This window comes from Nonomuraea sp. B208, from assembly GCF_057536035.1.
The window spans coordinates 727643-784161 of the sequence record NZ_BAAJOU010000010.1; the positions used below are offsets into that span (position 1 = coordinate 727643).

Annotated in this window: 49 protein-coding genes, 1 tRNA gene, 3 rRNA genes and 1 riboswitch (1 of these 54 cut by a window edge); of the genes, 41 read left to right on the top strand and 12 right to left on the bottom strand. The window is 69.9% G+C overall.

Features of this window, described 5'->3' with window-relative positions; all coding sequences use genetic code 11:
• Positions 1 to 43 precede the first annotated feature (43 nt).
• Positions 44 to 181: riboswitch (cyclic di-AMP (ydaO/yuaA leader) on the top strand.
• Between the two features lie 6 nt (positions 182 to 187).
• Both AC27IY_RS08720 and AC27IY_RS08725 read left to right on the top strand, forming a co-directional pair.
• The gene (locus AC27IY_RS08720) at positions 188 to 1171 is read left to right on the top strand and encodes a coiled-coil domain-containing protein (protein ID WP_487177626.1); all 984 of its coding nucleotides are present in this window, start codon (positions 188 to 190) and stop codon (positions 1169 to 1171) included.
• 7 nt (positions 1172 to 1178) lie between these two features.
• Positions 1179 to 1679 (top strand): DinB family protein, encoded by a 501-nt coding sequence (locus tag AC27IY_RS08725; protein ID WP_344207139.1) that lies wholly within the window; start codon positions 1179 to 1181, stop codon positions 1677 to 1679.
• A gap of 14 nt (positions 1680 to 1693) precedes the next feature.
• On the opposite strand, the gene AC27IY_RS08730 is transcribed toward AC27IY_RS08725, so the two are convergent.
• On the bottom strand, positions 1694 to 2176 hold the full coding sequence (locus AC27IY_RS08730) for an ATP-binding protein (protein ID WP_364460550.1): 483 nt from the start codon (positions 2174 to 2176) through the stop codon (positions 1694 to 1696).
• A 236-nt stretch (positions 2177 to 2412) separates the two neighbouring features.
• Here AC27IY_RS08730 and AC27IY_RS08735 point away from each other — a divergent pair, with 236 nt between their 5' ends.
• From AC27IY_RS08735 to AC27IY_RS08875, 29 genes are all read left to right on the top strand, one after another.
• Positions 2413 to 3279, top strand: coding sequence for a helix-turn-helix domain-containing protein (locus AC27IY_RS08735; RefSeq protein ID WP_329592013.1), 867 nt, complete (start codon positions 2413 to 2415; stop codon positions 3277 to 3279).
• 188 nt (positions 3280 to 3467) lie between these two features.
• Positions 3468 to 4859, top strand: a complete 1392-nt coding sequence (tig, locus tag AC27IY_RS08740) for a trigger factor (RefSeq protein WP_344207141.1) — start codon at positions 3468 to 3470, stop codon at positions 4857 to 4859.
• Between the two features lie 356 nt (positions 4860 to 5215).
• Entirely contained in the window at positions 5216 to 5848 is a 633-nt protein-coding gene (locus tag AC27IY_RS08745; protein ID WP_020542170.1) for a ClpP family protease, read from the top strand.
• An 11-nt stretch (positions 5849 to 5859) separates the two neighbouring features.
• The gene (locus AC27IY_RS08750) at positions 5860 to 6483 is read left to right on the top strand and encodes an ATP-dependent Clp protease proteolytic subunit (protein WP_329592018.1); all 624 of its coding nucleotides are present in this window, start codon (positions 5860 to 5862) and stop codon (positions 6481 to 6483) included.
• A gap of 186 nt (positions 6484 to 6669) precedes the next feature.
• Positions 6670 to 7953, top strand: a complete 1284-nt coding sequence (gene clpX / locus AC27IY_RS08755; RefSeq protein ID WP_091093961.1) for an ATP-dependent Clp protease ATP-binding subunit ClpX — start codon at positions 6670 to 6672, stop codon at positions 7951 to 7953.
• Between the two features lie 125 nt (positions 7954 to 8078).
• On the top strand, positions 8079 to 10652 hold the full coding sequence (locus tag AC27IY_RS08760; protein WP_487177627.1) for a valine--tRNA ligase: 2574 nt from the start codon (positions 8079 to 8081) through the stop codon (positions 10650 to 10652).
• Between the two features lie 451 nt (positions 10653 to 11103).
• Positions 11104 to 12626, top strand: a 16S ribosomal RNA gene (locus AC27IY_RS08765).
• A gap of 318 nt (positions 12627 to 12944) precedes the next feature.
• A 23S ribosomal RNA gene (locus tag AC27IY_RS08770) occupies positions 12945 to 16056 on the top strand.
• Between the two features lie 88 nt (positions 16057 to 16144).
• Positions 16145 to 16261, top strand: a 5S ribosomal RNA gene (gene rrf, locus AC27IY_RS08775).
• The 16S, 23S and 5S rRNA genes sit together here, the layout of an rRNA operon.
• Before the next feature lie 108 nt (positions 16262 to 16369).
• A complete protein-coding gene (locus tag AC27IY_RS08780) occupies positions 16370 to 17689 on the top strand; it encodes a bifunctional folylpolyglutamate synthase/dihydrofolate synthase (protein ID WP_344218610.1) in 1320 nt (439 codons plus the stop codon).
• A 94-nt stretch (positions 17690 to 17783) separates the two neighbouring features.
• Complete coding sequence (locus AC27IY_RS08785; RefSeq protein WP_487177628.1) at positions 17784 to 18101, top strand: DUF4233 domain-containing protein; 318 nt, start codon at positions 17784 to 17786, stop codon at positions 18099 to 18101.
• Positions 18102 to 18112: 11 nt separating this feature from the next.
• Positions 18113 to 19762 (top strand): hypothetical protein, encoded by a 1650-nt coding sequence (locus AC27IY_RS08790; RefSeq protein WP_487177629.1) that lies wholly within the window; start codon positions 18113 to 18115, stop codon positions 19760 to 19762.
• A gap of 195 nt (positions 19763 to 19957) precedes the next feature.
• Positions 19958 to 20368, top strand: coding sequence for a nucleoside-diphosphate kinase (gene ndk, locus AC27IY_RS08795; protein ID WP_090773482.1), 411 nt, complete (start codon positions 19958 to 19960; stop codon positions 20366 to 20368).
• Between the two features lie 331 nt (positions 20369 to 20699).
• On the top strand, positions 20700 to 21731 hold the full coding sequence (locus tag AC27IY_RS08800) for a rod shape-determining protein (protein WP_344218620.1): 1032 nt from the start codon (positions 20700 to 20702) through the stop codon (positions 21729 to 21731).
• A complete protein-coding gene (gene mreC, locus AC27IY_RS08805) occupies positions 21731 to 22645 on the top strand; it encodes a rod shape-determining protein MreC (protein WP_423478060.1) in 915 nt (304 codons plus the stop codon). Before AC27IY_RS08800 ends, mreC begins: the two co-directional genes overlap by 1 nt.
• Positions 22646 to 22928: 283 nt before the next feature.
• Positions 22929 to 23390, top strand: coding sequence for a rod shape-determining protein MreD (mreD, locus tag AC27IY_RS08810; RefSeq protein WP_344218624.1), 462 nt, complete (start codon positions 22929 to 22931; stop codon positions 23388 to 23390).
• Complete coding sequence (gene mrdA / locus AC27IY_RS08815; protein WP_364463544.1) at positions 23387 to 25432, top strand: penicillin-binding protein 2; 2046 nt, start codon at positions 23387 to 23389, stop codon at positions 25430 to 25432. Before mreD ends, mrdA begins: the two co-directional genes overlap by 4 nt.
• Positions 25429 to 26595 (top strand): rod shape-determining protein RodA, encoded by a 1167-nt coding sequence (gene rodA / locus AC27IY_RS08820; RefSeq protein WP_329592039.1) that lies wholly within the window; start codon positions 25429 to 25431, stop codon positions 26593 to 26595. The genes mrdA and rodA overlap by 4 nt, the downstream gene beginning before the upstream one ends.
• A gap of 79 nt (positions 26596 to 26674) precedes the next feature.
• On the top strand, positions 26675 to 28585 hold the full coding sequence (locus tag AC27IY_RS08825; protein ID WP_344218628.1) for a TIGR03960 family B12-binding radical SAM protein: 1911 nt from the start codon (positions 26675 to 26677) through the stop codon (positions 28583 to 28585).
• 137 nt (positions 28586 to 28722) lie between these two features.
• Complete coding sequence (locus AC27IY_RS08830) at positions 28723 to 29490, top strand: TIGR03936 family radical SAM-associated protein (RefSeq protein ID WP_344218630.1); 768 nt, start codon at positions 28723 to 28725, stop codon at positions 29488 to 29490.
• A 461-nt stretch (positions 29491 to 29951) separates the two neighbouring features.
• On the top strand, positions 29952 to 30128 hold the full coding sequence (locus AC27IY_RS08835) for a hypothetical protein (RefSeq protein ID WP_487177630.1): 177 nt from the start codon (positions 29952 to 29954) through the stop codon (positions 30126 to 30128).
• Positions 30101 to 33094 (top strand): Rne/Rng family ribonuclease, encoded by a 2994-nt coding sequence (locus AC27IY_RS08840; RefSeq protein ID WP_487177631.1) that lies wholly within the window; start codon positions 30101 to 30103, stop codon positions 33092 to 33094. The genes AC27IY_RS08835 and AC27IY_RS08840 overlap by 28 nt, the downstream gene beginning before the upstream one ends.
• Before the next feature lie 210 nt (positions 33095 to 33304).
• The gene (gene rplU / locus AC27IY_RS08845; protein WP_020546368.1) at positions 33305 to 33607 is read left to right on the top strand and encodes a 50S ribosomal protein L21; all 303 of its coding nucleotides are present in this window, start codon (positions 33305 to 33307) and stop codon (positions 33605 to 33607) included.
• 15 nt (positions 33608 to 33622) lie between these two features.
• Positions 33623 to 33880, top strand: a complete 258-nt coding sequence (rpmA, locus tag AC27IY_RS08850; protein ID WP_012893687.1) for a 50S ribosomal protein L27 — start codon at positions 33623 to 33625, stop codon at positions 33878 to 33880.
• Positions 33881 to 34035: 155 nt separating this feature from the next.
• Complete coding sequence (gene obgE, locus AC27IY_RS08855) at positions 34036 to 35388, top strand: GTPase ObgE (RefSeq protein WP_344218647.1); 1353 nt, start codon at positions 34036 to 34038, stop codon at positions 35386 to 35388.
• 100 nt (positions 35389 to 35488) lie between these two features.
• Positions 35489 to 36664: a glutamate 5-kinase gene (proB, locus tag AC27IY_RS08860; protein ID WP_371252456.1), complete on the top strand. Its 1176-nt coding sequence runs from the start codon at positions 35489 to 35491 to the stop codon at positions 36662 to 36664.
• 21 nt (positions 36665 to 36685) lie between these two features.
• Positions 36686 to 37960: a glutamate-5-semialdehyde dehydrogenase gene (locus tag AC27IY_RS08865; protein WP_371252389.1), complete on the top strand. Its 1275-nt coding sequence runs from the start codon at positions 36686 to 36688 to the stop codon at positions 37958 to 37960.
• 50 nt (positions 37961 to 38010) lie between these two features.
• A complete protein-coding gene (locus tag AC27IY_RS08870) occupies positions 38011 to 38187 on the top strand; it encodes a hypothetical protein (RefSeq protein ID WP_329592055.1) in 177 nt (58 codons plus the stop codon).
• Positions 38188 to 38278: 91 nt separating this feature from the next.
• Positions 38279 to 40246, top strand: coding sequence for a serine/threonine-protein kinase (locus tag AC27IY_RS08875; RefSeq protein WP_487177632.1), 1968 nt, complete (start codon positions 38279 to 38281; stop codon positions 40244 to 40246).
• A 114-nt stretch (positions 40247 to 40360) separates the two neighbouring features.
• Here the strand turns inward: AC27IY_RS08875 and AC27IY_RS08880 are convergent, their stop codons facing one another.
• On the bottom strand, positions 40361 to 41383 hold the full coding sequence (locus AC27IY_RS08880) for a M48 family metallopeptidase (protein WP_344218655.1): 1023 nt from the start codon (positions 41381 to 41383) through the stop codon (positions 40361 to 40363).
• Between the two features lie 123 nt (positions 41384 to 41506).
• Between AC27IY_RS08880 and nadD the strand changes: the two genes are divergently transcribed.
• The 3 genes from nadD (at position 41507) to AC27IY_RS08895 (ending at position 43248) form a co-directional block, all read left to right on the top strand.
• Complete coding sequence (gene nadD / locus AC27IY_RS08885; RefSeq protein WP_423452906.1) at positions 41507 to 42097, top strand: nicotinate-nucleotide adenylyltransferase; 591 nt, start codon at positions 41507 to 41509, stop codon at positions 42095 to 42097.
• Positions 42098 to 42188: 91 nt separating this feature from the next.
• On the top strand, positions 42189 to 42584 hold the full coding sequence (gene rsfS / locus AC27IY_RS08890; protein WP_329592062.1) for a ribosome silencing factor: 396 nt from the start codon (positions 42189 to 42191) through the stop codon (positions 42582 to 42584).
• Positions 42585 to 42618: 34 nt separating this feature from the next.
• A complete protein-coding gene (locus tag AC27IY_RS08895; RefSeq protein ID WP_344218659.1) occupies positions 42619 to 43248 on the top strand; it encodes a histidine phosphatase family protein in 630 nt (209 codons plus the stop codon).
• Positions 43249 to 43289: 41 nt separating this feature from the next.
• On the opposite strand, the gene AC27IY_RS08900 is transcribed toward AC27IY_RS08895, so the two are convergent.
• Entirely contained in the window at positions 43290 to 43661 is a 372-nt protein-coding gene (locus tag AC27IY_RS08900; protein ID WP_487177633.1) for a winged helix-turn-helix transcriptional regulator, read from the bottom strand.
• A gap of 91 nt (positions 43662 to 43752) precedes the next feature.
• Between AC27IY_RS08900 and AC27IY_RS08905 the strand changes: the two genes are divergently transcribed.
• Both AC27IY_RS08905 and AC27IY_RS08910 read left to right on the top strand, forming a co-directional pair.
• Positions 43753 to 44379, top strand: coding sequence for an NAD(P)-dependent oxidoreductase (locus AC27IY_RS08905; protein WP_487177634.1), 627 nt, complete (start codon positions 43753 to 43755; stop codon positions 44377 to 44379).
• Between the two features lie 79 nt (positions 44380 to 44458).
• Positions 44459 to 44534: transfer RNA gene (locus AC27IY_RS08910), tRNA-Ala, on the top strand.
• A 50-nt stretch (positions 44535 to 44584) separates the two neighbouring features.
• Here the strand turns inward: AC27IY_RS08910 and AC27IY_RS08915 are convergent.
• Together AC27IY_RS08915 and AC27IY_RS08920 are read right to left on the bottom strand one after the other, a co-directional pair.
• Positions 44585 to 45889: an extracellular catalytic domain type 1 short-chain-length polyhydroxyalkanoate depolymerase gene (locus AC27IY_RS08915; protein WP_487177635.1), complete on the bottom strand. Its 1305-nt coding sequence runs from the start codon at positions 45887 to 45889 to the stop codon at positions 44585 to 44587.
• Between the two features lie 117 nt (positions 45890 to 46006).
• Entirely contained in the window at positions 46007 to 47008 is a 1002-nt protein-coding gene (locus AC27IY_RS08920) for a helix-turn-helix transcriptional regulator (protein ID WP_487177636.1), read from the bottom strand.
• 45 nt (positions 47009 to 47053) lie between these two features.
• Here AC27IY_RS08920 and AC27IY_RS08925 point away from each other — a divergent pair, with 45 nt between their 5' ends.
• A complete protein-coding gene (locus AC27IY_RS08925; RefSeq protein ID WP_423478068.1) occupies positions 47054 to 47506 on the top strand; it encodes a hypothetical protein in 453 nt (150 codons plus the stop codon).
• On the opposite strand, the gene AC27IY_RS08930 is transcribed toward AC27IY_RS08925, so the two are convergent.
• Positions 47484 to 47816, bottom strand: a complete 333-nt coding sequence (locus AC27IY_RS08930) for a hypothetical protein (RefSeq protein WP_423452917.1) — start codon at positions 47814 to 47816, stop codon at positions 47484 to 47486. The two genes, AC27IY_RS08925 and AC27IY_RS08930, sit on opposite strands and share 23 nt — an antisense overlap.
• Positions 47817 to 47900: 84 nt before the next feature.
• Here AC27IY_RS08930 and AC27IY_RS08935 point away from each other — a divergent pair, with 84 nt between their 5' ends.
• On the top strand, positions 47901 to 48674 hold the full coding sequence (locus AC27IY_RS08935; RefSeq protein WP_487177638.1) for an SDR family oxidoreductase: 774 nt from the start codon (positions 47901 to 47903) through the stop codon (positions 48672 to 48674).
• Between the two features lie 15 nt (positions 48675 to 48689).
• Here AC27IY_RS08935 and AC27IY_RS08940 read toward each other — a convergent pair whose 3' ends face one another.
• From AC27IY_RS08940 to AC27IY_RS08955, 4 genes are all read right to left on the bottom strand, one after another.
• Positions 48690 to 49271 (bottom strand): hypothetical protein, encoded by a 582-nt coding sequence (locus AC27IY_RS08940; protein ID WP_487177639.1) that lies wholly within the window; start codon positions 49269 to 49271, stop codon positions 48690 to 48692.
• Between the two features lie 33 nt (positions 49272 to 49304).
• Positions 49305 to 51110, bottom strand: coding sequence for a Na+/H+ antiporter NhaA (gene nhaA, locus AC27IY_RS08945; RefSeq protein WP_487177640.1), 1806 nt, complete (start codon positions 51108 to 51110; stop codon positions 49305 to 49307).
• Positions 51111 to 51177: 67 nt separating this feature from the next.
• Positions 51178 to 51867 (bottom strand): GAP family protein, encoded by a 690-nt coding sequence (locus AC27IY_RS08950; RefSeq protein WP_487177641.1) that lies wholly within the window; start codon positions 51865 to 51867, stop codon positions 51178 to 51180.
• 94 nt (positions 51868 to 51961) lie between these two features.
• A complete protein-coding gene (locus AC27IY_RS08955; protein ID WP_487177642.1) occupies positions 51962 to 53332 on the bottom strand; it encodes a Dyp-type peroxidase in 1371 nt (456 codons plus the stop codon).
• 166 nt (positions 53333 to 53498) lie between these two features.
• Between AC27IY_RS08955 and AC27IY_RS08960 the strand changes: the two genes are divergently transcribed.
• Positions 53499 to 53882 carry a hypothetical protein gene (locus tag AC27IY_RS08960; protein ID WP_487177643.1) on the top strand — a complete coding sequence of 128 codons (384 nt, stop codon included), beginning with the start codon at positions 53499 to 53501 and terminating at the stop codon, positions 53880 to 53882.
• Here the strand turns inward: AC27IY_RS08960 and AC27IY_RS08965 are convergent.
• Together AC27IY_RS08965 and AC27IY_RS08970 are read right to left on the bottom strand one after the other, a co-directional pair.
• Complete coding sequence (locus AC27IY_RS08965) at positions 53858 to 54352, bottom strand: 2-thiouracil desulfurase family protein (RefSeq protein WP_423478075.1); 495 nt, start codon at positions 54350 to 54352, stop codon at positions 53858 to 53860. The genes AC27IY_RS08960 and AC27IY_RS08965 overlap by 25 nt on opposite strands.
• Positions 54322 to 55686: a DHA2 family efflux MFS transporter permease subunit gene (locus AC27IY_RS08970; protein WP_487177644.1), complete on the bottom strand. Its 1365-nt coding sequence runs from the start codon at positions 55684 to 55686 to the stop codon at positions 54322 to 54324. Before AC27IY_RS08970 ends, AC27IY_RS08965 begins: the two co-directional genes overlap by 31 nt.
• Before the next feature lie 55 nt (positions 55687 to 55741).
• Here AC27IY_RS08970 and AC27IY_RS08975 point away from each other — a divergent pair, with 55 nt between their 5' ends.
• Both AC27IY_RS08975 and AC27IY_RS08980 read left to right on the top strand, forming a co-directional pair.
• The gene (locus AC27IY_RS08975) at positions 55742 to 56428 is read left to right on the top strand and encodes a TetR/AcrR family transcriptional regulator (RefSeq protein WP_344218691.1); all 687 of its coding nucleotides are present in this window, start codon (positions 55742 to 55744) and stop codon (positions 56426 to 56428) included.
• Positions 56429 to 56462: 34 nt separating this feature from the next.
• On the top strand, positions 56463 to 56519 hold the 5' end (the start) of the coding sequence (locus tag AC27IY_RS08980) for a hypothetical protein (RefSeq protein ID WP_344218693.1). The gene runs 306 nt beyond the window's last position; the window shows 57 of its 363 coding nt (coding positions 1–57); it begins with the start codon at positions 56463 to 56465; its stop codon lies beyond the right edge, outside the window.

A 56519-nucleotide genomic window follows, 5' to 3' on the forward strand; every position in this document is an offset into this window, starting at 1 on the left:
CTTGTGATCTACCACTAATATCCCCATAAGCAACGGCCTCACCAGCCGTCGCACGCCTAATCCCGGGCGCGTCGCCCGGGAGCCGGGGACCCACCGCACCTGGGGTGAATCCACTTCGGTGGTAGGGACGCTCTCACGCCCGAACCCGTCAGCTAACCCGGCCGGCAGAGGGAGAGGAACCCTGTACGTGGCGGCTTCGTCCCCCGTGCCCTTCGCCATCGGTCTCGTCACCGCCGCCGCCGTCCTCCTGTCGACGCCTCACCCTGTGCAGGCGGCCCCTGTGCAGGCGGCCCCTGTGCAGGCGGCCGCGCCGAAGCCGTCGGAGTCACAGCTCCGCGCCCAGCTCAAGCGGCTCAACACCAAGGTCGACAAGCTGATCGAGCAGTACAACCTCAAGCGCGTCGAGCTGGCCAAGGCGCAGGAGGCCGCCGAGACCGCCAAGGAACGCCTGGCCACGGCCGAGCGCACGCTCGCCGCCTCGGAGCAGCGCGTCGCCGAGCTCGCCCGCCTCCGCTACCAGAACGGCAACCCCCCGGTGCCGGGCTTCATGCTGGACGGCGCCAGCGCGGCCGTGCTCGACCAGCTCACCACCGAGCAGCAGGCGCTGGTGCAGGGCGTGGCCACAGCCCGCGACGAGAAGAAGAAGGCCGCCGCCGAGGCCGAGGCGCTGGCGGTCAAGATCCGCGGGGACGCGGCCGAGGTCGCCAAGCAGCGTGACGAGGCCGAGGACGTCATCGACGACATCAAGGACAAGCTGGCCGATCTGGTCCCGTACGGCACCGGCCGCAACTCCGACGGCAGCTGGGCCCCCGAGCTGCCGGCCGGCTCGGACAACATCACCGCGCGCACCCGGCTCATGCGCGAGCAGGTGACGAAGAACTTCGCGCTGCCGTTCTCGGTGGGCTGCTTCCGCTCCGGCTCCAGCGGCGAGCACCCGCTCGGCCGCGCCTGCGACTTCATGATGAGCTCGGGCGGCACCATGCCCAGCGCGGCCAACAACGCCCTGGGCGACCGCATCGCCGCCTGGGCCCTGCAGAACCAGAGCAAACTGGGCGTCAAGTACGTGATCTGGAAGCAGCGCATCAACTCGGGCTCCGGCTGGCGCGCGATGTCCGACCGCGGCAGCATCACCGAGAACCACTACGACCACGTCCACATCTCGATGAACTGAACGGAACATGGAAGACCCTCGCACCCCTCCGCCCCTGACCGGCGACGAGCGCACCGTGCTGAACAACTGGCTCGAATGGCACCGCGGCACCCTCGCGGTCAAGTGCGCCGGCCTGACCGACGAGCAACTGCGCCTGCGCAGCGCCGAACCCTCCGGGATGTCCCTGCTCGGCCTGGTACGGCACATGGCGAACGTCGAGCGCGCCTGGTTCCGCCGGGTGCTCGCCGGCGAGGACGTGCCGAAGCTGTGGGACAAGGACCGCGACAACGACGCCGACTTCAAGGAAGTGGACACCGCGTCGGTGGAGGAGGCGTTCGAGACCTGGCGGGACGAGATCGAGCGCGCCCGCGCCATCTCGGCCGCGCGGCCGCTCGACGCCGTGGGGGAGCGCAACGGCGGCGACTGCTCGCACCGCTGGATCCTCGTCCACATGATCGAGGAGTACGCCCGGCACAACGGCCACGCCGATCTCCTGCGCGAACGCATCGACGGCGCCACGGGGGAGTGATCAGAAGAAGGCGGTCACGGCTCGGTGCGGAAGAGCGCCCAGACGGCCTTGCCGCCGCGGGCCAGCCGGTCCCAGCCCCAGCTCTGGCTGTAGGTCTCGACGATGTAGAGGCCGCGGCCGTTCTCGGAGATGAAGTCGGGCTCCTTGCGCCGCGGCACCTCGTCGCTGGGGTCGGCCACGGCCAGCAGCACGTGGGGGCTGACCCGCATGAGCAGCAGCTCGATCTCGCGCCGGCCCGAGGAGCGCATCGCGTACCTGACCGCGTTCGTCACCAGCTCGGAGACCACGAGCGCGGCGTCGTCGCTCAGGTCGTGCAGCCCCCAGCCCCGGAGGGTGTTGCGGGTGACGTCCCTGGCGGTCTTCACCGAGTCGGCCTGGAAGGGCAACGGGCACGAGGTGGTGTACGGCTTGCCGCCACGACCAGTCAGCAACTGGTCGAAACCGACCTCGCGGGTTATCTGGAGGCAGTCGGCAGTGGCCAGAGGGTCCTCTACCATCCTGCCAATACCTCCCCGTAAAGCCTTGGTTAGTGCATGTTTGGCCCAATATGCACTAAGCCATCATGGGTCACGAGCGGCTGCGGCTGCAAGACCCAAATGCACGTGCAGCTGCAATGTGCAGCCGCAAGCGGCGTTTTCCCCGGTGAACAAGGCGAATCGGACACCCGGTTGGGACCTTGTCATAGCAGGCAATGTGGTGTCACTGTGTGGTGCGGACCTTGATAGGAGGCAAAGTGACGCAGAACCAGCCGGGTTCCGGGCCGACGGCGCTGCGCATCCTCCTGGGCTCCCAACTGCGCAAGCTCAGGGAAGCGAAGAACGTCACCCGCGAGGAGGCGGGCCACCTCATCCGTGGCTCAGAATCCAAGATCAGCCGCATGGAGCTGGGCCGGGTGGGGTTCAAAGAGCGTGACGTGGCCGACCTGCTGACCCTGTACGGGGTCGTCGACCAGCAGGCCCGCTCCGCCGTGCTCGACCTGGTCGCCACCGCCAACGAGCCGGGCTGGTGGCACCGGTTCAACGATGTCCTGCCCACGTGGTTCCAGGCGTACGTCGGCCTTGAGGAGGCCGCCACCAGGATCAGGACCTACGAGGTCCAGTTCGTGCCAGGACTGCTGCAGACCAAGGAGTACGCGAGGGCTGTGGTGACCGCCGGGACGGCGGGCATCGGAGCGGAGGAGATCGCCAGGAGGGTCGATCTCCGTCTGGAGCGCCAGAGGATCTTCGAAAGGCCGGACGGGCCCGTCTTCTGGGCGGTGATCGACGAGGCGGCGCTACGCCGTCCGATCGGCGGCGCCGAGGTGATGAAGGCTCAACTGGAGCACCTCATCGACCTCATGCGCCAGCCGAGCATCACGATCCAGATCATGCCCTTCAGCTTCGGCGGGCACAGCGCGGAGGGCGGGGCGTTCAGCGTCCTGCGCTTCCCCGACCCCGACCTGCCCGACGTCGTGTACGTCGAGCAGCTCGCCAGCGCCCTCTACCTGGACAAGCGCGAGGACGTCGACCGCTACACCGAGGTCATGGAGCGGCTCTGCGCCGTCAGCACCACTCCGGACGAGACGATCGAGCTGCTGAGGAAGATCGCGGACGAGTTCTGACGGCATGCGGACGTCGTTGTGACCGCCGGGACGTCGTTGTTGGGTATGCATCTGCCCTAGACTGGACCACCGGCGTTGGATGCCGCCGAGGCGGAGCATGCCCAACACCGCTCATGTGGGCGCGGCGCGTGAGCCGACCGAATGGACGCGCCCGCGATCACTCGTAGCTTGATCAAGGAGACCATTCCGTGAAGACCGCTGTCGAGGAGCTCAGCCCGACCCGGGTCAAGCTCACTGTCGAGGTGCCGTTCGACGAGCTGCGCCCGAGCATGGATGCGGCGTACAAGAAGGTCGCGCAGCAGGTGCGCGTCCCCGGGTTCCGGCCTGGCAAGGTTCCGGCCCGCATCATCGAGCAGCGCTTCGGCCGGGCGGTCGTCCTGGAGGAGACCCTCAACGACGCCGTGCCCAAGCTGTACGGCCAGGCCGTCGACGAGGCCGACGTGTTCCCGGTCAGCCAGCCTGACATCGAGGTCACGAAGATCGACGACGGTGAGCAGATCGAGTTCACCGCCGAGGTCGACGTCCGGCCCAACTTCGACGTGCCCGACTACCAGGGCATCGAGGTCACCGTCGACTCCGCCGAGGTCACCGACGAGGACGTCGACCGCCAGCTCGACGCGCTGCGCCAGCGCTTCGCGACGCTGACCGGCGTCGAGCGCGCCGCCACCGCGGGCGACTACGTCGTGATGGACCTGCGCGCCGAGATCGACGGCAAGAACATCGAGGAGCAGGCCGCCAGCGAGGTGTCCTACGAGGTCGGCGCGGGCTCCGTGCTCCAGGGCCTCGACGACGCCCTGGAGGGCATGTCCGCCGGCGACGAGAAGAGCTTCCAGACCGAGCTGGTCGGCGGCGAGAACGCCGGCGAGCAGGCCGACGTCATCATCAACGTCAAGTCGGTCAAGGAGAAGGTGCTGCCCGAGCTCGACGACGAGTTCGCCCAGCTCGCCAGCGAGTTCGACACGCTCGACGAGCTCAAGGCCAGCATCCGCGAGCAGGCCCGCCGCAACAAGCTGATCGACCAGGTCGTCCAGTCCCGCGAGAAGGCCCTCGACGCGGTGCTCGACCAGCTCGACCTCCCGCTGCCCGAAAGCGCGCTCAAGGCCGAGATCGACGCCCGCAAGCACAACCTCGACCACCAGGTGGCCGAGAGCGGGCTGAGCCGCGACGCCTTCTTCCGCCTCTACCAGACGACGGAGGAGGAGCGCTTCGCCGAGTTCGAGAAGAACTCCGCCCGCGCGCTCAAGGTCGGCTTCGTGCTCGACAAGGTCGCCAAGTCCGAGGAGCTGGGCGTCTCCGAGCAGGAGCTGACCAACTTCGTCGTGCGCCGCGCCATGGAGATGGGCGTCCAGCCCAACGAGCTGGCCAAGCACCTGGCCGACAACGACCAGCTCACGCTGGCCATGGTCGAGATCGTCCGCGACAAGGCCAAGTCCGTGATCGGTGACGCCGCCAAGGTCGTCGACACCGACGGCAACGAGGTGGACCTCAAGGCCATCTACACCGAGATCAACGGCGAGGCCCCCGTCGAGGAAGAGGCCGCCGCCGAGGACGGCACCACCGAGGACAAGGGCGAGGCGTAACCCTCACCCGCGCCCTCACCGGCGCTTCGCAGGAGCCCCCGGACCTCCCGTCCGGGGGCTCCGCCGTTTTCGCGAGGCGCGGCCGCGACCGCTTCGAAGGGGCTGAGACGCCCGCCACGGGACGCAGCGCGCCCCGGCCCTCGTGACCCGCCGTCACGGCCCCTGGCGCGCGTCCCGCCGTCTCAGGGCGCTCCAGGGACATCCGCCCGCACTCCGCCGCAGCCCGCCTCTCCCGCGTGGGCGCCGGGACATGCGCCGTCAGCGAACAGTCCGGCAGAGCGGGCATGACCTGTGGGCGGCGCGCGTTAAGGTCACAAGCAAAGCCAATCGATTACGACGCATCGGAAGGTGACGCTGTGACCAGCCCGCCGACCTTCTATCAGCCTGAGTCTCGAGGCCGTGAGAACGGCTCCGCCTTCCGGCTTGAGGACCAGCTTTACCAGCGCCTGCTCCGGGAGCGGATCATCGTGCTCGGGCAGGAGGTCAACGACGAGATCGCCAACCGCATCTGCGCTGAGCTGCTGCTGCTCGCGGCCGACGACCCCAACCGCGACATCACGCTTTACATCAACTCGCCGGGTGGCTCGGTGAGTGCCGGCATGGCCATCTACGACATGATGGAATACGTGCCGAACGACGTCTCCACCGTGGTCATGGGCATGGCGGCCTCCATGGGCCAGTTCCTGCTCACCGCGGGCGCCAGGGGCAAGCGCTACGCCCTGCCGCACGCGCGGGTCATGATGCACCAGCCGTCGGGCGGCATCGGCGGCACCGCCGCCGACATCGCCATCCAGGCCGAGCAGATGCTCTACGTGAAGAAGACGCTGGCCGAGCGGATCGCCTTCCACACGGGGCAGTCGCTGGACCAGATCGAGTCCGACTCCGACCGCGACCGTTGGTTCACCGCCGAGGAGGCCAAGGACTACGGCTTCATCGACCACGTGGTCCGCAGCGCGCGACAGGTGCCCTCGGCCGGGCCCGTCTCCTAGGGGGAGCTGACATGAACATCGAAAGCCGTTACGTTCTCCCCTCCTTCGTCGAGCGCACGTCGTACGGCGTGAAGGAGATGAACCCTTACAACAAGCTCTTCGAGGACCGCATCATCTTCCTCGGAGTGCAGATCGACGACGCGTCGGCCAACGACGTGATGGCCCAGCTGCTCACGCTGGAGTCGCTCGACCCCGACCGTGACATCAGCATCTACATCAACTCGCCGGGCGGTTCGTTCACCGCCATGACGGCGATCTACGACACGATGCAGTTCGTCCGGCCGGAGATCCAGACCGTCTGCCTCGGCCAGGCCGCCTCCGCCGCGGCCGTGCTGCTGGCGGGCGGCACCCCGGGCAAGCGCTTCGCGCTGCCCAACGCCCGGGTGCTGATCCACCAGCCGTCCACCGAAGGTGGCGGCCAGGGCAGCGACATCGAGATCCAGGCCCGCGAGATCCTCCGCATGCGCACGCTGCTGGAGGACATCGTGGCCAGGCACACCGGTAAGGCCTCCGCCGAAGTCCGTAAGGACATCGAACGCGACAAAATTCTCAACGCGGACGAGGCAAAGGCGTATGGTCTGATCGACGACATCATCCCGTCCAGGAAGAAGCGAGCTCAGGCCGTGGCTTCCTAGACGAGACGTGACGCACCGGAGCGCTGCCCAATAGGGCACGTTCCGGTGCGACTCGCCGCTAGGGGGCTCACTGAGGGCCCAGAAGACGGTAACGTCGAAACCTGAGCGGTTCGGCCAAGTCCGGAGGATGTCCGGAGACACTGCTCTCGCGAGAGCAGGGCGGTCCCACGCAAAGGAGTATCTGGGGTGGCACGCATCGGCGACGGGGGAGACCTGCTGAAGTGCTCTTTCTGCGGGAAGAGCCAGAAGCAAGTCAAGAAGCTCATTGCCGGTCCAGGCGTCTACATCTGCGATGAGTGCATCGATCTCTGCAACGAGATCATCGAGGAGGAGCTCTCGGAGTCCTCCGAGCTCAAGTGGGACAACCTGCCCAAGCCGAGGGAGATCTACGAGTTCCTCGACGCCTACGTCATCGGTCAGGACAAGGCGAAGAAGGCGCTCTCGGTGGCGGTCTACAACCACTACAAGCGGGTGCAGTCGGGCGACCGGGGCAGAGACGACGGCCTGGAGCTGGCCAAGAGCAACATCTTGTTGCTCGGGCCCACCGGCTCGGGCAAGACGCTGCTGGCGCAGACCCTGGCGAAGATGCTCAACGTGCCCTTCGCCATCGCCGACGCCACGGCCCTCACCGAGGCCGGCTACGTCGGCGAGGACGTCGAGAACATCCTGCTCAAGCTGATCCAGGCCGCCGACTACGACGTCAAGAAGGCCGAGACCGGCATCATCTACATCGACGAGGTCGACAAGATCGCCCGCAAGAGCGAAAACCCGTCGATCACGCGCGACGTCTCCGGCGAGGGTGTGCAGCAGGCGCTGCTCAAGATACTGGAGGGCACCACGGCATCGGTGCCTCCGCAGGGCGGCCGCAAGCACCCGCACCAGGAGTTCATCCAGATCGACACCACCAACGTGCTGTTCATCTGCGGCGGCGCGTTCGCAGGCCTCGAGAAGATCATCGAGTCGCGCATCGGCAAGAAGGGCATCGGCTTCAACGCGATCATCCGGTCCAAGGAAGAGATCGACACCGCCGACATCTTCTCCGACGTCATGCCTGAGGACCTGCTGAAGTTCGGCATGATCCCCGAGTTCGTCGGCCGGCTGCCGGTCATCACCTCGGTCCACAACCTCGACCGCGAGGCGCTCATCCAGATCCTCACCGAGCCGCGCAACGCGCTGGTGAAGCAATACCGCAAGCTCCTGGAGCTCGACGGCGTGGAGCTGGAGTTCACCGACGGCGCCCTGGAGGCCATCGCCGACCAGGCGATCCTGCGCGGCACCGGCGCCCGCGGCCTGCGCGCCATCCTGGAGGAGGTGCTCCAGTCCGTCATGTACGAAGTGCCCTCCCGCCAGGACGTCGCCCGCGTCGTCATCACCCGCGAGTCGGTGCTGGAGCACGCGATCCCGACGCTCGTCCCGCGCGACCAGCTCGCCGTCAAGCAGCAGCGCACGCCGCGCGAGAAGTCTGCCTGACCCGGACCGTTCACGCCCGAGCGCCCCGTGGCAGCACGCCACGCGGGCGCTTTCGGCGCTTCGGACCCATTTCCAGCCCGCATCCGAGCAAGCGGGGCGTTTTCCGCTTGCCGCCCTCCCTAGAATTGGTCACTGTGACAACGCCAGAGCTGCCTACTCAATACACACCGGCCGACGTCGAGACCCGCAGCTACGAGCGCTGGGTATCCCGAGGCTACTTCGGCGCCGACCCGGGCAGCTCGCGCGAGCCGTACAGCATCGTCCTGCCCCCGCCCAACGTGACCGGCGTCCTGCACATCGGGCACGCGCTCGACCACTCCATCCAGGACGCGCTCACCCGCCGCGCCCGCATGCAGGGCCGCGAGACGCTGTGGGTGCCCGGCATGGACCACGCCGGCATCGCCACCCAGAACGTCGTGGAGCGCGAGCTGGCCAAGGAGGGCCTGTCCCGGCACGACCTCGGGCGCGAGGCGTTCGTCGAGCGGGTCTGGCAGTGGAAGGAGGAGTCCGGCGGCCGGATCCTCGGCCAGATGCGCAAGCTGGGCGACGGCGTCGACTGGTCGCGCGAGCGCTTCACCATGGACCCGGGCCTGTCGCGGGCCGTGCAGACCATCTTCAAGCGCCTGTTCGACGACGGCCTCATCTACCGCGCCGAGCGCATCATCAACTGGTGCCCGCGCTGCCACACCGCGCTGTCCGACATCGAGGTCGAGCACAGCGAGGACGAGGGCGAGCTCGTCTCGATCCGCTACTCCGACGACCTCGTGGTCGCCACCACCCGCGCCGAGACCATGCTCGGCGACACCGCCGTGGCCGTCCACCCCAGCGACGAGCGCTACACCCACCTGGTCGGCACCATGGTCGAGCTGCCGCTCACCGGCCGCATGATCCCGGTGGTCGCCGACGAGCACGTCGACCCGGCCTTCGGCACCGGCGCGGTCAAGGTCACCCCGGCTCACGACCCCAACGACTTCGAGATCGGGCGGCGCCACTCGCTGCCGTCCATCACCGTCATGGACGAGCGCGGCGTCATCACCGCGCACGGCCCGTTCGAAGGGCTCGACCGCTTCGAGGCCAGGCCCGCCGTCGTGGCCGCGCTGCGCGCCGAGGGCCGCATCGTCGCCGAGAAGCGCCCCTACCTGCACGCGGTCGGCCACTGCTCGCGCTGCAAGACCGTCGTCGAGCCGCGGCTGTCGCTGCAGTGGTTCGTCAACGTCTCGCCGCTGGCCAAGGCCGCCGGCGACGCCGTCCGTGACGGCCGCACCCGCATTCACCCGCCGGAGATGGCCAAGCGCTACTTCGACTGGGTGGACGACATGCACGACTGGTGCATCTCCCGCCAGCTCTGGTGGGGCCACCGCATCCCGGTCTGGTACGGCCCCGACGGCGAGGTCGTCTGCGTCGGCCCCGACGAGGACCCGCCCGCCGGCTACACCCAGGACTCCGACGTCCTCGACACCTGGTTCTCCTCCGGGTTGTGGCCGTTCTCCACGCTGGGCTGGCCCGACCACACGCCGGAGCTGGAGCGCTTCTACCCGACGTCCGTGCTCGTCACCGGCTACGACATCCTGTTCTTCTGGGTGGCCCGGATGATGATGTTCGGGCTCTACGCCATGGATGGCGAGCCGCCGTTCCGGGTCGTGGCGCTGCACGGCATGGTCCGCGACCAGTACGGCAAGAAGATGTCCAAGTCGTTCGGCAACGTCGTCGACCCGCTCGACTGGGTCGGGCGCTTCGGCGCCGACGCCACCCGCTTCACGCTCCTGCGCGGCGCCAACCCCGGCGCGGACGTCGCGGTGAGCGAGGAGTGGGCGGCCGGCTCCCGCAACTTCTGCAACAAGATCTGGAACGCCACCCGGTTCGCGCTCATGAACGGCGCTGCCGTCGGCTCGCTCGACGGCGCAGACCTGACCGCGGCCGACCGGTGGATCCTGTCACGGCTGCAGACCGTCATCGGCGCGGCCGACGCCGCACTGGAGGACTTCGAGTTCGCCAAGGCGGCCGACCTGCTCTACCACTTCGCGTGGGACGAGGTCTGTGACTGGTACCTCGAGCTGGCCAAGATCCAGCTCGGTGAGGGGCTCGACCACACGCGGCTGGTGCTCGGCAACGTCTTCGACGCGCTGCTGCGGATGCTGCACCCGCTGGTGCCGTTCGTCACGGAGGAGCTGTGGCGGGCCGTCACGGGCGGCGAGTCGATCGTCGTGGCTCCGTGGCCGGTGCCCGACCCCCGCTACGCCGACCCCGAGGCCGAGGCCGAGATCGTCGCGCTGCAGGACCTCGTGACGGAGGTCCGCCGGTTCCGCTCCGACCAGGGGCTCAAGCCGGGTCAGAAGGTCGCGGCCCGCCTGGGGCTGGCCGGCACGCCGCTTGCGGCGCAGGAGACGGCCGCGCGGGTGCTGCTGCGGCTGACCGAGCCCGGCGAGTCCTTCAACCCCACCGCGCGCCTGGAAGTGGGCGGGGTGAGCGTCGAGCTCGACACCGCCGGCGCCATCGACGTGGTGGCCGAGCGCAAGCGGCTGGAAAAGGATCTCGCCGCCGCGCGCAAGGAGGCCGCGCAGGTGGCCGCCAAGCTGGGCAACGAGCAGTTCATGGCCAAGGCGCCCGACGACGTGGTCGCCAAGGTCAGGGGCCGCGCCGAGCAGGCCGCGGCCGACATCGCGCGGCTTGAGGCACAGCTGGCCGCGCTGGGGGTTTGAACCTTCCGGACGCAGGGAAGGTCTATTCGTTACCGAAGAACGACCTTCCCTGCCCGTGAGGGCTGCTAGAGTTTTCTGTGTAGGGCGAGTGCGCCTTGCCACTCCTCACAACGAACCCCGACCTTCGGGCTGGGTCCGACCAGGCGGTTGGACAAGCGGCGAAAGTTGGAGTAAGTTACGAGGGTTGCCTCGACGAGGGGCAAGTCCGGAAGCTCCCGGAACGGGCGGTTTGACAAGAATCGTCCGGATCTGGTAAGCTGAAGGGAAAGCGAAGTGCGCCTCCGGCGCCGGGACTTGAGAGAGTGTCCGGCGAGGAAGTACGCGTCCGTTTCTTGAGAACTCAACAGTGTGTTAAAAGCCAGTGCATGTGCATCACACATGTATGACCCCGTCATTTTTGACGGATTCTTGCTTGGATGATTCATCCGAACAAGCTGTATTACGCAGACATTGTTTGGAGAGTTTGATCCTGGCTCAGGACGAACGCTGGCGGCGTGCTTAACACATGCAAGTCGAGCGGAAAGGCCCTTCGGGGTACTCGAGCGGCGAACGGGTGAGTAACACGTGAGCAACCTGCCCCTGACTCTGGGATAAGCCCGGGAAACTGGGTCTAATACCGGATATGACCGCCTCCGGCATCGGATGGTGGTGGAAAGTTTTTCGGTCGGGGATGGGCTCGCGGCCTATCAGCTTGTTGGTGGGGTAGTGGCCTACCAAGGCGACGACGGGTAGCCGGCCTGAGAGGGCGACCGGCCACACTGGGACTGAGACACGGCCCAGACTCCTACGGGAGGCAGCAGTGGGGAATATTGCGCAATGGGCGGAAGCCTGACGCAGCGACGCCGCGTGGGGGATGACGGCCTTCGGGTTGTAAACCTCTTTCAGCAGGGACGAAGTTGACGTGTACCTGCAGAAGAAGCGCCGGCTAACTACGTGCCAGCAGCCGCGGTAATACGTAGGGCGCAAGCGTTGTCCGGAATTATTGGGCGTAAAGAGCTCGTAGGTGGCTGGTCGCGTCTGCCGTGAAAGCCCGCAGCTTAACTGCGGGTCTGCGGTGGATACGGGCCGGCTAGAGGTAGGTAGGGGCAAGTGGAATTCCTGGTGTAGCGGTGAAATGCGCAGATATCAGGAGGAACACCGGTGGCGAAGGCGGCTTGCTGGGCCTTACCTGACGCTGAGGAGCGAAAGCGTGGGGAGCGAACAGGATTAGATACCCTGGTAGTCCACGCTGTAAACGTTGGGCGCTAGGTGTGGGACCCTTCCACGGGTTCCGTGCCGGAGCTAACGCATTAAGCGCCCCGCCTGGGGAGTACGGCCGCAAGGCTAAAACTCAAAGGAATTGACGGGGGCCCGCACAAGCGGCGGAGCATGTTGCTTAATTCGACGCAACGCGAAGAACCTTACCAAGGTTTGACATCACCCGGACCGCCTCAGAGATGGGGCTTCCCTTTTGGGCTGGGTGACAGGTGGTGCATGGCTGTCGTCAGCTCGTGTCGTGAGATGTTGGGTTAAGTCCCGCAACGAGCGCAACCCTTGCTCCATGTTGCCAGCAACACCTTCGGGTGGTTGGGGACTCATGGGGGACTGCCGGGGTCAACTCGGAGGAAGGTGGGGATGACGTCAAGTCATCATGCCCCTTATGTCTTGGGCTGCAAACATGCTACAATGGCCGGTACAGAGGGTTGCGATACCGTGAGGTGGAGCGAATCCCTAAAAGCCGGTCTCAGTTCGGATTGGGGTCTGCAACTCGACCCCATGAAGTCGGAGTCGCTAGTAATCGCAGATCAGCAATGCTGCGGTGAATACGTTCCCGGGCCTTGTACACACCGCCCGTCACGTCACGAAAGTCGGCAACACCCGAAGCCCGTGGCCCAACCAGCTTGCTGGGGGGAGCGGTCGAAGGTGGGGCTGGCGATTGGGACGAAGTCGTAACAAGGTAGCCGTACCGGAAGGTGCGGCTGGATCACCTCCTTTCTAAGGAGCACTCTCACCCGTCACCACCGAACGTGTGGTGGGGTGACAGCTCACTAGTGGAGCACTGGCTAGTCAGCCGGACCGGGTCGCCGGGCCGCAAGTACCGCCCATTCCCTCTCGCGAGGGACAGGGAGTGGGAACGGGGTCGCCGGGGGTTCGGGCCGGGTCTGTAACACACTGTTGGGTCCTGAAGGAACGGGCACGTTGTGCTTGTCTTCTTCGGAGCACAGGGCCACTGAAGCGTCAGAGGATTCTCTGGTGTGGATGTGGTTGCTGTTTGTTGTTTGAGATTTGCATAGTGGACGCGAGCATCTTTGTGGCCAAGTTTTTAAGGGCACACGGTGGATGCCTTGGCATCAGGAGCCGATGAAGGACGTGGGAGGCTGCGTTAAGCCTCGGGGAGTCGCCAACCAGACGTTGATCCGGGGATGTCCGAATGGGGAAACCTAGCACCAGTCATGTGGTGTTGCCTCCGCCTGAATGTATAGGGCGGTTGGTGGTAACGCGGGGAAGTGAAACATCTCAGTACCCGTAGGAAGAGAAAACAAGAGTGATTCCGTGAGTAGTGGTGAGCGAAAGCGGATGAGGCTAAACCGGGCGTGTGTGATAGCCGGCAGGCGTTGCATGTCCGGGGTCGTGGGACCTTCCTGAAGTGGCTGCCGCCGCTTCGAGAAGTTATAAACCTTTGGGGTAGTTGAAAGCTCTGGGAAGGGCTGCCGTAGACCGTGAGAGCCGGGTAGACGAAACCTTGAAGGCTTCTGGAGGGGATCCCAAGTAGCACGGGGCCCGAGAAATCCTGTGTGAATCTGCCAGGACCACCTGGTAAGCCTAAATACTCCCTGATGACCGATAGTGCACGAGTACCGTGAGGGAAAGGTGAAAAGTGCCCCGGTGAGGGGTCGTGAAATAGTACCTGAAACCGTGTGCCTACAAGCCGTAGGAGCTTAGCTGGTCTTCGGATCGGCTGTGATGTGACTGCGTGCCTTTTGAAGAATGAGCCTGCGAGTTATGGTGTGTGGCGAGGTTAACCCGTGTGGGGGAGCCGTAGCGAAAGCGAGTCTGAAGAGGGCGTTTGAGTCGCATGCTGTAGACCCGAAGCGGAGTGATCTACGCATGGGCAGGTTGAAGCTCAGGTAAGACTGGGTGGAGGACCGAACCCACCAGGGTTGAAAACCTGGGGGATGATCTGTGTGTAGGGGTGAAAGGCCAATCAAACTCCGTGATAGCTGGTTCTCCCCGAAATGCATTTAGGTGCAGCGTCGCGTGTTTCTTGCCGGAGGTAGAGCACTGGATGGCCGATGGGCCCGACAAGGTTACTGACGTCAGCCAAACTCCGAATGCCGGTAAGTGAGAGCGTGGCAGTGAGACTGCGGGCGATAAGGTTCGTAGTCGAGAGGGAAACAGCCCAGATCACCGACTAAGGCCCCTAAGCGTGTGCTAAGTGGGAAAGGATGTGGAGTCGCAGAGACAACCAGGAGGTTGGCTTAGAAGCAGCCACCCTTGAAAGAGTGCGTAATAGCTCACTGGTCAAGTGATTCTGCGCCGACAATGTAGCGGGGCTCAAGCACACCGCCGAAGTCGTGGCACTGACGAGTACTTTGTGCTTGTTGGTGGGTAGGGGAGCGTCGTGCAGCCGGTGAAGCGGCAGAGTGATCTAGTCGTGGAGGCTGTGCGAGTGAGAATGCAGGCATGAGTAGCGAATCGAGGGTGAGAAACCCTCGCGCCGGATGACCAAGGGTTCCTGGGGCAGGCTAATCCGCCCAGGGTAAGTCGGGACCTAAGGCGAGGCCGACAGGCGTAGTCGATGGACAACGGGTTGATATTCCCGTACCCGCTTCAATGCGCCCATACTGAACCTCGTGATGCTAAGAGTCCTTAAGTCGGCCGGCCCTTCGGGGCGGGTGTCAGGCTGAACGCTCGGTCCGATCGGGTAGTAGGTAAGCGATGGGGTGACGCAGGAAGGTAGTCCAGCCCAGGCGATGGTTGTCCTGGGGTAAGCATGTAGCCCGTGTTGTAGGCAAATCCGCAACACATGCAGGGTGAGATGTGATGCCGAGCCGATTGTGGTGAAGTGGATGATCCTATGCTGCCGAGAAAAGCCTCTAGTGAGTGTTGTGGCGGCCCGTACCCTAAACCGACTCAGGTGGTCAGGTAGAGAATACTAAGGCGATCGGGTGAACTGTGGTTAAGGAACTCGGCAAATTGCCCCCGTAACTTCGGGAGAAGGGGGACCTCTGCTGGTGATGAGTCTTGCACTCGGAGCTGGTGGGGGTCGCAGTGGCCAGGGGGAAGCGACTGTTTACTAAAAACACAGGTCCGTGCGAAGTCGTAAGACGATGTATACGGACTGACGCCTGCCCGGTGCCGGAACGTTAAGGGGACCGCTTAGTCCGACTTCGGTTGGGCGAAGGTGAGAACTTAAGCGCCGGTAAACGGCGGTGGTAACTATAACCATCCTAAGGTAGCGAAATTCCTTGTCGGGTAAGTTCCGACCTGCACGAATGGCGTAACGACTTCCCCGCTGTCTCAACCACAGACCCGGCGAAATTGCACTACGAGTAAAGATGCTCGTTTCGCGCAGCAGGACGGAAAGACCCCGGGACCTTCACTACAGCTTGACATTGGCGTTTGGAGCGTCTTGTGTAGGATAGGTGGGAGACTGGGAAGCTCGGACGCTAGTTCGGGTGGAGTCATTGGTGAAATACCACTCTGGTCGTTTTGAACGTCTAACTCTGGTCCGTGATCCGGATCGGGGACAGTGTCTGGTGGGTAGTTTAACTGGGGCGGTTGCCTCCTAAAGGGTAACGGAGGCGCCCAAAGGTTCCCTCAGCCTGGTTGGCAATCAGGTGTTGAGTGTAAGTGCACAAGGGAGCTTGACTGTGAGACTGACGGGTCGAGCAGGAGCGAAAGCTGGGACTAGTGATCCGGCATCGGCGTGTGGAAGCGGTGTCGCTCAACGGCTAAAAGGTACCCCGGGGATAACAGGCTGATCTTCCCCAAGAGTCCATATCGACGGGATGGTTTGGCACCTCGATGTCGGCTCGTCGCATCCTGGGGCTGGAGTAGGTCCCAAGGGTTGGGCTGTTCGCCCATTAAAGCGGTACGCGAGCTGGGTTTAGAACGTCGCGAGACAGTTCGGTCCCTATCCGCTGCGCGCGCAGGAGACTTGAAAGGGGCTGTCCCTAGTACGAGAGGACCGGGACGGACGAACCTCTGGTGTGCCAGTTGTATCGCCAGGTGCACGGCTGGTTGGCTACGTTCGGAAGGGATAACCGCTGAAAGCATCTAAGCGGGAAGCTCGCCTTGAGATGAGGTCTCCCACCCTGTGAGGGGGTAAGGCTCCCGGTAGACGACCGGGTTGATAGGCCGGAGGTGGAAGCGCGGTAACGTGTGGAGCTGACCGGTACTAATAGGCCGAGGACTTGACCTCAAAGCATACTTATTTTCTAGTTTTTGCTCGCGTCCACTAGGCAATTCTGAGACTGCAAACACGGCTGTGTTTGTTTGTTTCGGAGGGTTACGGCGGTTATGGCGGGAAGGAAACACCCGGTTACATTCCGAACCCGGAAGTTAAGCTTCTCTGCGCCGATGGTACTGCACTCGGGAGGGTGTGGGAGAGTAGGTCACCGCCGGACAATCTTTATGGAGGGCCCCGACTGAGTCGGGGCCCTTCTGCATTTGTGCGGTGCCCCAGGGAGTGGGGCGTGGCTGGGAGCGGTGCGAGCAGTCAGTAGGGTTGAGGTGTGGATTATCGTGCCGTCGAACGCGCGATCTTGGAGCGCGGCGTCGAGTGGGACTTCGAGCCGACGCTGGACAGGATCGCGGCCCTGCTGGACCTGCTCGGCTCACCGCAGCGGGCGTACCCGGTCATACACATCGCCGGCACCAACGGCAAGACGAGCACCGCGCGGCTGACCGAGGCGCTGCTCAAGGAGCGCAACCTGCGGGTGGGGCGGTTCACCAGCCCTCACCTGGTGTCCATGCGCGAGCGCATCACCGTCGACGGTGAGCCGCTCAGCGAGGAACGCTTCGCGCAGGTCTACGAGGAGATCATCCCGTACGTCGAGCTCGCCGACACCCAGGGCCGGCGCATCCAGTTCTTCGAACTGCTGACGGCCATGGCGTTCGCGGCGTTCGCCGACACGCCCGTGGACGTGGCGGTCATCGAGACCGGGATGGGCGGATCGTGGGACGCCACCAATGTCGCCGACGGCACCGTGTGTGTGATCACTCCTATCTCCCTCGATCACACCGACCGGCTCGGGCCCGACATCCCCAGCATCGCCGGGGAGAAGGCGGGCATCATCAAGCCCGGCGCCACCGCGATCCTGGCCCAGCAGGAACTGGCCGCGGCAGAAGTGCTGATGCGACGCTCGGCCGAGGTGGGCGCGGTCGTGGCGCGCGAAGGGCTGGAGTTCGGGGTGATGAGCCGCGAGGTCGCCATCGGCGGGCAGCTGCTCACCCTGCGCGGCCTCAAGGGCGTCTACGACGAGGTCTACCTGCCGCTGTACGGTGCTCACCAGGCGGGCAACGCGGCTTGCGCCCTGGCCGCCGTCGAGGCGCTGACGGGCGGCGACGACCCGCTCGACGCCGACCTCGTACGCCAGGCCTTCGCGCAGGCATCCTCGCCGGGGCGCATGGAGGTCGTACGCCGTACTCCGACGGTCGTCATCGACGCCGCCCACAACCCCGGCGGCATGCAGGCGACGCTGGAGGGGCTGCACGAGGCGTTCGACTTCGCGAAGGTCATCGGCGTGGTCGCGGTCATGCGCGACAAGGACGTCGAGGGCCTGCTGGAGCTGCTTGAGCCGATCGTGGACGAGATCATCGTCACGCGTAACTCCTCGCCCAGGTCGTTGACGGCGGACGAGCTGGCGGCGCTGGCCGAGCCGATCTTCGGCGAGGAGCGGGTACACGTGGAGGACCGGCTGGACGACGCGATCGACAAGGGCATCGGCATCGCCGACGCCGAGGGTGAGTTCAGCGGCACCGGCGTGCTGATCACGGGGTCGGTCGTCACGGCGGGGGACGCGCGGCGGCTGCTGAAGGCGGACGGCGTCTGATGACCGGATGCGACGCGTCGGGCCCGCCGGGCGTACCGGCCCGGTTGATGAGGATGAAGGGGGGTTCGAGATGAGCTTTCAGGTGACGCCGGGCATGCGTAGGCTAGGCGCCAGCGTGCTCGGGATGGAGGCGATCGTCGCCGGGCTGATCACGCCCGTCGCGATCGTCATCGGCAAGGTCGAGCCCGCGCTGGCGGTGACCGTCGGGATCGGGCTGGCCGTGCTGTGCGTGGTCGCCGCCGGCCTGCTCAAGAAGCCGGTCGGCTACCTGCTGGGCAGCGTCGTCCAGGTGCTGGCGATCGCGAGCGGGTTCCTGGTGACGTCCATGTTCTTCCTTGGGGCGATCTTCGCGGCGCTGTGGATCACCGCGATTATGGTCGCTCGCCGTGTCGAGGGCGCTACTACCCGCTAAAGTCGGCCTACATGGCCGTCCCCCCGATCCAGCGGTCGCTCCGTACGGTTGCGCCCGGAAACAGCTGGTTGCTCGACACTCTGCTCGGGCTGCTGGTCGTCTGCGCGCTGCCGCTGGCGATCACCACGATCCCCAACACGCTCTCCGTCGTCGCGAGGCTGCTGCCCGCCGACATCGACCAGGTCGGGCTCATGCGTACGCACGGGCTCGCCCTGCCCGTGCTCATGCTGGCCGTGCCGCTCGCGGCGGTGGCGCTGCGGCGGGTTCCTGCCGCGCATCTCATGCTCGCCGGGCTGGCGCTGGTGGCGCTGTCCGACGCGGCGGGCGGCTACGCGGCCGGCGAGCTTCTCGTCGGCGTCGTACGCGTGTTGCGCGGCGTCGGGTGCGGCCTGCTCGTGCCCGCCACGCTGGTCGCGGTCTGGACGCGTACGCCGGTGCTTCGCGGTCTGTGGGCAGGGACGTTCAGCCTGAGTCTGCTCACGGCGCAGGCGCTGGCGCTGTGGCCGCTGGACGCGGTCAGCAGCTGGAAGGTGACGTTGCAACCGTACCCGCTGGTGACGGGGGTCGCGCTGGGGTTGGCGGCGGCGTACCTGCTGGCCTGGATGTTGCTCGGCCGGCCCGAGGCTCCCGTTTTCGCGGTGGGCGAGCGCGGCCGGCTGCTGCTGTGCGTCGTTCTGGCGCTCGGGATCGCCGTGGTGGCGATCAGCACGGCCTCGGCGGGCTGGCGGGCGCCTCCGGTGGTGCTGCTGGCGGCCACGGCCGTGTTCGGGCTGCTGGCGCTGGCGTCGATCGGTCCTGTGGAGAGCCGCAGGGCGGCGTACGTGCTGGTGGCCGTCGGGGTGGTGCTGCTGCCGAGTGCGGCTCAGGTGACGCTGGTGGAGATGGGCGGGCTCGGCGGGCCCGGGTTGCGCGGGCTGTGGATCCCGTACGTCGTCGCGGGGGTGCTGGCGATCGGCGCGGCGGTGGCCGTGCGGCTGTTCGCGGTGGGTGCCGGGAGGTGGCTGGCGCCGCTGGGGCTGCTGTCCATGGTGGTGGGGTTGTGCTCGGTCCGGCTGGTGGTGCCGTCGGCCGACGGGATGGTGCTGGCGGTGCCGTTCACGTTGCTGGCGGTGGGAGCGGCGGTGGCCCTGACGGCGACGTTGCAGGAGGTCGGGATCGGGGCGGCGGCGTTCGGGCTGTCGTTGTGCGTGGCCGGGGTGCTGGCCGGGTTCCTGCTGGGGACCGGGGTGCAGATGGCGCTGCTGGACGGGGTCCGGTCGGCGCAGGAGCTGGTCGACAAGTTCGTGGGGGCGTTGCACTGGTGGGCGCTCATCGGTGGGTTCCTGCTGGTGGCGATCATCGTGCTGGCGGCGGTGCTGGCGCGGCGGTCCGAGGGCGACGAAGGAGGCAAACGGGCCTTCGAGGATGTCCTGCTCGTAACGGCACCGCAGGGTGATCCGGGTGCGGGGAGCGAGGCCGTTGACTGCGCCGGCGAGCGGCGGAAGTGGGGAGATGCCTTCGCCGCCGCGGACGATTCTGGCCGGGGCGAGGAGCGGGGTCCGGGCGGGACTGAAGGTGGCCGGTCCGTGCCGGACGGGCCTGCGGTCGCTGAGGCCGAGGAGGGGCAGGTGCCCGCTGTTCCGCCTCAGGCGAAGTCACCTGAAGACGACCGTGCCCCCTAGGCGGCCCCGTCCGGTCTTCACAACGGCTCGGAGGGCCAGGGCGGGATCGCCGGACGAAACGAGGGTGCGGGCCCGGGACGGTAAGCTGAGGCCCGGCTACGGCGACGTCCGGGCCCGTGCCCGGCCGAGGCGTCCTCGCGATGAGGCCGGGGCGCCGGTAGCCGCGACCCCATTCTGTTCGAAGGAGAACTTCAAGTGTCCGAGCGCACTCTTGTCCTGATCAAGCCCGACGGGGTGAAGCGTGGCCTCATCGGTGACGTGATCGCCCGTGTGGAGCGCAAGGGCCTCAAGGTCGTGGCGATGGACCTGCGCACCCTCGACGCCGACACCGCCAAGGCGCACTACGCCGAGCACTCCGAGCGGCCGTTCTTCGGTGAGCTCGTCGAGTTCATCACGTCGGGGCCGCTCGTCGCCCTGGTGCTGGAGGGCCCCCGCGCCGTCGAGGCCTTCCGCGCGCTGGCCGGCGCCACCGACCCGGTGAAGTCCGCCCCCGGCACGATCCGCGGCGACCACGCCCTGGAGATCGGCGAGAACGTCGTCCACGGCTCCGACTCGCCCGAGTCCGCCGCCCGGGAGATCAAGATCTTCTTCCCCGACCGCTTCTAGTTACCTCGCCCTGACCGTCCCTTTCCGAGGGGCGGTGGCGACTACCGCGCCCGCACAGCACTGCACGCTGTGCGGGCGCGCGTGTTTTCGTCGGTGGTCTCGCGTAGCGTGTGCCGCGAGAGTTGCGGGATGCCATGTGGGGGCTTTTGGAACGGTCCAGCGGACGTTCGGGCGTTATGCGACAGTCTGGGCAAAATTGCGGTTGAGCTTGGGGCTGGAGATTTTTGAGGAGCGCGACGGCTCGTTGCACTCAGCGGTGGGTACGTCACGTTACGATTCGAATTCGATCCGTAGTCATTCGCGAACGACGTTACGGAGGGCTCCGTTCCCCATGGGCAGCAAGCTCGCGTTCCTCGGCCGTGACATGGCGGTCGACCTCGGAACCGCCAACACACTGGTCTATGTCCGTGGCCGCGGCATCGTGCTCAACGAGCCGTCCGTCGTCGCGATCAACACCACCACGGGCAAGATCGTGGCGGTCGGCATCGAGGCCAAGCGCATGATCGGCCGTACGCCTGGAAACATCGTGGCCGTCCGGCCGCTGAAGGACGGCGTGATCGCCGACTTCGACGTCACCGAGCGCATGTTGCGCTATTTCATTCAGAGGGTGCACAAACGGCGCCACTTCGCCAAGCCGCGCATCATCATCGCCGTGCCGAGCGGCATCACCAGCGTCGAGCAGCGCGCGGTGAAAGAGGCCGGCTACCAGGCCGGCGCACGCAAGGTCTACATCGTCGAGGAGCCCATGGCGGCCGCGATCGGCGCCGGACTGCCGGTTCACGAGCCCACCGGCAACATGGTCGTCGACATCGGCGGGGGCACCACCGAGGTGGCGATCATCTCGATGGGCGGCCTCGTCACCAGTCAGTCGATCCGCATCGGCGGCGACGAGCTCGACCAGGCGGTCATCGCGTTCGCCAAGAAGGAGTTCTCGCTCATGCTCGGCGAGCGCACCGCCGAGGAGATCAAGATGGCGATCGGCTCGGCCTGCCCCCACGGCGAGGATCTGCACGCGGAGATCCGCGGGCGCGACCTCGTCAGCGGGCTGCCGAAGACGATCATCGTCTCCGGCGAGGAGATCAGGAAGGCGATCGAGGAGCCGGTCAACGCGATCGTCGACGCGGTCAAGACCACGCTCGACAAGTGCCCGCCCGAGCTGTCCGGCGACATCATGGACCGCGGCATCGCGCTCACCGGCGGCGGCGCTCTGCTCAGGGGCCTCGACGAGCGGGTCAAGGCCGAGACGGGCATGCCGGTCCACCTCGTCGAGAACGCCCTCGACTCGGTGGCCATCGGCTCCGGCAAGTGCGCCGAGGACTTCGAGGCGCTGCAGGAGGTCCTGGTGCCGGAGTCACGGCACTGATGAGGGACTCGCGCCGGGGCCGGCTGATCCTCGGAGTGCTGCTGACGGCGGCGCTGGTCATCCTGACCGTCGATCATCGCACCGGCGAGAGCTCGCCGCTGCGTCCGCTCCGCGCCGTCGGGGCCTGGGTCTTCGGGTCGGCCGAGCAGCTCGGCGGCGGGGTGGTGCGGCCGGTCACCACGTTCGTGCAGGCCGTGTTCACCGCGCCGGCGGCGCAGGAGCGCATCAAGGCGCTGACGGAGGAGAACGCCCGGCTGCGGACCGGGATGCTGTCCGACAAGCTCGACGCCGCCCGCTCCAGCGAGCTGAAGAAGCTGCTGGGGCTGGCGGGAGCCGGCGGATACAAGATCGTCACAGGCAATGTGGTCGCGCGGCGAGGTCAGCCGGGGTTCGAGGACACCGTGCAGATCGACATCGGCAGCGCCGACGGGGTGCAGCCGGAGATGACCGTGCTCAACGGCGACGGGCTGGTGGGGCGGGTCATCCACGCCTCCACCACCAGCTCGACGGTGCTGCTGATCAGCGATCCGGCCTCGGCGGCGGGCGCGCGGCTGGAGGGCGGCAAGGAGATCGGGGTCGTCCACGGGGTGGGCGAGTACGGCAGGCTCGTGCAGTTCCGGCTGCTCGACTCCACCGCGCCGCTGGTGCGGGGCGGGCGGATCGTCAGTTTCGGGTCGCAGAACGGGCGGCCGTACGTGCCGGGGGTGCCGGTCGGGGTGATCGAGCGGGTCGAGTCCACGCCTGGAGAGTTGACGCGCATCGCCTATGCGCGGCCGTTCGCGGATCTGACGGCGCTGGACGCGGTGGGTGTGGTGGTCGAGGCGCCGAAGAGGGACCCGCGTGACGCGGTGCTGCCCGCCAAGGAGGGGGGCGCGGTGACGCGGACGCCTACGCGCCGAGGGGGGTCACGGTGATGCGGGCGTCTGTGAGCGGAGGGCGGTGCGCGGGGCCGCGGGGCCGGGTGTCCGTGTGCGGGATGCGGGGCCTGGGGGCGCGGGTCCGGGTGCCTGTGCGGCGAGGGCGGGTTGTGGTGCGGGCGCCCTGTGTGCGGGATGCGGCTTTGTGTGCCTGCACCTGGGAGGTGGGTCCTAGCGGTGCGGGGCTCGGCTTCTGCCGGCGGGTGGGGGCGGTGCGGGGGGCTGCGCGGCGAGGGTGGGTTGTGGTGTTCAGGGGGCTGGGGCACGAGGAGGGGTCGCGGTGATCGGAGGACTGTGCGTGCTGCTGGCGCTGCTGGTGCAGGTCATGCTGGTCAACCGGCTGCCGTTGCCTGGCGGGGGAGCGCCTGATCTGGTGCTGTTGGCCGTGGTCGGGGCGGCTCTGGCGCGCGGGGCGGTGCCGGGGGCGGTGCTCGGGTTCTTCGCCGGGCTGGTGGTGGACATCGCGCCGCCGGGCGCTCATCTGGTCGGGCAGTACGCGTTCGTGCTGGCGCTGGTCGGCTACGTGGCCGGGCGGGGGGCGGGCGGCCCGGTGACCACCGTGGTGCTGTGCGTGCTGCTGGCGCCGCTGCTGGCCGTGGGCGTCAACCTGCTGATCGGGGACTCCCGGGTGACGTTGGCCACGTTGACCGGGGAGGTGCCCGTCACCATCGTCTACACGCTGCTCGTGTCCCCTGTCGTCATCTGGCTGGCCGCCCGCGGCGAGCCGAGGTACTCGACATGATCAGGATGCGGACCCGGCTGCTGGTGCTGCACGTGCTGGTGCTGACGCTGCTCGTGGTGCTGGTCGGGCGGCTCTACCAGGTGCAGGTGGTGCACGGGCAGGAGTTCGTGACGCGGGCGACGGAGACCAGGACGCGCACGGTGATCGTGCCGGCCGTGCGCGGGCAGATCCTCGACTCCTCCGGGCGGCCGCTGGTGCGCAACCGTACGGCGCTGGTCGTGTCGGTGGACCGCGCGCTGCTGTCCAGGACGCCAGACGGCGGGCTGAAGGTGCTGACCAAGCTGTCGCAGGTGCTCGGCAGGCCGGTGCAGGAGCTGCAGCGGAAGATCACGCCGTGCGGGCCGAAGGTGCCGAAGCCGTGCTGGACGGGGTCGCCCTACCAGCCGGTGCCGCTGGACGAGAAGGTGGACACCCGGGAGGCGCTGCAGATCCTGGAGCGCCAGGAGGAGTTCCCCGGGGTGACGGCGGAGATCCACTCCGTGCGGCAGTACCCGGGCGGCCGGGCGGGCGCGCAGATGCTGGGCTACCTGCAGCCGGTCACCGAGGAGGAGCTGGAGAAGCGCGAAGGGCTCAAGGCGGCCTTCTCCGGCGTCGACCTGGCCGGGCGCGACGGGCTGGAGTACGTCTACGACGACGCGCTGCGCGGCAAGGCCGGGCTGCGCCGGGTGCAGGTCGACCGGATGGGCAAGGCGCTCGGGGTGGAGGACCAGGTCACGCCCGTTCCCGGCGACCATCTGGTGACCAGCATCGACTCCCGGATCCAGGCGGTGACCGAGAGGGCACTCGAAAGGGCCATGAAGTCCGCGCCGCAGGCCGACGGCGGGGCCGCGGTGGTGCTCGACGCGCGGAGCGGCAGGGTGGTGGCGCTGGCCAGCCAGCCCAACTACGACCCGGAGATCTGGGGCGGCGGGATCTCGGCGCGCGGCTACCAGCGGCTGATGTCGGAGAAGTCGGGCAAGCCGTTGGTGTCGCGGGCGATCAACGGGCAGTTCGCGCCCGGTTCGACGTTCAAGATCTCGTCGGTGACGTCGATGCTGCGGGCCGGCTATCCGCTGAACGGCACCTACGACTGTTCGGGGTCGTACAACGTGGGCGGGCGGGCCTTCAACAACTTCCGCGGCATCGGGCTGGGCCCGATGAACCTGCACACGGCGCTGGTGAGGTCGTGCGACACGATCTTCTACCGGGCCGCGTACGAGCAGTACCTCAAGGACGGTGGGCGTTATCCGAAGAAGCCGCCGAAGGAGATCTTCGCGAACACGGCGAGGGCGTTCGGGTTCGGTCGGCCGACTGGCGTCGACCTGCCCGGCGAGTCCGGGGGTCGCATTCCCGACCGGGCGTGGAAGAAGAGCCTCTGGAACCAGACCAACGCGGTCACGTGCGAGCGCTCGCGCAAGGGCTATCCGGAGGTCAAGGACCGCGCGCGGGCGGAGTTCCTGAAGCGGCTGGCGCTGGAGAACTGCACGGAGGGGTTCCTGCTGCGGCCCGGCGACTCGGCCAACTTCTCCATCGGGCAGGGCGACGTGCTGGTGACGCCGATGCAGCTCGCGCGGGCCTACATGGCGCTGGTCAGCGACGGGAAGCTGCGCAGCCCGCGCATCGGCTGGGCGCAGGTGCGGCCCGACGGCAAGGTGGTCAGGACCATCCCCGTGCCGGTGGTCGGCAAGCTGCCGCTGAGCGAGAAGGAGCGGCACTACATCAAGAACGCGCTCAGCCAGGTCGCCCAGGACGGCACCGCGGCCGGGGCGTTCGCCGGTTTCCCGATGGACAAGGTGCGCGTGGGCGGCAAGACCGGCACCGCGGAGGTGTGGGGCAAGCAGGACACCTCGTGGTTCGCCTCGTTCGCGCCGACGAAGAACCCGCAGTACGTCGTGGTCGTCATGGTCTCCCAGGGCGGCATGGGCGCGCAGACCGCCGCGCCCGCCGCGCGTGAGATCTACGAGGGCATCTACGGCATCAAACGGACCCCGGCCGTGCCCGGGGGCAGGCTCACCACCAAACTGCCGGTCTTCCGGCCCGACGGAACGGTGGCGCCACGATGACCGCCCGCACCGCCGCCGTCCAGCGGCCCTCGCTGCTGCGCCGGCTCATGCAGGAGAACTCCGCGGTCCGCAGGCTCGACGGGCTCATGCTGGTGGCGGTCGCCGGGCTGTGCGTGATCGGCACGCTGCTGGTGTGGTCGTGCACCAGGACCTGGGCGCCCGGCTCCACCGGCCTGGTGAAGAAGCACATGCTCAACGAGGCCATCGGCGTGGTGCTGTGCGCCATGGTGGCGACCGTCGATCACCGGGCGATGCGGGCGTACGCGCCGCTGGTGTTCTTCGTGTCGCTGGTCGGGCTGGGGCTGGTGATCACGCCGCTGGGGGCGACGATCAACGGCTCGCACTCGTGGATCCTGCTCGGCGGCGGTTTCGCGGTGCAGCCGTCGGAGTTCGCCAAGGTGGGGCTGCTGCTGATCATCGCCATGCTGCTGGCGCAGCCTGCGGAGGGCACCGACCGGCCGCGCGGGCTCGACGTGATGCTGGCGATCCTGGCGGCGGTGATCGCGATGGGGCTGGTGATGCTCCAGCCCGACCTGGGCACGGCCATGGTGCTGGCGGTGATCACGGCGGCCGGGCTGGTCCTCGGGGGCGTGCGCAAACGGGTCATCGCGGGGCTGGTGGCCACCGCCGCGCTGGGGATCTTCTCGGTGTTCTACTTCCAGTTGCTGGAGCCGTACCAGGTGGCGCGGTTCACGGCGTTCGTCGATCCGAGCGTCGATCCGCGCGGCGTGGGATACAACGCGACGCAGTCGCTGATCGCCATCGGATCGGGGCAGCTGCTCGGCAAGGGGCTGCTCGGCGGCGGGCAGACGACCGGGCGGTTCGTGCCCGAGCAGCACACCGACTTCATCTTCACCGTGGCGGGCGAGGAGTTCGGCTTCCTCGGGTCGGCCGCGGTCGTGGTGCTGCTCGGGGTGGTGCTGGTGCGCGGGCTGCGCATCGCCCGCAAGTGCGAGGACCGGTTCGGGACGCTGGTCGCCGGCATGATCGTGTGCTGGTTCGGCTTCCAGACGTTCGTCAACGTCGGCATGACGATCGGCATCATGCCGATCACCGGCCTGCCGCTGCCGTTCGTGTCCTACGGCGGCACGGCCACGTTCGCCAACCTGATCGCGATCGGGCTGCTGCAGGCCATCAAGGTGCGGGGTCAGTCGTTCCTCTGACCGGCCGGGGGCGGCGCTGACCGGGCGTGAGCGCGCTTGCCGGATTTGCCACCGCCCAGGCCCCGCTACCCTTGACGGTATGCCTGTCGAGTCGATTTTCCACCGCCTGGAAGCGCTGCTGCCCAAGGTGCAGAAGCCCATCCAGTACGTCGGAGGTGAGCTCAACTCGACCGTCAAGGACTGGGACTCCGCCGACGTGCGATGGGCGCTGATGTACCCGGACGCCTATGAGGTCGGGCTGCCCAACCAGGGCGTGGCGATCCTCTACGAGATTCTCAACGAGCTGCCCGGCACGCTCGCCGAGCGCACCTATGCCGTCTGGCCCGACCTGGAGGCCCTCATGCGGGCCGAGGGCGTGCCGCAGTTCACCGTCGACGCGCACCGCCCGGTGCGCGCCTTCGACCTGCTCGGCGTGTCGTTCTCGACCGAGCTCGGCTACACCAACCTGCTGACCGCGCTCGACCTGGCCGGCATCCCGCTGGAGGCAGCGGACCGGGGCGACGACGATCCGATCGTCATCGCTGGCGGCCACGCGGCCTTCAACCCCGAGCCGATCGCGGCCTTCGTCGACGCGGCCGTGCTGGGCGACGGCGAGCAGATCTCCATCGCCATCAGCGAGGTCGTGCGCGAGTGGAAGGGCGAGGGCAGACCCGGCGGCCGTGACGAGCTGCTGATGCGGCTGGCCGAGTCCGGCGGCGTCTACGTGCCCAAGTTCTACGACGTCGACTACCACCCGGACGGGCGCATCAAGCGGGTCGCGCCCAACCGGCCCGACGTGCCCTGGCGGGTCCACAAGCACACCGTGATGGACCTCGACGAGTGGCCCTATCCGAAGAAGCCTCTGGTCCCGCTGGCCGAGACCGTGCATGAGCGGTTCAGCGTGGAGATCTTCCGCGGCTGCACCCGCGGCTGCCGGTTCTGCCAGGCGGGCATGATCACCCGTCCCGTGCGCGAGCGGTCCATCACCACGATCGGGGCGATGGTCGACAACGGCATCAAGGAGTCCGGCTTCAACGAGGTCGGCCTGCTGTCGCTCTCGTCGGCCGACCACTCCGAGATCGCCGAGGTCGCCAAGGGCCTGGCCGACCGCTACGAGGGCACCAACACCTCGCTGTCGCTGCCCTCGACGCGGGTCGACGCGTTCAACATCGACCTGGCCAACGAGTTCTCCAGGAACGGCCGGCGCTCCGGTCTGACGTTCGCCCCCGAGGGCGGCTCGGAGCGGATGCGCAAGGTGATCAACAAGATGGTCAGCGAGGACGACCTCATCCGCACCGTCACCACCGCCTACTCGCAGGGGTGGCGGCAGGTGAAGCTCTACTTCATGTGCGGCCTGCCCACCGAGCAGGACGAGGACGTGCTCGGCATCGCCGACCTGGCCAAGAAGGTCATCAAGGCCGGCCGCGAGGCCACCGGCAGCAGAGACATCCGCTGCACGGTCTCCATCGGCGGGTTCGTGCCCAAGCCGCACACGCCGTTCCAGTGGGCCGGGCAGGCCGACCACGAGACCGTCGACCGGCGGCTCAAGGCACTGCGCGACTCGCTGCGCGGCGACAAGGAATACGGCCGGGCCATCGGCTTCCGCTACCACGACGGCAAACCCTCGATCGTGGAGGGCCTGCTGTCGCGCGGCGACCGCCGGATCGGCGCGGTCATCCGGGCCGTCTGGGAGGACGGTGGGCGGTTCGACGGCTGGAGCGAGCACTTCTCCTACGAGCGCTGGATGGCCGCGGCGGACAAGGCCGGCATCGACGTCGACTGGTACACCACCCGCGAGCGGGAGGAGAACGAGGTCCTGCCGTGGGACCACCTCGACGCGGGGCTCGACCGCGAATGGCTGTGGCAGGACTGGCAGGAGGCGGTCTCCGGAGGCGAGGTCGAGGACTGCCGGTGGACGCCGTGCTACGACTGCGGCGTCTGCCCCACCATGGGCACCGAGATCCAGATCGGGCCGACGGGACGGAAGCTCCTTCCGCTCACCGTGGTCTAGCGCGCTCAGTGGGCGAGCCGTGCCTCGTTGTACACGTCCATTCACCGGGGCGGCTTATCCTGAATGAAGGAACTCTTACAAGGGAAGGACGACAGACTCTGAAACCTGTTCCCGAAGGGCCTCCGCCCGCGCCCACGGTGCAGCGCCTGCGTGTGCGTTACGCCAAGCGCGGCCGCCTGCGCTTCACCAGCCACCGCGACATCTCGCGGGCCGTCGAGAGGGCGGTTCGCCGTGCCGGCATTCCGGTGGCCTACAGCGCGGGTTTCTCGCCCCACCCCAAGATCTCCTACGCGGGCGCGGCGCCGACCGGCGTCGCCAGCGAAGCCGAATACCTCGAGATCGGCGTAACCACGCCGTGTGACCCCGAGCAGGTCAGGTCCAGTCTGGACGGATCGCTGCCGCCGGGGCTCGATGTGCTCGACGTCGTGGAGGCGGGTCAGGGTGGGCTGGCCGACCGCTTGGAGGTCTCCGACTGGGAGGTGCGCCTGCCCGGTGCCGATCGCGAGCTCGCCGAGGTGGCGGTGGAGAAGTTTCTCGCGGAGGGCACCGTGGAGGTCGAACGCCTCACCAAGAAGGGACCCCGCCGCTTCGACGCGCGCGGCGCCGTCCTGGGGCTGACGGTTTCCGAGGGAACAGAAAGAACCGCAGCTCAGGTGCAGAGAGAGCCGTGTGTCATACTGCGCATGGTTGTTCGGCACATGACGCCTGCAGTTCGACCCGACGATGTGCTCACAGGGCTGCGCCTTGTGGCCGACTTCGCGCCGCCGGTTCCCCCCGAGGTGACCAGGCTGGCGCAGGGGCCGCTCGACGCCAGCACCGGTGCGCTTGCCGACCCGCTCGGCCTGGACCGCGACACGACGCGCGGCGGCGAGGCGGGACCGGCGGGTGAGCACGTCGGCGGTTGAGGACGCGCCCAGCATGCGCCGGGCACGACCGCTGACAGGACTTGGCGTCGGCGACTCCGTCACGGAGGCGCCGGCGGACAACTGAGACACGATGGCTCCTGCGCGGCGCGGCGACGCGCCCGGGAGCTGACGGGAGAGCGCCCGCATGCTCGACAACGAGCCCAACGCCGGGGCCACTGGCCCCGACGGGGAGACAACTGAACAGTCAACGGGGACCAGGCGCCGCCGCGCCGCCAGCCGGCCCGCGGGGCCGCCGCCCGAGCTGCCCGAGGAGCCGGCGCAGAAGCCGGTCACCGTCGTCGCCGCACAGGCCGCGCCGTCGGTGTCGGTGTCGGAGGGCGCGCCGGTGCGGGGCACCGTGGTGCGCAGAGCGGCCGGGTCGCCGGACGCCGAGGTCGCTGTCGCCGTGGAGAACGGGAACGGAAGCGGTGCCGTGAGCGGCGCTCGCGGGGCCGGTGGGGGTGCGGCTGAGGCCGGCCCTGCCGGTGGCCTTGGTGCTGCCGGGGCTGCTGGTGGCACTGCTGCTGACGGTGGCGCTGGTGGCGCTGCCGCTGAGGGTGGCGCTGCTGACGGTGGTGCCGGGGCTGGTGTCAGTCCGGTGGAGGCCGCTGTGGCCGGGGCCGTGGCGGACGCGGTGAGCGAGGCCGGAGCCGGCGAGGAGAAGCCCAAGAAGACGTCGCGTACGCGGTCCACCGCGACGACGACGCGGCGGCGTACCACGAAGAAGGGTGCCGAGGCCGAGGAGGCCGGGGCCGAGAGCGGCGCCGGTGCGGCTGTGAGTGCAGAGGATGCTGCCGCCGGTGCGGTGGAGAGCGGCGTGGCCGCGGCTCCCGCCGAGGAGGCCGCGCCGAAGCGGCGTACCAGGACTCGTAAGAAGGCCGGTGAGGATGTGGCGGCGGAGGCCGTCGCGCCCGCCGGGGAGCAGGGCGTGCCGGCCGCCGGCGTGGCCGAGGCCGCTGCTGGGCCGGTCGCTGGTGTGAGCGCGGCCGAGGGTGTGGGTGCCGGGCAGGCAGGCGCTGAGGGTGCCGGACAGGCTGCGGCACAGGGCGTTGAGGAAGCCGCCGAGGAGGCCGGGAGCGGCCGTGGCACGGGCAGCCGGAGGACGCGCACCCGCGCCACGACGACGCGTAGCCGGCGCGCGGCCGCCGCGGAGGCGGCGGCCGGCGAGACGGGCGAGGACGCCGGCACGGGCACGCAGGGAGCCCTTCCTGACCAGGCTGGCGCCGGTCAGGGTGCGGCGGTCGGCGGTGCTCGGAGCGCTGAGGCCGGTGCCGGTCAAGGCACGGCGGCTGGAGGTGTCCAGGGCACGGAGGCCGGTGTTGGTCAGGGTGTGGCCCCCGGTGGCGTTCAGGGCGCGGTGGCGGCCTCTGGCGGGGATGTCGAGGGGGTTGAGGGGGAGGACATCATCGAGATCCTTCCCGAGGACGAGCCGCTCGATGACGAGCCCGCCGGTGAGGACCTCGACGAGGAACCGGCCCGGCCGAGTCTGCTGGCGGACCCGTTCGGGTTCTCGGCTCGTCATCACGACGAGCCCGGAGCCGCGTTCCAGCGGCCCGCGGCCATCTTCGCGCCGCTGTTCCAGGCGCCGGATCCGACGCAGGCCAAGCCGGCCGTGACGCGGCGTCCCGAGCCGACCCCGCCGGTCGAGCCGGAGGAGGCCGAGGACCTGGTCGAGGAGGACGTCGAGGACGAGACCGACGCCGAGGCCGCCGAGGAGCCCGAGGAGGAAGAGGGCGGCGGTCGCCGCCGCCGTCGCCGCCGCGGCGGACGCGGGCGCGGCAAGGCGCGTGAGCGTGGCGAGGGCGAGGACGGCGAGGACCAGGACGAGGAGTCCGAGGAGGAGCCCGCCGAGGAGCCGGCCGCGCAGGAGGAAGAGGAGAGCTCGTCCTCACGCCGCCGCCGTCGCCGTCGCCGCAGGGGCGGTGACGAGGGCGCCGAGCCGGCCAGCGACGACCCGCCCAACACGGTGGTGCGCATCCGCGCGCCGCGCTCCGGCCGTACCGGTGCGCTGGAGACCGCCACGGACGGCGTGCAGAGCGTGCGCGGCTCGACCCGGCTGGAGGCCAAGAAGCAGCGCCGCCGCGAGGGCCGCGAGCTGGGCCGCAGGCGTCCGCCGATCATCACCGAGTCGGAGTTCCTGGCCCGGCGCGAGTCGGTCGACCGCATGATGGTGGTGCGCCGCCAGGGCGACCGTACGCAGATCGCGGTGCTGGAGGACGGCGTGCTCGTCGAGCACTACGTCAACCGCGAGGCGAGCCAGTCGTACGTGGGCAACGTCTACCTCGGCAAGGTCCAGAACGTGCTGCCGTCGATGGAGGCGGCGTTCGTGGACATCGGCAAGGGGCGCAACGCGGTCCTGTACGCCGGTGAGGTCAACTTCGACACCGTCGGGATGGAGGGCCAGCCGAAGCGCATCGAGTCGGCGCTGAAGTCCGGCCAGTCGGTGCTGGTGCAGGTCACCAAGGACCCGATCGGGCACAAGGGCGCGCGGCTCACCTCGCAGATCAGCCTGCCCGGGCGTTACCTCGTGTACGTGCCGGACGGGTCGATGACCGGCATCAGCCGCAAGCTCCCCGACAAGGAGCGCACCCGGCTCAAGAGCATCCTGAAGAAGGTCATGCCGGAGAACGCGGGCGTCATCGTGCGCACCGCGGCCGAGGGCGCCTCCGAGGATGAGCTGGCCCGCGACGTGGCGCGGCTGTCGGCGCAGTGGGAGAGCATCCAGAAGAAGGCCAAGTCGGCCAGCCCGCCCGAGCTGCTGTCCGCCGAGCCGGACCTCACCGTCCGCGTCATCCGTGACGTCTTCAACGAGGACTTCACGAATCTGGTCGTCCAGGGCGACGACGCCTGGGACACGGTCGACGACTACGTCAAGTACGTCGCGCCGCACCTGGGCGAGCGGCTGTCGAAGTGGGACGGCGAGCAGGGCGACGTGTTCGAGGCCTACCGCATCGACGAGCAGCTCGGCAAGGCGCTGGAGCGCAAGGTGTGGCTGCCGAGCGGCGGTTCGCTGGTCATCGACCGCACCGAGGCGATGACGGTCGTGGACGTCAACACCGGCAAGTTCACCGGCCAGGGCGGCAACCTGGAGGAGACGGTCACCAGGAACAACCTGGAGGCGGCCGAGGAGATCGTGCGCCAGCTGCGGCTGCGCGACATCGGCGGCATCATCGTGATCGACTTCATCGACATGGTGCTGGAGTCCAACCGCGACCTCGTGCTGCGGCGGATGCTGGAGTGCCTGGCGCGCGACCGTACGAAGCACCAGGTGGCCGAGGTGACCTCGCTGGGCCTGGTGCAGATGACGCGTAAGCGGGTCGGTCAGGGGCTGCTGGAGGCGTTCTCGACGCCGTGCGAGTGCTGCAACGGGCGCGGGCTGATCGTCTCGACCGAGCCGGTCGAGAGCAAGCCGGAGCCGCGCGGCACGCAGGGCAAGATGGCCGTCGAGAAGGCGGTCTCGGACAAGGTTTCCGCGGCCAAGGACACCTCAGGCCGTGATACCGTGACCGGTGCGCTTGATGATGTCCCGGCTGAGGACGACCAAGCGGGCCAGACTTCCGGCAGGGGGCGGCGACGCTCTCGCCGAGCGAAGTCCGCCGACTAGCCTTTGGCGGACATCCGACGATCCGTCCGGTTCGCCTAGGGGGCCGTTAATCCGGTACCCTGGTGAACCGGTGCGTCAGGTGACGCGCCCTGTTGGCGCGCCTACTCGGTTCGTCGGTTCGAGACAGGACCGAATGGCAGGCGCAGCATTCGGCGGTCGTTCCCTCAGGGGACGGCTGTGGCAACAGCGAGTCAGTAGAAGGGTTCCGCGGTGTACGCGATCGTTCGTTGCGGCGGCAGGCAGCAGAAGGTCTCCGTCGGTGACGTCCTCGAGGTGGACAAGGTCGCCGGCGAGGTCGGCTCTTCGGTTTCGCTGCCGACGGTGCTCGTCGTCGACGATGGCGACGTGACCACCGAGGTGGGCAAGTTCATGGTCAGCGCCGAGATCCTCGGTGAGACCAAGGGCCCGAAGATCCGGATTCTCAAGTACAAGAACAAGACCGGTTACAAGAAGCGCCAGGGTCACCGTCAGCGGTACACCCAGGTGAAGATCACCGGTATCGACCAGGCCTGATCGGGAGTTTGAGAGATGGCACACAAGAAGGGCGCGTCGTCCACCCGGAACGGCCGTGACTCCAATGCTCAGCGCCTGGGCGTCAAGCGCTTCGGCGGCCAGCTGGTCAACGCGGGCGAGATCATCGTCCGTCAGCGTGGCACCCACTTCCACCCCGGCGACAACGTCGGCCGTGGTGGCGACGACACGCTGTTCGCGCTGGCCGCGGGTCACGTGCAGTTCGGCGTCAAGCGCGGCCGTCGGGCCGTGAGCATCGTCCCCGTCGCGGAGTAGTTCTCCGCTCCCGTCACGGGGGTCGTTGCACCATCGCGTCAAAGGGGTGGATCGCGCGGGCGATCCACCCCTTTCGCGTTTCCGGGGCCTGGGTAGGGTCCCGTTCGACGAGTTGAGAAGCCCCCTGGACGGGGGCGATGGAGGAGTGCTGCTGCATGCCGGACTTCGTGGACCAGGTGGTCCTGCACGTCAAGGCCGGTGACGGGGGAAACGGGTGCGCCTCCATCCACCGGGAGAAGTTCAAGCCCCTCGGCGGTCCTGACGGGGGCAACGGCGGTCGCGGCGGCGACGTCATCCTCGAGGTGGACCCCAACACCGCGACCCTGCTCGACTACCACCGCCGCCCGCACCGCAAGGCCGAGAACGGCAAGCAGGGGCAGGGCTCCAACCGCGACGGCGCCAACGGCGAGGACGTGGTCCTGCCGGTGCCCAACGGCACGGTGGTCAAGGACGCCCGCACCGGCGAGGTGCTGGTGGACCTGATCGGCGCCGGCACCCGGTACGTCATCGCGCAGGGCGGCCACGGGGGCCTCGGCAACGCCGCGCTGGCCACGGCCAGACGCAAGGCGCCGGGGTTCGCGCTGCTCGGCGAGCCGGGCGACGGGCTCGACGTGATGCTGGAGCTGAAGAGCGTCGCGGACGTGGCACTGGTCGGCTTCCCGAGCGCGGGCAAGTCGTCGCTGATCGCGGCGCTGAGCGCGGCCAAGCCGAAGATCGCCGACTATCCGTTCACGACGCTCGTGCCGAACCTGGGCGTGGTGACGGCGGGCGAGACCGTGTTCACCGTGGCCGACGTGCCGGGGCTGATCCCGGGCGCATCGCAGGGGAAGGGGCTCGGGCACGAGTTCCTGCGGCACGTCGAGCGGTGCGACATGCTCGCGCACGTCATCGACTGCGCCACGATGGAGCCGGGACGCGACCCGGTCAGCGACTACGAGGTGATCGAGGCCGAGCTCGCCGCGTACGGGAAGCTGGAGGACCGGCCGCGCATCGTCGTGCTCAACAAGGCGGACGTGCCGGACGCGCGGGAGCTGGCCGAGCTGGTGACGCCGGAGTTCGAGGAGCGCGGGCTGCGGGTGTTCACGGTGTCGGCGGCCACGCATGACGGGCTGCGCGAGCTGACGTACGCGATGGGGGAGTGGGTCGCGGCGGCGCGGGCCAGCAAGCCGGTGGAGGAGCCCACCCGGCTGGTCATCCGGCCCAAGCAGCTCGGGGACGCCGGGTTCAAGGTCCGGCGGGTCAACGAGAACCTGTACCAGGTCACCGGCGAGAAGCCGGAGCGGTGGATCCGGCAGACCGACTTCACCAACGACGAGGCCGTCGGCTACCTCGCCGACCGTCTGGAGCGGCTGGGGGTCGAGGAGGAGCTGGCCAAGGCCGGGGCCACGGCGGGTGCCGAGGTGGTCATCGGTCCCATGGAGGGTGGCTACGTGTTCGACTGGCAGCCGACGCTGAGCGCGGAGTCCACGCGGCAGGGGCCGCGCGGCACCGACAACCGGCTGGGCTGAGGCCCGGTACGCGACGGCGTCAGGGCTTGAGCCCATGAGGGCTGGGGCGGGGGCAGGGCTTGAGCCCATGAGGGCTGGGGCGGGGGCAGGGCTTGAGCCCATGAGGGCTGGGGCGGGCGGGCGTTGGGTGGGCCGGGGCTTGGATAGGCTTCAAGGCGTGCGGGAACAGATCAGCGCGGCGTCGAAGGTCGTGGTCAAGGTCGGCTCCTCCTCGCTCACCACCCCCCAGGGCACGATCGACGTCGATCGTGTCGATGCCCTGGTGGACGTGCTGGCGGCGCGGCGCCGGGCCGGGACGCAGATCGTCCTGGTCTCCTCCGGGGCGATCGCGGCGGGTCTCGGCCCGCTCGGGCTGAGCGCGCGACCGCGTGACCTCGCGACCCAGCAGGCCGCCGCCTCCGTCGGCCAGGGCGTGCTGGTGGCCCGCTACACCTCCTCCTTCGCCCGGTACGGGCTGCGCGTCGGCCAGGTGCTGCTCACCGCTGACGACATGATGCGCCGCGCCCACCACGTCAACGCCCAGCGGACCCTTCACCGGCTGCTGGAGCTGGGCATCGTGCCGATCGTCAACGAGAACGACACGGTGGCCACCGACGAGATCCGGTTCGGCGACAACGACCGGCTGGCCGCGCTCGTGTCCCATCTGATCCGCGCCGACGCGCTGGTGCTGCTGTCGGACGTGGACGCGCTCTACGACGGCCCGCCGAGCCGCAGCGGCGCGCGCCGCCTGGCCGAGATCCGCGGGCCTGAGGACCTGGCGGGCGTCGAGCTGGGCAGGAACGGCGCGGCCGTCGGCACCGGCGGCATGGTGACCAAGGTGCAGGCCGCCAGGATCGCGACCGGGGCCGGCGTCCCCGTGGTGCTCACCGCGGCCGCTCACGCGGCCCAGGCGCTGAGCGGCGCCGACGTCGGCACCTACTTCCACCCAGGCGGTCGTCATCCCGGCACGCGCCTGCTGTGGCTCGCGCACGCCACCACCGGGCGCGGCCGGCTGAGCCTCGACCCGGGCGCCGTGGAGGCCGTCGTCGGGCGGCGCAAGTCGCTGCTGCCGGCCGGGGTGACGTCGGTGGAGGGCGAGTTCTCGGCGGGCGACCCGGTGGACCTGTGCGGGCCGGAGGGTGACGTGGTGGCCCGCGGGCTGGTCAACTTCGACGCGGCCGAGATCCCCGGCCTGCTCGGGCGTTCCACCCGCGAGCTGGCCTACACGCTGGGTCCGGAATATGAACGCGAGCTGATCCACCGCGACGACATCGTCATACTGGAGACCCACGCTTAGCAGCCGAACGAGGAGCACGTGATGTCCGAAGAGTTCCTGAAGGTCGCCCGCGCGGCACGAGAGGCCGCCGCCGAGCTGGCCCCGCTGCCGCGGGCGCCGAAGGACCGGGCGTTGCGCGCGATCGCCGACGCCCTGGTCGCCCATGCCGCCGAGATCGTCGCGGCCAACGCCGAGGACGTCGAGCGGGCCAGGGCCGAGGGCACGTCCGAGGCCATGATCGACCGGCTGCGGCTGGACGAGGGCCGCATCGCCAAGATCGCCGACGCCGTGCGCGAGGTCGCCGACCTGCCCGACCCGGTCGGCGAGGTGGTCCGCGGCTCCACGCTGCCCAACGGCCTGGAGCTGCGCCAGCTCCGGGTGCCGCTGGGCGTCATCGGCATCATCTACGAAGGCCGTCCCAACGTCACCGTGGACGCCGCCGCGCTCTGCCTCAAGAGCGGCAACGCCGTGCTGCTGCGCGGCTCCTCCAGCGCCTACTCCTCCAACACCGCGCTGGTCGCGGTCATGCAGGGCGCGCTGGAGGGCACCGAGGTGCCCGTCGGCGCGATCCAGCTCGTGCCGGGCCGCACCCGCGACTCGGTCAAGGAGCTCATGCGCGCCCGCGGCCTGGTCGACGTGCTGATCCCGCGCGGCGGCGCGTCCCTGATCAACTCCGTGGTCGAGGAGTCCACCGTGCCGGTCATCGAGACCGGCGTCGGCAACTGCCACGTCTACGTCGACGCCGAGGCCGACGTCGACCTCGCCGTGAAGATCCTGGTCAACGCCAAGGCGCAGCGGCCCTCGGTGTGCAACGCGGCCGAGACGTTCCTCGTGCACCAGGACATCGCGGACGCGTTCGTGCCGAAGGCGCTGGAGGCGCTGGCCGAGGCGGGCGTGACCGTGCACGGCGACGAGCGGATCGCCGCCCACGGGGCGGGCGTGGTGCCCGCCACCGACGACGACTTCGCCGCCGAATACCTCTCGCTCGACATTGCCGCGGCCGTCGTCGGCTCGCTGGAGGAGGCGGTGGAGCACATCAGGCGCCACGGCTCGGGCCACACCGACGCCATCGTGACCCGCTCGCAGCGGGCCGCCCGGCGGTTCGTGGCGCTCGTCGACTCGGCGGCGGTGGCGGTCAACGCCTCCACGCGGTTCACCGACGGGGGCGAGTTCGGGTTCGGGGCGGAGATCGGCATCTCCACGCAGAAGCTGCACGCGCGCGGCCCGATGGGGCTGCCGGAGCTCACCTCCACGAAGTGGGTATACACCGGCGAAGGGCATTTGCGCACCTCAGAAGGCACGGTGGTGGCCGGTTGACCGGCGTGTCGGCCTGACCGTGGCCGCGCACCGCGGCTTGACTGGGAGACATGGAGATCATCGTCGCCCTCGTCTTCGTCGCCGCGGTGCTGTTCGGCGCCGATCGCCTGATGCTCCTGCTGGAGAGCCACGGCCACGTACGTTGGCGCCGCAAGGGCCGCAGGCGGCTGTCGGAGGAGCCCACCGCGCGACTCGACAGCATGCTCTCCGACCACTCACGCCGATAAACCTGGACGACCTCCGGCGCGCCGCAAGCGTTGACTCCCGTCCCAACGCTAGGGTTGTGTCCCTTATGGGCGCGCCGGGCGGGGAGGGACGGTGAGCAAGCTCGGCAAGGTCGGGCCGTACACCTTGGTCGAGCGGCTCGGCCGGGGCGGCATGGGCGAGGTCTACCTCGCGACCACCCGCCGGGGCGAGCGCATCGCGCTGAAGGTCCTGCACGACCTGGCCGAGGACGAGACCTCCCGGGTCAGGCTGGAGCGCGAGGTCCGCGCGCTGCGCAGGGTCGAGAGCCCCTACGTCGCCAAGGTGCTGGACGCCGACCTCAACTGCGCGCGTCCCTACCTGGTGATGGAGCACATCGAGGGCGCCACGCTGCTGGAGAAGGTGCGCCAGGACGGCCCGCTCGACGTCGCCGAGCTGGTCGAGATGGCGCAGGGCATCGCGGCGGCGCTGGCGATCATCCACGCGGCCGGGGTCGTGCACCGCGACCTGAAGCCGGGCAACATCATCATGTCCGCGCGGGGGCCGGTGCTCATCGACTTCGGCATCGCCCAGGTCCTGGACGCGACCCGGCTGACCATGACCGGCACGTTCCTCGGCACGCCCGGCTACACCGCGCCGGAGATCTTCTCCGACGAGCACGTCGACTCGCCGGCCGACGTGCACGCCTGGGCGGCGACGGTGGCGTTCGCGGCGACCGGGCGGCCCACGTTCGGGCGGGGGACGGCCGAGGCGCAGATGTACGCCGTGCTCAACGGGCAGGCCGACCTCAAGGGCGTGCCGGTCGAGCTGCTGCCGCTGGTGCGCGCGGCGCTCAACCGGGAGCCGGGCAAGCGGCCGACGGCGGCGTTGCTGGCCGACCGGCTGTCGCGGCTGGTCAGGGTCACCAGTGCGACCGAGACGGACGCGGGTGGGGAGGCGGCCGAGGAGGCGCCGCCGTCGCGGGGGCGGGGCACGGACGAGGGCGCGCGGGGCGAGGCCAAGGCGGCGCGTGGGCGGCCCAATCCGACGGGCGCCGACGGCAAGGTGCCGCCGCCTCGGCGTACCGGTGGCGAGGCCGCGCGGCGGGCCGCCGCGGCGGAGGGGAAGACCACCCAACCGCGAGGCCGCACGCCTGTGGACGGGGCTGGGGCTGCCGCGCGCGGGCGCACGCCTGCCGACGGTGCTGGGGCTCGGGGGCGAACTCCTGCGGACGGTGCTGCTGCGCGTGGGCGGACGCCTGCTGATGGGGCCGCTGCTCGTGGGCGGGCCGCCGCGGATGGGGCGGCTGCGCGAGGGCGGGCGGCTGCTGACGGGGGTGCGGGGCGGGGGCGTACGCCGGCTGACGGGGTCGTGGCGCGGAGCAGGATGGACGGGGCCGCGGCGCGGGCCCGGAGCGGGGCGGACGGGAAGGTGCCCGCGCCGCGCGTCCGGGGCAGCGGCGACGGCAAGAACACCGGCCCGCGGCCGAAGCTGACCACCCCGCGCGCCCGTGCGGCCGCCGCCGTACGGACCCGCGCGGCGGCGGCCCGGCCGCAGGTCAGGCGGAAGAGCGACGGGCCCACCACGCTGCCCGCGGGCAACGGCGCGCTGCTGCTGCTCGCGGTGCTGGCGGTGCCGTGCGTGGTGACGTCGGTGATCTGGCCGATCGCCTCGATCGCGATCACCGCCGTGTTCGTGGTGCTGACCAGGACGCTTTGGATGAACCACTGGATGGTCAGGAACCGGGGCTCCCGGCGGGTCCGGGTGACGCTGCGCGTGCTGCTGTTCCCGCTGGCGCTGGCCGGCGCGGCGGCGACCGCGCTGGTGTGGCCCGGTGTGCCCGTCGCGGTGGCGTCGGGCGGGGCGCTCTGGGTGACCGGCGGCGGCCAGATCGACACCGACTGGTGGCAGCAGCCGGCGCCCGTGACGGTGGCGGCCGTGGTGTTCGGGATGTTGTGCGGCGGCATCACCGGTCGCGAGATCGAGCGGATCGGCGGCCGGCTGCCGGACCTGCGCAGGGAGGGACTGCGGGCGCTGGCGGTACTGGGCGGGTTCGTCGCCCTGTGCGCGGCCGCCGTGCGCGCCATCGCCCTCCTGCTCTGAGGACTCCTGCTCCAGGACTCCTACTCCAGGACTCCTGCTCCAGGACTCCTGCGGCGTCACCGCCGCAGGGCGCGGCCGCTCACGCTGACCGGCCGCGCGTGGCGATGGCGCCGGTCAGCCCTGGCCGCCGTCGCGGCGGGAGAAGCGGTTGAAGATGCGCTCGCCCGCGTTGACCGCGCCCTCCGCGACGTCGCGCAGCACGCCGATGAACGGGTCCTGCGACTGCTGCCACGACGCGCGGTAGGACTCGGCCGCCGCCTTGACCTCGTCGGTCACCCGTGCGCTGGCGTCGTCCTCGCGGCGCGGGTAGTCGCCGCCGAGGATGCGGTCGTACTCGCCGCTGCGCTGCCACTTGTCCAGCTCGGCCACGCGCACCACGGCGAACGGGTGGGTGGTGCCGAGCAGGTTGAGCACCTTGAGGAAGCCGTCGCGCAGGTCGCCCGCGGTGTCGTACTCGTTGTACTGCTCCAGGAACGCCTCGATGTTCATCTCGTGGGTGTAGGCGCCACCGGCGAGCTTCATCAGCGCCCGCTTGCCCGCGTCGGGGTCCTGGCCGACGAGCAGGCCGCCGCGGTCGGAGGACAGCTCCGACTTGCGGTACCACTCCTCCAGGCCCGCGACGATGGCCCGCAGGCCGATGTAGCCGAGCGGGATCCAGGCGACGCGGGTGGCGAGGCGGGTGAGGATGTCGAGCATCGTCCGGTAGACCGCGTGCCCCGAGAGGATGTGGGCGGTCTCGTGGCCGATGACGAAGCGCTGCTCCTCCTCGTTCATGAGGTTGAGCAGGCCGGTGGTCACGACGATGAACGGGTCGTCGAAGCCGATGGCCTTGGCCTGGACCTGCGGGTCCTGCTGGACGTAGATCTCCGGGATGCGGTGCAGGTCGAGGGTGTAGGCGGCGTCGCGGCCCATGTCGTAGAGCGAGCGGAACTGCGTCTCGCTGACGCGGACGGCCGAGGCGAGGTACATCAGGCGCAGGCGGCGCTCGCTGATGAGACCGGACATCTGCTTGAGAACCGTGTCGAACCCACTCAACTTACGCAGAGCGACCAGGGCGGACCGGTCTGCGGGGTGTTCGTAGGCACGGGACGAGATGCCGGGCAGTTGGACTCGATTGCGGTCCGGGGTGGTCGTCATGCCCGGCATGCTACGTCCGCAACCGGGGTCATGCGCGGACATCACGCAGGGGGGTGCCATCGAGTTGTAGTGGTGCGTCCGCGTAAGGTCCGTTCCATGAAGAACGCGTCTGGTGGGCATGAGATGCGGCGAGTGGGAGTGATGGGCGGGACGTTCGATCCCATCCACCACGGCCACCTCGTCGCGGCCAGCGAGGTCGCCCACCATTTCGAGCTGGACGAGGTCGTCTTCGTCCCGACCGGACGGCCGTACCAGAAGTCCGAGCGCGAGGTGTCCGCCGCCGAGGACCGCTACCTCATGACGGTCATCGCCACCGCCTCGAACCCCCGCTTCTCCGTCAGCCGCGTGGACGTGGACCGCCCCGGGCCGACGTTCACGATCGACACTCTGCGCGACATCGCCAACATTTACGGTCCGGACGTCGAGCTGTACTTCATCACCGGCGCCGACGCGCTCGGCGCGATCCTCGACTGGCAGCAGGCCGACGAGCTGTTCGAGCTGGCGCACTTCGTCGGCTGCACCAGGCCCGGCCACACCCTGCACGACCCCGGCCTGCCCGAGGGACGGGTGACGCTGCTGGAGATCCCCGCGCTGGCCATCTCGTCGTCGGAGTGCCGGCAGCGGGTGGCCAAGGGGGAGCCGATCTGGTATCTGGTTCCCGACGGGATCGTGCAGTACATCAACAAACGGGGGCTGTATCACGCCCACGGGTGAAGGTATCCATGCCGTACGTGAGGGGTTTCGGCCTGGACGGGTACCCTCAACATATGGGCATGCTGCCGACACAGGAGGACAGACCCGCATCGTGACCGCATCTGACAGAGCCGTCCAGCTCGTCCGCATCGCCGCGGAGGCCGCGGCCGACAAGCTGGCCGATGACATCCTCGCCTACGACGTGAGCGAGCAGCTCGTCATCACCGACGCGTTCCTGCTCTGCTCCGCCACCAACGACCGCCAGGTCCGTGCCATCGTCGACGAGATCGAGGAGCGGCTGCGCACCGAGGCCGACGCCAAGCCCGTCCGCCGCGAGGGCGAGCGTGAGGGCCGCTGGGTGCTGCTCGACTACATCGACATCGTCGTGCACGTCCAGCACGAGGAGGACCGTACGTTCTACGCCCTGGAGCGCCTGTGGAAGGACTGCCCGGCCATCGCGCTGCCGGAGAGCGTCATGCAGGCCAACCTGCAGCGGGCGCGCGCGTGAGCGGACGAGCCGGACGTCCCGGCGGGGACACCGTATGAGCAGGCGCATCGTATGTCTGCGCCACGGGCAGACGTTGTGGAACGTCGAACGACGGTTCCAGGGCCACTCCGACATCCCGCTCGACGAGACCGGCATCGCGCAGGCCGCCAGGGCCGCCTCGCTGCTGGCCTCGCTCCGGCCCACCCTCATCGTCTCCTCCGACCTGCAGCGGGCCAACGACACCGCGCTCGCGCTGGGCCGCCTGGCCCGGCTCGACGTGCACGTCGACAAGGACTTCCGCGAGCGCGGAGGCGGCCAGTGGGAAGGGCTGACGCGGGAGGAGATCGCCGCGCGCTGGCCCAAGGAGTACGCCGACTGGGAGGCTCCCGACGGCGAGACGGTCCAGGACGTCGCCGAGCGGGTGGGGTCGGCCATGCGCCGCTGGGCGGCCAAGCTGGACGACGACGGCCTGCTGGTCGTGGCCTCGCACGGCGCGGCGCTGCGGCTCGGCATCTGCGACCTGCTCGGGCTGCCCGAGGAGCTGTGGCCGGCGCTCGGCGGGCTCGGCAACTGCTCGTGGTCGGTGCTCCAGGAAGGGCGCAAGGGCTGGCGGCTGCTGGAGCACAACGCCGGCACCCTGCCCGAGCCCATCAGCAGCGACGACAAACCGGACGCCGAGGTCTGAGAGAACGGCCGTGCGGCTCGGGGGCCGCGCGGCTCGCTCGCTCAGGACGCGGCGTACCGCTCCTGCGCGTCGAGAAGCTCGTCCCAGTGCTCGGCCACCCACGCGTATGCCGCCTCCAGCGGCTCCAGCATGCTGCGGCCGAGCGGCGTCAGGGCGTACTCGACCTTGGGCCTCGGGGCGTCGTGGACGGTGCGCGAGACGAGGCCGCTGCGCTCCAGCCCGCGTAGCGACTGCGTGAGCACCTTCGGGGTGACGCGGTGCAGCGGCACGCGGAGCTCCGAGAACCGGCGCGGACCGTCCTCCAGACAGCGGATGATCAACGGCGCCCACTTGTCGCCGAAGCGGAACGGCACCAGCGAGGACGGACACAGCTCGTCGAACAGGTCGGCGGGCAGTGGCTGCCGGTGCGTCATGGTGTCTCTCCCGTGGGTCTCGGTATCCAGGAGGTAACCGCCCTCGCGGCTACCTTTCCGAAGCATCGAGGCAACGGGAGGTATTCCGACGATGGGCAAGTACGTGATTTTCGGGGCCGGCGGCCGAGCCGGCCGGCAGGCCGTCGCCGAGGCGCGCCGGCGCGGGCACGAGGTGACGGCGGTGGTGCGCGACCCGTCACGGTACGCCGGTCCGGCGGACGACGGCGTACGGGTCGCCGCAGGGGACGTCACCGACGCGGCGGACGTCGCCGCCCTCGCGGCCGGGCACGACGCCGCGATCAACGCGGCGGCGGCGCTGGACTCGGACACCTTCTTCAGCGACGCGGCGCACGCCCTCGTCAAGGGCCTGCGGCAGGCCGGGGTGGACAGGCTCGTCGCGATCGGGATCGCCACGCTGCTGCCCGGGCCCGACGGGGTCCGGTTGCTGGACGCGCCCGGCTTCCCCGCCGAGTTCCGGCCCTTCTGCCTGGCGCACGCCGCCGGTCTGGAGGTGCTCCGGACCGAAGGCGGCGAGCTGGACTGGGTGTACGTCAGCCCGGCCGGCGACTTCGACCACGAAGGGGAGCGGAGCGGCCGGTACGAGATCCGCGAGCACGGGGACATGGCGCTGCGCGTCTCGTACGCGGACTTCGCCGTCGTCCTGCTGGACGAGGCGGAGACCCCGCGGCACCGGGGCGGCCATCTGGCCGTGACCTGACGGGGCGATTAGGCGAATCGGGGCGGATGGCTATATGCTCTCGGAGCGCCGCAACGGGCCGGACTCGTGGCGGTGACCAGGGGCTATAGCGCAGTTGGTAGCGCGCCTCCATGGCATGGAGGAGGTCTGGGGTTCGAATCCCCATAGCTCCACCAGCACCACGACGGCGGCGTCCTCCGGGACGCCGCCGTTTCCGTGTCCGGGGTCAGGTGGTGCAGGCGGCGCCGTTCAGTGTGAAGGACGAGGGGGCCGCGGTGTTGCCGTTGTGGGTGGCCTGGAAGCCGAACTGGGTGGACGCGCCGGGCGCCAGGGTGCCGTTGTAGCTCACGTTCCTGGCCGTCACCGCCCCCGAGGCGGGGGAGACGGTGGCGTTCCACGCGCCCGTGATCGCCTGCCCGGCGGGCAGCGTGAAGGCCAGCGACCAGGACGAGAGCTGCGTGGTCCCGGTGTTGGTGATCGTCACGGCGGTGGTGAAGCCGTTGTTCCAGGTGTTCATGCTGTACGTGACCTTGCAGGCGCCGGGGCTGACGGTCGGGGTGACCGTCGGGGTCGAGGTCGGGGTCGAGGTCGGCGTCTGGGACGGGCCGGGGGTGTCCAGGCCGAAGAAGGCCAGCACCATGGCGGCCATCCCGCCCTGCGGCAGGCTGTGCCCGACGCCCTGGAGACTGATGCCCTCGACCGCGGCGGTGGTGCCGGTGCCGCCGTAGCGGGTCCTGGTCCAGCCGGAGCGGGGCTGGTCGGTCATGGACGGGGTCTGGCTCAGGCCGTGGACGTTGGTCCACTGCTTGATCTCCTCGCCGAAGTTCGGGTAGCGCAGGGTGCTGTCCTCGGTGCCGTGCCACACCTGCATGCGCGGGCGCGGGCCGGTGTAGCCGGGGTAGGCGGCGCGCACCAGGTCGCCCCACTCCTGCGGGGTCTTGATGAGCTGTCCGTTGGCGCAGGTGCTGTTCCAGCTCGACCCGTCGGTGGTGGCGAAGCAGCCGAACGGCACGCCCATGAACGCCGCGCCCGCCTTGAACACGTCCGGGTACGCGCCCAGCAGCACGTTCGTCATCATGCCGCCGGAGGAGGCGCCGGTGACGTACGTGCGCGCCGGATCGGCGTTGTAGCGCTGCTGCACGTACCTGACCATGGAGACGATGCCGACCGGGTCACTGCCGCCGTCGTGCCGCAGCGCCTGCGGCGAGGAGACGTCGAAGCAGGACCCGCTGCGCGTCGCCGACGGGTAGACGACGATGAACTTGTACTGGTCGGCCAGCGAGGCGAACTCGGTGCCCGAGTAGAAGGCCGGGCCGGAGCCGGTGCAGTAGTGGACGGCCACGAGCAGCGCCGGGCGGGTGCCGACGCCGTCGGGCACGTAGAGGTGCATGCGCAGGTTGGTGGGGTTCGTGCCGAAGCCGGTCACCTCGGTGAGCTGGGCCGAGGCGGCCGGGGGCGCCGTGATCAGCATCGCGACGACGAGTGCCATCGCGGCGACCGCGGCGCCGGCCAGCCGAGCTGTCAGTTTCATCCGGGCTCCTCTCGATGGCCTGAAACATTGCGAGTGTGTTGAGAAACTTTCACCCTCGCAACAGGCCAGGTCCATCGGGGACAAGCCGGCCCTTCTGAGCTGCGGAAGCAGCGGGAACTAGGTGGGCTCGGGCGTGAAAGTTTCCCTGGGCGCGTAACGCTCGGCCAGGGCCGTGGCGGTCGCGGCGATCCGCTCCCGCAGCTCCGCCGGAGCCAGCACCTCGGCGTCCATCCCCAGGCGCAGGAACTCGGCCAGCGCGTGCTCGACCGACTCGATCGGCACCGTGACCCGCGTCCAGCCTTCCGCGTCCGGCGCCCCGGCGGTGCGCCGGGCCGCCTCCGCCATGCCCGGCGTCATGAGGTCGGGCAGCCGCTCCAGCCCGCGCGGCGACAGCCGCACCACCGCCTCGCCCCGCCGCAGCCGCGCCTCGAACGCCTCCAGATAGGCCGTCCAGTACGCCGCCAGGTCGAACCCCCGCGGCCGGGTGAAGCCCTCCTCCAGTGTGCGCAGGCCGAGGATCTGCGAGACGCGGTAGGTCCGCACGTCCCCGTCCGTCCCGGCCACCAGGTACCACCGGCCCGCCTTGACCACCAGCCCGTACGGGTCCAGCAGCCGCTCCACCTCCTGCGGCTCCTTCCACCGCCGGTAGACGACCTGGATCCGCCGCTCGTTCCACACGGCGTCGGCCACGGCCGGCAGGTGGGAGACCGGCTCCCGCTCGCGGTACCACGTGGGCGCGTCCAGGTGGAAGCGCTCCTGGAGCCGCCCGGCCCGGTCGCGCAGCTCGACCGGCAGCGCGGCCATGAGCTTGAGCTGGGCCGCCGTCACCACCGCGCCGAGACCCAGCTCCGCCGCGGGACCGGGCAGCCCGGCGAGGAACAGCGACTCGGCCTCGTCCGTGGTCAGCCCGGTGAGCCGGGTGCGGTAGCCGTCGAGCAGCTGGTAGCCGCCGTTGGGGCCGGCGTCGCCGTACAGGGGGATGCCGGCGGCGTGCAGGGACTCGACGTCGCGGTAGATCGTACGGACCGAGACCTCCAGCCGTTCGGCCAGCTCGCGCGCGGTCAGCCGGCCCCGGGTCTGCAGGAGCAGCAGGATGGACACCAGGCGGGAGGCACGCATAATCGCTGACATTACCTGTCAGCGACCCCGGCGTACGGTCCCCGCATGAACGATTTCGACTTCCTCGCCGGCCACTGGAACGTCGCCAACCGCCGGCTCGTCAAGCCCCTGTCCGGCAGCGACGAATGGGACGAGTTCCCCGGCCACTCGGTCGCCACCCGGCACTTCGGCGGCGCCGCCAGCTTCGACGAGGTCACCTTCCCCACCAAGGGCTGGAGCGGCCTGACCGTACGCGTCTACCACCCCGGCACCCGCCAGTGGTCCATCTACTGGGCCAGCAGCGCCCGTGGCGAGCTCGACACCCGGCCCATGGTGGGCGCGTTCGACGGCGACCGGGGCCTCTTCTACGGCGACGAGACCGTGGACGGCCGTACGGTCCGCGCCCGGTTCGTCTGGACGCGGCTCGGGCCGGACACCGCCCGCTGGGAGCAGGCGTTCGCCGAGGCGGGCACCGACGACTGGGAGACGAACTGGGTCATGGAGCTGACGCGGACGTGACCGCCGCGCCCGGGACAGGCCCGGCCGCCGAGGACTGCGTGCTGCGCACCCACAGGATCCCGGCCACCGCCAGCGCGCCGAGCAGCAGCACCAGCCCGCCCACCACGATCATCCACCACCAGCCGGTACGCGGCGGCTTGGCCTCGTAGAGCTGGACGTCGGGCAGCATGTCCGGGGTGTAGTCCAGCCGCCGCGTGGCGGGCGGGTCCTGGGGCTCCCGGCTGGGCGGGGGCGACTCGGGGTGGGGGAGGCGGTGCCGGATGGTCTGGTCGGGGTCCGGCTCCTGACGGCCGGGCTGGTGCGCAGTCATGGGCCCCTCGAACGCGCTGGGTGGGGAGTGTCGGGCTTTCCGCCGACATTGTCACACTTTCGCTTGCTGCCCCGTCCAGATCGCATGACACGTGTACTGGTGACGGGGGGCAGCGGCCGGCTCGGCCGCGCGACGCTGGAGATCCTGAAGAAGGAGGGGTACGAGACGAGGGCGACCAGCCGGTCCGCGCGCGCCTCGGAGGAGGGCGGCGTACGGTGGTTCGGCGCGGACCTGACCACCGGGCGCGGCCTGAAGGAGGCGGTGGAGGGGGCCGACGTGGTCGTGCACCTGGCCTCGGCGCCGTACCGGGGGCGTTACACCCGCCGGGTCGAGCTGGACGGCACGGGGGCGCTGCTCGCCGCGGCGCGGGCGGCCGGCGTACGGCACCTGGTCTACCTGTCGATCGTCGGCGCCCACCGGGTGCCGTGGGGCTACTTCCGGGTCAAGGTGCAGGCCGAACGGCTGGTACGTGACGGCGGGGTGCCGTGGACGGTGCTGCGGGCCACGCAGTTCCACGAGTTCGTGGAGCAGGCGCTGCGCGGGATGGCCCGGTTCGGGGCGCTGGTGGCCGATCCCGGGATCCCGGCGCAGCCGGTGGACGTCAGGGACGTGGCCCGGCGGCTGACGGACGTGATCGAGGCCGGGCCGCGGCGGGGGATCGAGGAGTTCGGCGGGCCCGAGGTGCTGACCATGGCCGAGGCCGCCGAGAGCTGGCTGCGGGCGCGCGGGGTGCGCCGGCCGGTGCTGCGGATGCGGGTCCCGGGCGCGCTCGGCAGGGGCTTTCGCGCCGGTCATCTCGTCACCGATGCCCGGCCGACCGGCGAGCTCACCTGGGAGCGGTACCTGCGGGGCGAGTGACGGGGCCGGCGGTGGTCAGCCGTACGGGCCCTGGCCGAAGGGCGGCTGCTGGCCGCCGGGCTGCGGAGGCTGCTGCGGGTAGGGCTGCCCCTGCGGGTAGGGCTGCCCCTGCGGTTGCTGCGGGTAAGCCTGTCCCTGCGGCTGTTGCGGGTAAGCCTGCCCTTGCGGCTGCTGGGGGTAGGGCTGCTGTCCCTGCGGCTGCTGCGGGTACGGCTGAGGCGCCGGCTGGTTCCAGCCCTGCTGCTGCCACCCCTGCGGCCCCTGCCGAGGAGCGGGCGAGGCCGGCGCCCGCCTCGCGACCACCCCGCCGATCAGCAGGCCGAGACCGACGAGCTGGATGACCGAGCTGATCGCGACCCACACGGACAGCCCCGTGACCAGGCCCAGCAGATCGACCAGCTCCCTCTGCAGGAAGCTCTGCGCCAGGGCGAAGCCCGCGCCGACGAGGAGGACGGCGCAGCCGGCGATCCCGAGCACGGCTCCGCGCCCCTGCTCGCGCCGCCGCATCGCCATGAGGACGAGGCCGACGAGCAGGAGGGCGCCGTTCAGCAGCGCGCCGATGAGGCTGATGACCATGAGCGAACCGGTTTCTGTCATGGGAGGAATCCTGCGGGAATCGGGGGGGACCTGTCAGGAAGGCTGCGGCGACGGGCGTAGCTCGGCTATCGCCCGGCCGATCGCGTCCTCGTCGAGCGGCCCCTGGTAGCGGACGCCGTTGAGGAAGAGGGTGGGGGTGCCGCGCGCGCCGCTGTCGCGGCCGGAAGCCTCGTCGAGGGCGATCCTGGCGGCGTGCCGGGGCACGTCCTCCCACGGCTCGACGCCGAGCCGGGCGGCGTAGCGCTCCAGGTCGGCGTCGGTGAGTGCACGCTGGTTGTCGTAGAGCACGTCGTGCATCTCCCAGAAGCGGCCCCGGTCGCCGGCCGCCTCGGCGACGATCGCGGCCGAGGCGGCGCGCGGGTGGATGGTCCGCAGCGGGAAGTGCCGGAAGACCAGGCGCACGTCGGGGTTGTTCGCGAGCAGCCGCGCCAGCATGGGGTGGAGGCGGCCGCAGTAGGGGCATTCGAAGTCGCCGTACTCGACGATCGTGATCGGGGCGTCGATCCGGCCGCGTACGTGGTCGCGCGGCCCGACGGGCACCGACAGCAGCTCGGGCAGCTCCTCGTCGGGCTCGGCCTCGGGCGGGGCGCAGACCCCGCCACGGTCCCAGGCCATCCGGAAGATCACCCAGCCCAGCGCGGCGGCCAGCAGCGAGCCGGCCAGGATGCCGATCTTGGCCTCGGCGCGGATCACCGGGTCGGGGAAGGCCAGGTCCACGATGAACAGCGCCACCGTGAACCCGATGCCGGACACCGCAGCCCCGCCGAACAGCTGACCCCACACGAGGTTGCCCGGCAGGATGCCCCACTTGAGCCGGAGCGGCAGCCACGTGCCGAGCGCGATGCCGGCGAACTTGCCGATCAGCAGGCCCGCCGCGATCCCCCACGACACGGGGGAGGTGAGCGCCGCCCGCAGCGTCTCGCCGTCCAGCCGCACCCCCGCGTTGGCCAGCGCGAACACCGGCACGATCACGTAGCTGCTCCACGGGTGCAGGCGCAGTTGCAGCCGCTCGTTGACCGAGACGGCGTGCCGGACGCGCAGGGTGGCCTCCCTGGCGGCGCGGGCGCTCGGCTCGTTCGTGAACTCCTGGACGGCCTCGCCGGCGAGGAGCAGCTTCTGGTCGGAGGGGGCGTAGACGAAGACGAGCACACCGAGCGCGATGCCGACCAGCGTGGGGTGGATGCCGCTCTCCAGCGTGGCCACCCACAGCCCGAACCCCAGCACGATGTACGCCGGCGCCCGCCAGATCTTCAGCCAGCGCAGCGTCACGATGGCCGCCAGCAGCAGCGCCGCGGTGAGCAGGGCGGGCACCGACAGCTCGGCCGTGTAGAACAGCGCGATGATGAGGATGGCGAGCACGTCGTCCACGATCGCCAGCGTCAGCAGGAACGCCCGCAGCGGATCGGGGCACCGCGCGCCCACGACGGCCAGCACGCCGAGCACGAAGGCCGTGTCGGTGGCGATCGGCACGCCCCACCCGGCCGCGCCGGGGCCGCCCGCGTTGAGCAGCAGGTAGACGCCCGCGGGCACGAGCATGCCGCCGAACGCCGCCACCGCCGGCACCGCGATCAGCCGCCGGTCGCGCAGCTGCCCGAGCCGGACCTCGTACGAGATCTCCAGGCCGATGACGAAGAAGAACAGCGTCATCAGCCCGTCGTTGACCCAGTGGCGCAGGTCCAGCGAGAACTCGGCGGTCCCGAACGACAACCCCATCGGCGTGTGCCAGAACGCCTCGTAGGTGTCCGCCCAGGGCGAGTTGGCCCAGAGCAGGGCGAGCACGGTGGCGACGAGCAGCGCGCTGGTGCTGCCCGCTTCGGTACGGAAAAAGGTGCGCAACATCGTCTGGATCGCCTCCCCGGAGGTCGATCCTAGATGCGCGGATGCGATGCGCCTCGCACAGGAGCGGTCACTCCGGGGAGAAGAACAGGTGAGCCGCCGCGTCGCGGGCGAGCAGGAAGCCGATGATGCCGATCGCCCAGCTCACCATCGACGCCGAATGCTTGGTCAGCCAGGCCCGCAGCCGCTCCAGCTTCGGCTCCAACCGGCCCCCGGTGACGGCGCGCAGGCCCATGAGCGCGAGCGGCGGCGTGATCATGACGAGCACGTACCCGGCCAGCAGCGGCAGCCACTGCGCGGCCGGCAGGCCGGAGGTGGTCATGACGCCGACCGCCGCCAGGTAGGGGACCATCGTGGCCACCTCGACCGCCCCGGCCGTCAGCCCGAGCAGCACCATCGTCCGGGGCCCGCCGACGCGCGGCTCGAAGCGGCGCTCGGGCAGGCCCCGCTTGGCGCGGTACTTGGGGTCGAACCGGAAGCTCAGCGCGAACAGGCCCACGCCCAGCGCGAGCTGCACCCCGTAGGCGACCTTGCTGTGCAGCGCTTCGCCGAGGCCGTCCACGGCCGCCGACAGGCCCAGCATGAGCGCGACCCCGACCAGGAAGTAGAAGGCCGCGATCGTCGCCAGGTAGACGAGCTGCCCCGACACCTTGGACCGCTCGCCGGCCAGCAGCAGGTAGAGGGGGATGACCAGCGTCCCGAAGCTGGTGCTGTCCACCAGCGCGAAGGCGGCGAGGGTGAGCAACAGGCCGATCGTCATGACACGATCATCACGGCCGGGGCCCGCCCCCGCCTCCTACGCCGGTGCGAACCCGGCGTACATCCTTCGATGCACGCCGGGCGCTCTCACGGCGTCACAGGCCGCGCAGGTAGGCCAGCGAGGGCGCGAAGAAGTACTCCCCGCCCTTCATCGTCACCGTCTGCGCCACCTGGGCCTGCGGCGGCGACTGCCCGGGCTTGCCCCAGACCTTCGGGAACGTCACCTTGATCGCCCGCTCGCCCTGCCCGATGACCGGGTCGTGGCCGGTCCCCGGGTTCTCGAAGTCGGGATTGCCGGCCCAGCTCCGCTGGGTGAACTCGAACTGGTCGACCAGGCTGCTGTTGAACGCCATGAACAGCAGCCCGACCCCGCCGCTGGGCCGCGTCTCCGGGGGCGCGTCGTCCCACGGCTGGTCGCCGCGCCGCCCGTACGTCTGCCCGCGCCTCGCCATGAGCACCTCGCGGCCGAACGAGCGCGGGTTGGTCTTCCTGATGTGGCCGCTGAAGGGGCACTTGCTGCCGTCGTCGCCCTCGAAGGTGAAGTCGTTGGCCACCGGGCCGCCGCCGGCCTTGCCCTTGCCGGTCAGCGGCGTGCCGTCCTTGAACCGGCCGACGAGCATCGCGCCCGCCCGGTGCCGGTCCTCGCCCTTCAGCCCGAGGTCGTCGGCGAGCCGCTCCTCGATCTCCTTAAAGGCGCGTACGTTCTGCTCCAGCTTCCTGAAGACCAGGTAGCTGCCGTGGTGGCGGCGCGGGTCGGGCGCGAAGGGGTCCGGCACCAGCACGTTGGCCAGCGGGAAGGCCGGGTCCCAGCGCTTGCGCGGCTCGCGGTCCACCTCGTCCTTGAGGAACAGCGGCTGGCTGCGGCCGTCCACGTAGCCGAAGTGCTCGATGCCGTCGCCGGCCGGGTTGCGCATGCCCCTGCCGGTCTCCTCGCCGAGCAGCCGGGCGCTGGCCGGCAGCGCGCCGATGATCTCGTCGCGCAGCGTCGCCACCGGGCCGGGCCGGTCGTCGCCGATGAGCACGACGGCGTGGATCTCGCGCTGGTAGGCGCGGTCCCACTGCTCGACCGGCGGGTCCTCGACCTCGGCGACGCGCCGCTTCATGCCGTCGCGGAACGCCTGGTCGCCGAAGGCGCGCACCTGCTCGACCGAGTGGCCGAGGTCGCGGTAGCCGGCCTTGCTGATGCCGATCCCGACGTACGGGGTGCCGCGCCGCCCCCGGCCCGCGAAGTCGCGCACCTCCTTCAGGTGCTCGCGCGCCGACTTCATCCACGTGGTGGCCACGTGCCGCAGGAAAGCCCTGCCTTCGGCCGCGTCGTTGAACCGGACGAACAGGACGGACAGGTGCTCGCGGACGTGCGCGCGCAGGATGTTCGGCTGGAGATTGTCGAGCATCGCCTTGGTGTCCGCGTCGAGCGTGGCCGAGTCCCAGGCCAGGGGTAGTGCGTTGTTCAGGTCGACTGGCATCGCCAAGTCCCTTTCCCCGTTTCGGAATGGAATTTTCCGAGCCCCCATTTCTAGGACTCCCAGGAGGCGGAGAAAGTTTCCCGCGCGGGTGATACACCGCGAGGCGTACGCGGGCGGCCTCCTCCGGGACGATGGCCGGCCGCGCCCGCGGTGGGAGCGTGGTGCCATGGACGCGATCCGCAGAGCCCTGGGCCGGCTCTCCCTGCTGTACGCACTGATCTTCCTGGTGGCGGCGCTGCTGCACGCCGGGGCCGGCCCCGGACCGCTGCGCCGGCCCCCGGTACCGCCCGCCGTGATCGTCGAGACGCTGTGCTGCGCCGCGATGCTGATCGGCGCGTACGGCGCGCTGAAGCCCCGACCGTGGGCATGGGACGGGCTGATCTACACGCACGCGGCCGCGCTGGGCGGCGTGCTGCTCGGCGTCCTCGCGACGGCGTTCGCGCCGGGGGCCCAGGCGGGGACGCTGCTCGTGGTGTACCACGGCACGGTCGCCACCCTGCTCGCCGCCGGCCTCGGCGCGGCCTTCTACCTCTCCAGGGTGCGCAGGTAGCCGGCCGCCTCGTCGAGGCGGTCCTCGCCGAACACGCGGATGCCGTGCCGCTCCAGCAGCGCCGTGGTGACCCCCTGGCCGGGATTCTTGCGGCCCGCGAAGGAGCCGTCGTAGATCGCCAGCGTGCCGCACGACGGGCTGCCCTCCTTGAGCACCGCCATCCGGGCGCCCGCCGACCGGGCCGCCTCCAGCGCCGCCCGCGCCCCCGCGACGAACTCCGCCGTCACGTCCTCGCCGCCGGACGTCAGGACCCTGGCCGTGCCCGCCAGCACCGCCGCGCCGCCCGCGCCCCCCTCGATCTCGGCGGCCGGGCGCGGCACCGGCAGCCCGCCCGCCACCTCGGGACAGAACGACACCAGCCGCCCTTCCGCCCGCCAATCGGCGAGCACGGCGGCCGAGCTGGTCTTGGCGCTGCCGTCGTAGCGGACCTTGCGGCCCATCAGGCAGGCGCTGACGAGGATCTTCTCCACGCCTTCGATCCTATGAGCCCGATGGGCACCAGCGAGAGCGCGGCCAGCGCGGCGGCGCAGCCGAAGGCGTAGCCGAAAGGCCGGTCCGCGCCCGCCGCGGTGAGCAGTTGCAGCAGCACCGCGAGCACCGCGACGCCGAAGGAGGAGGCGAGGCGGAGCGCGATCGTGCTCAGCGTGGTCGCCGCCGGGATGGCCGCGCGCTCCAGCGTGGCGTACGCCGCCGCGAGCACCGACGTCGAGACCAGCCCGTGCCCCAGCCCGGCCACGAGGATCGGCACCGGCCCGGGGAAGGCCGCGAACGCCGCCATCCCCGCCACCACGGCGGCCACGCCGGTCGCCGCGACCCCGCGCGCTCCCCGGCTGTCGGTGAGCTTGCCCGCGATCGGCAGCGTGAGCGCCGCCCCGATCCCGAGGGGGGCCAGCAGCAGCCCGGCCTCCAGCGGGCCGCCGCCCCCGGCGAGCTGGCTGTGCAGCGGCACGAGCACGGTGAAGCCGAGCATCGCCGCCGAGTAGCAGGCCAGCGCCGCCACCGCCGCGGCGAACGTACGGTCGCCGAGCAGCCGCAGGTCCACCAGCGCGCCCGGCACCCGCAGCGCCCGCACGGTGAACGCCGCGACCAGCGCGAGCCCGATCCACAGCGCCGGATGCGCGAACGAGGCCCCGTCGCCCACCTCTGACAGGCCGTAGATCAACGCGGCCAGCCCGGGGGAGAGCAGCGCCAGGCCGAGCACGTCGAGCGGCTGCCGGGGTGCGGCGGCCGGATATGGCTCGCGCGGCAGCAACAGCGCGGCCGCGACCAGCGCCACCGCGCTGATCGGCAGGTTGACCAGGAACAGCCACCGCCAGCCGAGCCCTTCGACGACCAGCCCGCCGAGCGGCGGCCCGAGCACCGGCGCCAGCATGGACGGCACCGTGATCAGCGCCATGGCGCGGCCCATCCGTTCCTTGCCCGCCGCCTGCGCCAGCATCGCCTGGCCCACGGGCATGAGCAGGCCGCCGCCGACCCCCTGGACGCCGCGGAAGACGACCAGGCTGCCGGCCGACCAGGCCGCGGCACAGAGCGCGGAGCCTCCGGCGAACAGCACGAGCGAGACCAGCCAGACGCGCCGCGAGCCGAAGCGGCCGACGGCCCAGCCGGTCACCGGGACGGTCATCGACATGGCCAGCAGGTAGCCGGTGACCGCCTGCTGCATGGTGGCGGGGGTGGTGCGGAAGTCGTGGGCGAGCGTGGTGAGCGCCACGTTCACCACCGTCGAGTCCAGCATCGTCATGACGCCGCCCAGGAAGACCACCAGGGCGGTCGTCACGAACGGGGTTCGTACGCTGTATCGCATGTCGTACACCGTAACACTTTCGTACGGTGTAGCGCCTGGCTTAGGATCGGGTCCTGTGAGCTCTGTCTGGTCGCGTCCCGCGCCGCCCCGCCGCCCGGCTCTGACCAGGGAGGCGATCGTGGCCGCCGCCGTCGCGCTCGCCGACGCCGAGGGCCTCGCCGCCGTCTCCATCAGGCGGGTGGCGACCGAGCTGGGGGCGCGGACGATGACGCTCTACTCCTACATCGAGCGCAAGGAGGACCTGCTCGCGCTCATGCTCGACGAGGTCGCCGCCGAGCTGCGCGCCGACGGGCCCGCGCCGGACGACTGGCGCGAGGCGCTGCTCGCCATCGCCCGCCGCGAGCGCGACCTCGTCCGCCGCCATCCCTGGCGGATGGACCTGGTCGCGCAGGGCCTGCCCGCGGGGCCCAACGCGCTGCGCCACGTCGAGCACAAGCTCGCCGTCTTCGCCCGGCTCGGCGTCGAGCCGCCCGCCGCCTGGCGCTTCCTGACCGCCTACACCGACTACATGACCGGCTACATGGTCCGCGAGGCGCAGGAGCGCGCCGCGCCCCGGCACGAGGGCGTCAGCGACGCCGAGCGGGCCGCCGTCGCGGAGCCGTACGTCAGGGAGCTGGTCGACGGCGGCGAGCTGCCGCATCTGGCGCCCATGCTGGAGCGGGGCGTCCCCGGCGCGGACGACAACTTCGAGCGGGGCCTGCGCTGGCTGCTCGACGGCATCGAGCGCGAGCTGCCGCGCTGAGGGGCGAGGCCCCCTGGCGATAGCCTTACCCCCGATGAACACCACTGTCTCCGCGATCGTCATCACCGTCGCGCTGCTGCTCATGCTGGCG

What these genes read in the sequence shown, in the direction of transcription:
- rpmA (WP_012893687.1), top strand. Translation starts at nt 33,623, where the DNA reads ATGGCACACAAGAAGGGCGCGTCGTCCACCCGGAACGGCCGTGACTCC.
- AC27IY_RS08940 (WP_487177639.1), bottom strand. Translation starts at nt 49,271, where the DNA reads ATGACAGAAACCGGTTCGCTCATGGTCATCAGCCTCATCGGCGCGCTG.
- mrdA (WP_364463544.1), top strand. Translation starts at nt 23,387, where the DNA reads ATGATCAGGATGCGGACCCGGCTGCTGGTGCTGCACGTGCTGGTGCTG.
- AC27IY_RS08905 (WP_487177634.1), top strand. Translation starts at nt 43,753, where the DNA reads ATGGGCAAGTACGTGATTTTCGGGGCCGGCGGCCGAGCCGGCCGGCAG.
- nhaA (WP_487177640.1), bottom strand. Translation starts at nt 51,110, where the DNA reads ATGTTGCGCACCTTTTTCCGTACCGAAGCGGGCAGCACCAGCGCGCTG.
- proB (WP_371252456.1), top strand. Translation starts at nt 35,489, where the DNA reads ATGAGGGCTGGGGCGGGCGGGCGTTGGGTGGGCCGGGGCTTGGATAGG.
- AC27IY_RS08930 (WP_423452917.1), bottom strand. Translation starts at nt 47,816, where the DNA reads ATGACTGCGCACCAGCCCGGCCGTCAGGAGCCGGACCCCGACCAGACC.
- AC27IY_RS08730 (WP_364460550.1), bottom strand. Translation starts at nt 2,176, where the DNA reads ATGGTAGAGGACCCTCTGGCCACTGCCGACTGCCTCCAGATAACCCGC.
- AC27IY_RS08725 (WP_344207139.1), top strand. Translation starts at nt 1,179, where the DNA reads ATGGAAGACCCTCGCACCCCTCCGCCCCTGACCGGCGACGAGCGCACC.
- mreC (WP_423478060.1), top strand. Translation starts at nt 21,731, where the DNA reads ATGAGGGACTCGCGCCGGGGCCGGCTGATCCTCGGAGTGCTGCTGACG.
- AC27IY_RS08800 (WP_344218620.1), top strand. Translation starts at nt 20,700, where the DNA reads ATGGGCAGCAAGCTCGCGTTCCTCGGCCGTGACATGGCGGTCGACCTC.
- obgE (WP_344218647.1), top strand. Translation starts at nt 34,036, where the DNA reads ATGCCGGACTTCGTGGACCAGGTGGTCCTGCACGTCAAGGCCGGTGAC.
- AC27IY_RS08960 (WP_487177643.1), top strand. Translation starts at nt 53,499, where the DNA reads ATGGACGCGATCCGCAGAGCCCTGGGCCGGCTCTCCCTGCTGTACGCA.
- AC27IY_RS08900 (WP_487177633.1), bottom strand. Translation starts at nt 43,661, where the DNA reads ATGACGCACCGGCAGCCACTGCCCGCCGACCTGTTCGACGAGCTGTGT.
- AC27IY_RS08915 (WP_487177635.1), bottom strand. Translation starts at nt 45,889, where the DNA reads ATGAAACTGACAGCTCGGCTGGCCGGCGCCGCGGTCGCCGCGATGGCA.
- AC27IY_RS08920 (WP_487177636.1), bottom strand. Translation starts at nt 47,008, where the DNA reads ATGCGTGCCTCCCGCCTGGTGTCCATCCTGCTGCTCCTGCAGACCCGG.
- AC27IY_RS08750 (WP_329592018.1), top strand. Translation starts at nt 5,860, where the DNA reads ATGAACATCGAAAGCCGTTACGTTCTCCCCTCCTTCGTCGAGCGCACG.
- AC27IY_RS08955 (WP_487177642.1), bottom strand. Translation starts at nt 53,332, where the DNA reads ATGCCAGTCGACCTGAACAACGCACTACCCCTGGCCTGGGACTCGGCC.
- nadD (WP_423452906.1), top strand. Translation starts at nt 41,507, where the DNA reads ATGCGGCGAGTGGGAGTGATGGGCGGGACGTTCGATCCCATCCACCAC.
- AC27IY_RS08825 (WP_344218628.1), top strand. Translation starts at nt 26,675, where the DNA reads ATGCCTGTCGAGTCGATTTTCCACCGCCTGGAAGCGCTGCTGCCCAAG.
- AC27IY_RS08785 (WP_487177628.1), top strand. Translation starts at nt 17,784, where the DNA reads ATGCGTAGGCTAGGCGCCAGCGTGCTCGGGATGGAGGCGATCGTCGCC.
- AC27IY_RS08790 (WP_487177629.1), top strand. Translation starts at nt 18,113, where the DNA reads ATGGCCGTCCCCCCGATCCAGCGGTCGCTCCGTACGGTTGCGCCCGGA.
- AC27IY_RS08880 (WP_344218655.1), bottom strand. Translation starts at nt 41,383, where the DNA reads ATGACGACCACCCCGGACCGCAATCGAGTCCAACTGCCCGGCATCTCG.
- AC27IY_RS08935 (WP_487177638.1), top strand. Translation starts at nt 47,901, where the DNA reads ATGACACGTGTACTGGTGACGGGGGGCAGCGGCCGGCTCGGCCGCGCG.
- AC27IY_RS08970 (WP_487177644.1), bottom strand. Translation starts at nt 55,686, where the DNA reads ATGCGATACAGCGTACGAACCCCGTTCGTGACGACCGCCCTGGTGGTC.
- AC27IY_RS08870 (WP_329592055.1), top strand. Translation starts at nt 38,011, where the DNA reads ATGGAGATCATCGTCGCCCTCGTCTTCGTCGCCGCGGTGCTGTTCGGC.
- AC27IY_RS08895 (WP_344218659.1), top strand. Translation starts at nt 42,619, where the DNA reads ATGAGCAGGCGCATCGTATGTCTGCGCCACGGGCAGACGTTGTGGAAC.
- AC27IY_RS08925 (WP_423478068.1), top strand. Translation starts at nt 47,054, where the DNA reads ATGAACGATTTCGACTTCCTCGCCGGCCACTGGAACGTCGCCAACCGC.
- rodA (WP_329592039.1), top strand. Translation starts at nt 25,429, where the DNA reads ATGACCGCCCGCACCGCCGCCGTCCAGCGGCCCTCGCTGCTGCGCCGG.
- AC27IY_RS08950 (WP_487177641.1), bottom strand. Translation starts at nt 51,867, where the DNA reads ATGACGATCGGCCTGTTGCTCACCCTCGCCGCCTTCGCGCTGGTGGAC.
- AC27IY_RS08865 (WP_371252389.1), top strand. Translation starts at nt 36,686, where the DNA reads ATGTCCGAAGAGTTCCTGAAGGTCGCCCGCGCGGCACGAGAGGCCGCC.